The following is a 57,671-nucleotide window of genomic DNA, read 5'->3' as shown; positions in this document are numbered from 1 at the left end:
CGGCTTTGAAGAAGATGCTATTCACTGGCATCAGACCGCCCATCAGTTGTGCCAACCTTTTGGTAAAGAAATCTACCCACGCTATAAAAAATGGTGTGACGATTACTTCTATATCAAGCATCGCAATGAAGCGCGAGGCATTGGTGGCCTGTTTTACGATGACTTGAATAGCCCTGATTTTGATACCTGTTTCCGCTTCACTCAGGCGGTAGGTGATGGTTTCCTTGATGCTTATATGCCAATTGTTGCACGGCGCAAAGCATTGAGTTGGGGGGAGCGCGAGCGTCAGTTCCAACTTTATCGCCGTGGCCGTTATGTGGAATTTAATCTGGTGTGGGACCGTGGCACCTTGTTCGGTTTGCAAACCGGTGGTCGTACCGAATCTATTTTGATGTCGCTACCACCCCTGGTGCGCTGGGAATATAACTATCAGCCGGCAGAAGATAGCGCTGAAGCGGCGCTGTATCGCGATTTTCTGCCCGTAAAAGAGTGGCTAGCGACCGGAGAACAGCACTGATGCAAATTTGGGTTGATGCGGACGCCTGTCCGAATGTGATTAAAGAGGTGTTATTTCGCGCCGCAGATCGTACCGGCATGATGGTCACGCTGGTGGCTAATCAGCCATTGAAAACCCCGCCATCAAAATTTATCCGTACCTTACAAGTCGCCTCCGGTTTTGATGTTGCCGATAATGAGATCGTGCAACGGGTGGAGAAAAATGATCTGGTTATCACGGCAGATATTCCCCTGGCCGCCGAAGTGATAGACAAAGGCGGTATCGCCCTGAATCCACGGGGTGAGCGCTATACGCCAGATACCATTCGTGAACGGCTGAATATGCGTGACTTTATGGATACCATGCGCGCCAGCGGTATTCAAACCGGTGGGCCTAACACCTTAAATCAGCGTGACCGCCAGCAATTTGCCAACGAACTGGATAAGTGGTTACAGCAAGCAGCCAGAAGCCTATAAGCAAAAACCCGCCGAAGCGGGTTGAGGTTAGTAATAGTAATACTCAAAGTCATTGGCATTGCAGTCAGGCAGCAGTTGAGTAAATCCCGATGAGCTTACACAGGTAAGTGACTCGGGTGAGCGAAAGCCGCTAACAACGCGGCAATGCCAAGGATAAAGCATATTTATAAAGGCTCGGTTTGTGCTTCAACCACCGCTAACGCCACCATATTCACGATCCGACGCACTGAAGCAATTGGCGTCAAGATATGCACCGGTTTCGCCACCCCCATCAGCACTGGCCCAACCGTCACCCCTTCCGATGATGTCACCCGCAGCAGGTTGTAACTGATACGTGCCGCTTCCATATTCGGCATAATCAACACGTTGGCAGCACCTTTCAATGGGCTGTCTGGCATCAGGTTATGGCGAATACTTTCCACCAGCGCGGCATCACCATGCATCTCACCGTCAATTTCCAGCTCTGGTGCCATCTGATTAACCAATTCCAACGTGCGGCGCATTTTACGCGCGGCTGGGCAGTCTGAGGTGCCAAAGCTGGAGTGAGATAACAGTGCCACTTTCGGTTCAATCCCGAAGCGACGCACAGTTTCAGCGGCCATTAAGGTAATCTCAGCCAACTGCTCTGGTGTCGGATCATCATTGACATAAGTATCCGCAATAAAAGTGTTACCGGTGGGTAGCAACAGTGCATTCATCGCACCCGCCACATGAGCACCTTCACGGAAACCGAATACTTTCTCTACCACATCGTAATGTTCATGGTAGGTACCGATAGTGCCACAAATCATTGCATCAGCTTCACCACGATGCACCATGATCGAACCAATCAGTGTGGGATTACCAATCACTGCACGACGGGCTTGCTCTTGCGAGACGCCACGACGTTTCATGATTTGATAATACTCTTGCCAGTACTCGTTAAAACGCGAATCGGATTCATTGTTAACCACCTCAAAGTCTTTACCTGCTGTAATTTGCAGGCCCAACTTCTTCAGTCGGGTCTCAATCACACTCGGGCGGCCAATCAGAATAGGATAAGCCAGTTCCTGCGAGATCAACTCCTGAGTAGCATGCAGCACCCGCTCTTCTTCCCCTTCCGCCAATACCACCCGTTTCATCTCTTTCTTCGCCTGCGAGAAGATAGGTTTCATAAACAGGTTAGTTTTGTAGACAAACTCAGACAGCTTTTCGATGTAAGCACTAAAATCGGCAATTGGCCGGGTTGCCACACCAGAGTCCATCGCCGCTTTGGCCACTGCCGGTGCAATTTTTACAATCAGACGCGGGTCGAATGGTTTAGGAATTATGTACTCAGGGCCAAAGGAGAGGTCTTGCTCACCATAAGCGGATGCCACCACATCACTCTGCTCAGCCAGCGCCAGATCCGCAATGGCATGCACACAAGCCAGTTTCATCTCTTCATTAATGGTGGTGGCACCGACATCCAGCGCGCCACGGAAGATGAATGGGAAGCACAGTACGTTGTTAACCTGATTTGGATAATCCGAGCGGCCAGTGCAAATAATCGCATCAGGGCGCACCGCTTTCGCCAACGGCGGCAGGATCTCTGGTTCCGGGTTCGCCAGTGCCAAAATCAGTGGGTTCGGTGCCATGGTTTTCACCATGTCCTGAGTTAAAACCCCCGGGCCAGAACAGCCGAGGAAGATGTCCGCACCTGGCATCGCATCACCCAGCGTGCGTTGACCGTTATCTTCAATCGCATACGCCGCTTTGGTTTGTGCCATATTGGCCTCACGGCCTTTATAAATCACACCTTTGGAATCGCATGCAGTAATATTGTGATGTTTTAATCCCAGCGCCACCAGCAGGTTTAAACAGGCAATCGATGCCGCCCCTGCCCCTGATACCACCAGTTTCACATCGCTGATGTCTTTCTTCACTACCCGCAGGCCATTGAGTACCGCAGCGGTGCAGATAATCGCCGTGCCATGCTGATCATCGTGGAATACCGGGATCTTCATGCGTTCACGCAATTTTTGCTCAATATAGAAACATTCCGGTGCTTTGATATCTTCCAGATTAATGCCACCGAATGTCGGTTCCAGCGACGCGATAATATCAATCAATTTGTCTGGATCGAGTTCATCCACTTCAATATCAAATACATCAATACCTGAAAATTTCTTAAACAGAACGCCCTTACCTTCCATTACCGGTTTACCGGCCAATGCGCCAATATTGCCCAGTCCCAGCACCGCAGTACCATTGGAAATCACAGCAACCAGATTGCCGCGCGCCGTGTATTTGTAAGCAGCCAAAGGATCAGCGGCAATTTCTAAACACGGAGCCGCCACACCAGGCGAGTAAGCCAGCGCCAAATCCCGTTGGGTTGCTAGCGGTTTGGTTGGCGACACCTGAATTTTCCCTGGGGTTGGATATTGGTGAAAATCAAGCGCACTCTGTTTCAACTGTTCGTCCATTGTAGGTTCCCTTTGATTTTATTCTTCGAGGTTATACCCAATAAACTTGAAATTGCAGGTAGGCAGCAAGTGAACCAATCCCGATAAGCGCACGATGATAAGTGATTCGGGTCAGTGAACGTAGCTAACACCACGGTGGTTTCAAGGTCGAAGGGTATATATGACCAATAACAGAACCAGTATAGTGAGTGATTTATCACAATCTATGAAGCAGGCCATACTCTGCATAACATTTTTGCTTCAATTGAAGAATTTACTTATCAATCAGAGAGGATGGTCAACAATCGGGGGAGTGAATGCCGCTAACATCACGGCAATATTGGTAAGAAAGGTATTTATTTGAACCAATTATGAATTTGGGCGTATTGCAATAACATAATCGTCTTACCATCTTTAATGCGGCCATCAGCAATCATGGCAATGGCTTCGCTAAACGATAATTCAACCACGTCGATCACCTCATCCTCCACGCCGACATCATCAGTAATTTTCTGATCTGGATGATATTCCGCCGCAAAGAAATAGACGATTTCAGTCACGCCACCTGGCGACATATAAGCTTCAAACAGCTTCTGCACTTTATCAACCTGATAACCCGTCTCTTCCATCGCTTCACGGCGGATACACTCTTCCGGTGAGTCGTTATCCAGCAAACCGGCACAGGCTTCCAGCAACATGCCACTAGGATTGCCATTCACATAGGTTGGCATGCGGAATTGTTCAATCAGTACCACGGTACCCTTCTGGCGGTTATACAGCAGAATGGTTGCGCCGTTACCCCGGTCATACACTTCGCGAATCTGTTGTACCGGAGTCCCGTTATCAGTTATTAAATCAAAGGTGTATTTGTGTAGTTTGAACCAGTTTTTGGATAATAATTCACTCTGAATATTTTCAATTTTGACTGACATAAACCCTTCTCTAATCTGGTTAATAGTCATTAGCGTAATCGGTCACTTGCAAGGTTATACACCTCGCTACGATCTCTTTTTCCTACTGCAACCACAGCAACGATCAACACATCATCGATAACTTCATACACTAATCGAAATCCAGAGGATCGTAATTTAATTTTGTAGCAGTTTTTCATACCACGTAGTTTAGCGCTTTCAATATGTGGATTATCGCTGCACTTTTTTAATTTCTTGGCAAATTGCTGTTGTATCGTCTTATCCAGTTTGTGCCATTCCTTTAGCGCTTCTTCTCTGAACTTAACGGCATAGGTCATAGATAGCTATCCAAATCGATATCAAGCAAGGGTTGATGGCGCCGCCTGTTAACCAACTCAGCTAATTCGTGATCATCAAGCGCTTCCATTATTTGTTCATACAGTTCTGCGGGTACACAATAGAATGCGGGTTGATTGCGGTTCAGGATAGCTACGGGGAAACCGGCCCCAGCGTTCACTGTTGCCATTGGATTTTTTTTCAGTTCGCTCACGCTGGCACTGGTATCAGTCAAAATTATACTTGGCATAGGCACCTCAAAAAGACCTGTTAACAGGTCTCATTATGCAAGCAGTGACACAATAAAGCAATAAAAATGCCCTGTCGACACAACGTCAACAGGGCATCTCAACAGCGAAAAGCACGACGAAAGAGGTCGGTTAGAAGCCGGTAGGAATATCCTTCATATCCGGTAACTTATGGGCTATCCCTTTGTGGCAGTCGATACAGGTTTTCCCTTCGGTTATCGCCTTACTGTGCATTTTCGCCGCGACCGTTTTTTGTGCGGTGAAGTCCATATTGTCGAAATTATGGCAGTTACGGCACTCTTGCGAGCCATTGGCTTTCATTCGCGCCCACTCATTTTCGGCCATGGTTAGGCGGTGAGCCTCAAACTTTTGCGGGGTATCAATCAGGCCGAAAGCCTTGGCATACAGCTCTTTACTCGCCTTGATTTTACGCAGCATCTTTGGCCCCCACTCATGGGGAACGTGACAATCCGGGCAGGTCGCCTTCACACCACTGCGGTTGCTGTAGTGGATGGTCCCCATATATTCCTGATAAACGTTATCTTTCATCTCATGACAGCTAATACAGAATTTCTCAGTATTCGCCATCTCCATGCCGGTGTTAAATCCACCCCAGAAAATGATGCCACTGACAAAGCCAATTAGCAGTAAAGTCCCGAGCGCCAGCCGGCTTGGCCTGCGCCACCACTGCCATGTACGTCTGATAACACCGGGCTTTTTAGTTTCGCTCATAACTTATCTCGCTTATCGCTCATTTCGGTTATTGGCCAAAGCCAGGGGCTGGCTGGAAGCTGTTACCGACAATCGGTGCGGCATCGGTTTGTGGCACATGGCATTGCAGGCAGAAATAGCGACGTGGTGAGACTTCACTCGATACTTTGCCATCACGGTCAATAAAGTGAGTTGGGCTGACACGCGGTGCTCCAGTGGTGCGATAGTGCTCCACACCATGGCATTGCAGGCAACGGTTGGTATTTTTACTGACTTGATAGCCATCCACGCTATGCGGGATCAGCGGGGGTTGGTTAACATAGTTCAATGCCATACGCTGTTGTTGTTTCGGCATTTTCACTTTGCCTTCAGCCGTGCCAGAGACTTCTGGTGATTGAGTCAAGTCCATTTCGACATTGCTGGCAGCAGTGGCTGCACCGGTGATCACCAACACCGCCAGCAGCGATATAACTGACAAAAACCGGCGGTTTAATGATTTAAAAATCGTGTTATTCATTATTTTCTCCTGAGTACACCGTCTTTATCCTGAGCATCCCTGGATGAGGGTTATAACTGGCTGCTCATGCCTGCCCCGCAGGGCAGGCAATCTCAATTACGCCACTACCCGTGCCAACTTCACTGCACATTTTTTGAAGTCAGTTTCTTTGGATAACGGATCGGTGGCATCCAGCGTCAGGTTATTGACCAACTGTGCAGCATCGAAGAACGGCATATACACCAGTCCTTGCGGTGGGCGGTTACGGCCACGGGTTTCCACCAATGAGGTCACTTCGCCACGCCGTGAAATCACTTTCACTTTGTCACCACGCCGCAAATCACGGGCTTTGGCATCCAGTGGGTGAATGAATAGCACCGCTTCAGGGAAAGCGCGGTGTAACTCAGGGACGCGACGGGTCATGGAACCGGTATGCCAATGTTCCAGCACACGGCCGGTAGAGAGCCACAAGTCATATTCCTGATCCGGGCTTTCAGCCGCAGGCTCGTAGGGCAGCGCAAAGATTACTGCCTTGCCATCAGGTTTACCGTAGAAACGCACGTCTTCGCCTTTCGGCACGAAGGGATCGAACCCCTCACGGTAACGCCAGAGCGTTTCTTTACCATTGACTACCGGCCAGCGCAGACCGCGCTCTTGGTGATAACGGTCAAACGGCGCTAAATCATGGCCGTGTCCGCGACCAAAATCGGCATACTCTTCAAACAGCCCTTTCTGAATGTAGAAGCCGAAATCGCGTGCTTCGTCGTTCAGTTGGTCGGCGGGTATTTCACTCAGTGGATATTTGCTGACCACATCGTTGGCAAACAGCACGTCATACAACGTCTTACCGCGATACTCCGGTTTTTTATCGACCAACTCAGCAGGCCAAACATCTTCCACTTTGAAGCGTTTGGCGAACTCGACAATCTGCCATAAGTCAGATTTCGCCTCACCTGGCGCTGGGACTTGCTGACGCCAGAATTGGGTGCGCCGCTCTGCATTGCCATAAGCACCCTCTTTTTCCACCCACATCGCAGTCGGTAAAATAAGATCAGCAGCCAGTGCACTGATAGTGGGATAAGGGTCAGATACCACAATAAAGTTGCGCGGATCACGCCAACCCGGCATGCGCTCTTCATTGATATTCGGACCCGCTTGCATGTTGTTATTACACATCACCCAGTAAGCATTAAGGGTGCCGTCTTTTAGCGCGCGGTCTTGCGCCACCGCATGCAGCCCCACTTTCTCAGGGATAGTGCCGGCAGGCAGTTGCCACTTGGTTTCAGCAATCTGGCGATGTTTTTCGTTGGTCACCACCATATCTGCCGGTAGACGATGGGAGAAGGTCCCCACTTCACGGGCTGTGCCACAAGCAGAAGGCTGGCCGGTCAGAGAGAATGGGCCAGACCCCGGTTTAGAGATTTTGCCGGTTAACAGGTGCAGGTTGTAGCACATGTTGTTGGCCCAAACCCCGCGGGTGTGTTGGTTAAAACCCATGGTCCAGTAGGAGACTAATTTTACTTTCGGATCGGCATACAACTGCGCCAACGACACCAGTTGGTCCTCCGGCACGCCGCTCATTTTAGCGGTTTTCTCTAGGGTATATTCCGCGACAAAGGCTTTGAAATCATCAAAACTCATCGGCTCGGAGGCATCACTACCCGGATTCTTGGCGGCTTTTTCCAACGGATGGGTTGGGCGCAGACCATAACCGATATCGGTGGCACCACGGCGGAAATTCACATGGCGGTCGAGGAAACCCTGATCAACAGCATTATTCTGGATAATGTAATTGGCGATGTAATTCATGATGGCCAGATCGGTCTGTGGCGTGAAGACGATCGGGTTATCTGCCAGCTCAAAACTACGGTGCTCAAAGGTAGAAAGGACGGCGATCCTGACATTGTCATCGCTCAGGCGGCGGCTGGTCATGCGCGACCACAAAATCGGGTGCATTTCGGCCATATTGGATCCCCAGAGCACGAATGCATCTGCTTCTTCAATATCATCGAAGCAACCCATAGGTTCATCCATACCAAAGGTACGCATAAAACCCACCACCGAAGAGGCCATACAATGACGAGCATTCGGGTCCAGATTGTTGGAACGGAAGCCTGCTTTCAGCAACTTGGAAGCCGCATAGCCCTCCCATACCGTCCATTGGCCGGAGCCGAACATACCCACCGAGGTTGGGCCTTTTTCTTTTAGCGCGTTTTTGAACTTCAGTTCCATGATATCAAAGGCTTTTTCCCAACTTATCGGGGTAAAATCACCTTCTTTATCATACTGACCGTCTTTCATGCGCAGCAGCGGTTGAGTCAGTCGGTCTTTGCCATACAGGATTTTCGGCAGGAAATAGCCTTTGACGCAGTTTAGCCCACGGTTAACCGGTGAGTCGGGATCCCCTTGCGACGCCACGATACGGCCATTTTGTGTTCCGACCAATACACCGCAGCCCGTGCCACAGAATCGGCAAGGTGCTTTGTCCCATTTTATTGCATTTGTTGTTTCACCCACCACGGCTTTAGCGACAGTAGGTATGGTCAATCCGGCGGCGGCGGCTGCGGCTACCGCAGCATTGGCCTTCATAAAATCCCGGCGGCTGAGTTTCATGGCATTTCCTCACCTTGGCTTTCCTGCTGGTGATAAACCAGCGATACAGCCAGCACACCATCCAGATTACGTGCTGACTCAATATGATTCAGGAGCACGTCTGAGCGCGCCGCCTGCATAACCACCACCAACTTGCCCAGAGTGGCATCACTGGTGGGTATTTCTGTTCCCGGGATAGCCAACAGGTCGTCGATCAGTTGTGCAATTCGCGCCGGTTTGGCTTGCAGCACCAATCCACAGACATGCCATTCTTTATCGTCCATCTTCACTCCGGGTAAGGGTTACTGCCTGAACCGGACAACTGGGCACACAGGCACCACATCCGTTACAAGCAGGAAGGTCTAATTCGGGCTGAGCAATGCCGTTTACGCGCGGACGAAATCGAATTGCCCTACTCTCACAGCTATCCTGACAGCTACGGCATTCAATATTGTGGAAAGGTAAACAGCGCTCTGAAATGTTGATTTTAAGTCGCCAGGGCGTCAGAGCTGTTGCGGTAAAAACACCCGCCTCACACACCTGTACACAGGCCTGGCAAAAACTACATTCAGCACGTTGGAAATCTATTTCGGGGAATCCGCCACTGCCAACCACCAATACACCGGTTTCACAGGCAGTCACACAGGCATGACAGCGGGTACAGCCAGCAATAAAATCGGCTTCCATCACCGACCAGGGGGGCCTATGCGCTGAAAGTTCTCGTTTATCTGCTTGCCAAAGGCCAGTCAGCAATTTACGCCGTGATAAATCAGTCATACTGATATCCTTAACATCTACTGGCGCGCCCGCATGTGCGATAGAGAGAGTTCATTCAAAGCCCAGAGGTTTACATTGGCTGGTGATAATAATTCTTATTTTTATTAAAGGATTTCCCCAGTGTTTAGGTATTAGATACAGAATAATGAGTAATAAAATAATTACTCTTTAGGGTTAATCGGTGGTAGATATTGAGCAAGATCAATTAATTTAGTGGTTATTTACGCAGTTTGTCACTGTTAAATCTATTTGCGTTATTACCTTTTTTATATAACGATTTGTTTAATGAGAATAGCTATCAAACAAGATGATACTTTGGTAATTATTTCTTCAGGTAAACTGTTGCGGTTAAATGAATTTGGCCTCAGTTTTGAGGTACACTTAGATCGCAGTTTTACTAACAATAATGGATAACGTAGCCTGCTAAATTGGCTATCGAAAATAATCTGTATTCAACAGCCAAAATATTTAACGTCTATACCCAATAGATTACAAAGTGCAGGAAGGCGGTCAGGAACAGATGTGCTCACCGCTCACAGTGGCCGAGTAACATCAACCGCCAATCCTCCGATGCAATTTGCAAGATAATGGGCATATATCGGTTACAGGGACATTACTTATATGACCAAAAGTCACACCATTATGATCGTTGATGACCATCCCCTTATGCGCCGTGGTATTCGGCAATTACTTGAGATGGACCACAGTTTTGATGTCGTTGCCGAAGCTAACTGCGGCAGTGAGGCTGTTACCGAAGCGGCCAAATGTCAGCCGGATGTCATTCTGCTCGATCTGAATATGAAAGGGATGTCTGGGCTAGATACCCTAAAAGCATTACGACATGACGGGATTGATGCGCGAATTATCGTGCTGACGGTTTCTGATGCGCGCAGCGATGTATATGCCATGATTGATGCCGGTGCTGATGGTTATCTGCTCAAAGATAGCGAACCGGAAGTATTACTGGAAAATATCCGTCAGGCAGCGCGTGGCGAGAATGTATTCAGCAATGAAGTTGCACAATACTTATCCTCCCGCCATGAAGAGATTAATCCTTTCTCCGAGTTAACCGAGCGCGAATTAGATGTGCTGCAAGAAGTGGCGCGCGGTATGTCCAATAAGCAAGTCGCATTTGAATTACACATTTCAGAAGAAACCGTAAAAGTACATATTCGTAATTTATTACGTAAGTTAAATGTGCGTTCGCGAGTGGCAGCAACCATTCTGTTTTTGGAAAATAAAAAGTACTAACCACCACCCAATTATTTAATAGCCACCAAACTACTCGCTGGCTATCAGGCTACTCAATGGCCGCTAAAATAAAATCATGGTTATCGTATATCCATTTTTTGTTCAGTGGCCCCCAACTATCTAACTGGTAATAACCCGCGTTATTGCGCACGCCACACTGCACAAAAGTCAGAGTGATACCCAAACCGGGTAGCGCCTTCAAGACATCTTGCAAGGTGCGCCGTGGCCAGCCGGTCAATTCCATCAAGCGCGGTACATTAAGCGAGTCACCACTGCTGATTAACCAGCAGAGATAGATACGGCGGGCAAACACTGGATTTAGCTCCATAAAAATTCCTATTTTGAGTGACTGCTATTCCCTACCCATTTAACATCGCAACAAGGCTGCCACGCTAAATTCTTGGGATATAATCAGTTTACCTGATGCCAGAAAAAACACCTGTTTATCATTATTTTCTACATTGAGGTGGATTAACTCAGTTTTATCGAGGTTTTTTACAGGTTCTCCATATTTTCTTCACGTTTCCACCCGCATTCCCGCGTAAAGTGCACAGTAGATTCTGCTGGATATGATTTTTTATTTATAGAGGCTGGCACTGCATGGCTAATTTTTTCATCGACCGCCCGATCTTTGCTTGGGTATTGGCGATAATTTTGTGTCTTACCGGGGCTTTAGCAATCTCGACGCTGCCTGTTGAGCAATACCCGAATCTGGCACCACCTAATGTCCGCATCAGTGCCTCATATCCAGGAGCCTCGGCACAAACACTGGAAAATACCGTCACGCAGGTTATCGAGCAAAGCATGACCGGCCTTGATAAGCTGCTGTATATGTCATCGCAAAGCAGCAACTCTGGCAGCGCATCAATAACCCTGACATTCCAAGCGGGTACTGATCCTAACGAAGCGATGCAGCAGGTACAGAATCAGTTGCAGTCTGCCATTAAAAAACTGCCACAAGATGTGCAACAGCAAGGGGTTTCAGTCTCGAAATCTGGTGATAACACCTTGATGATGGTGGCCTTTGTCTCCACCGATGGCAGTATGGATAAACAAGATATTGCCGACTATGTCGCCAGTAATCTGCAAGACCCACTTAGCCGTATCGAAGGGGTCGGTAGCATTGATGCCTTCGGTTCCCAATATGCTATGCGTATCTGGCTCGACCCCAATAAACTCAATAATTATCAACTGACCACCCAAGATATTGTCAGCGCTATCCAATCGCAAAATAGTCAGATTGCGGTGGGCCAATTAGGCGGAACCCCTTCCGTCGATAATCAGGCATTAAATGCCACCATTAATGCTCAATCTCAATTACAGACACCAGAGCAATTTAGGGAAATCACGCTGCGGGTCAACCAGGACGGCTCGCTGGTCACATTGGGTGATGTGGCTAAAATTGAGATGGGTGCTGAAAGATATGATTATCTGAGTCGCTTTAATGGCCAGGCGGCATCAGGGATGAGTATCAAGCTCGCCTCCGGTGCCAATGAACTGCAAACCGATGAGTTGGTTAAGGCCCGGATAGCAGAACTGGCCCCGTTTTTCCCGCACGGTCTTGAAGCCAAAATCGCTTATGAAACCACACCGTTCGTTAAAGCCTCAATCAAGGATGTGGTAAAAACATTGTTGGAAGCCATTTTGTTGGTTTTCCTGGTGATGTATCTCTTTTTGCAGAATTTCCGCGCCACCCTTATCCCAACAATCGCCGTCCCAGTGGTGCTATTGGGCACGTTCGCAGTACTGTCGGCGTTCGGATTCAGTATTAATACCCTAACCATGTTTGCCATTGTATTGGCGATCGGGCTGTTAGTTGACGATGCCATCGTGGTGGTGGAAAACGTCGAACGAGTGATGAGCGAAGAAGGACTAGGGCCACGCGAAGCGACTCGTAAGTCTATGGGGCAAATTCAGGGCGCATTGGTGGGTATTGCGCTGGTGCTGTCTGCCGTGTTTATCCCGATGGCATTCTTCGGTGGGACCACCGGGGCCATCTACCGCCAATTCTCCATTACCATCGTTTCTGCCATGGTGCTTTCGGTGCTGGTCGCCTTAATTCTAACCCCAGCACTTTGCGCCACCATGCTCAAACCCATTCAGCAGGGCCATCATCACGCCAAGCGTGGCTTTTTCGGTTGGTTTAACCGTATGTTCGATAATAACACTCGCCGTTACGAGAAAGGTGTGGCTCAGGTGTTACATCATAGTCTGCGCTATATGTTGCTCTATTTTCTGCTGTTGGGCGGGCTGGCTCTGTTGTTCATCAAGTTACCGACGTCGTTCTTACCATTGGAAGACCGTGGTGTGTTTATGGCGCAAGTCCAGCTCCCAGTGGGATCAACCCAGCAACAGACACTGAAAGTGGTTGAAAAAGTAGAGAACTACTTCCTGACGGAAGAAAAGAATAATGTGTTGTCGGTATTCTCAACGGTGGGGTCCGGCCCAGGTGGTAACGGCCAAAATGTGGCACGCCTCTTCATCCGGCTGTCTGATTGGGATCAGCGTAAAGAGAGTAATAACTCTTCTTTTGCCATTATTGAACGTGCCACCAAAGTATTTAATAAAATTGCCGAAGCCAGAGTGTCAGTCAGTAGCCCGCCGGCCATTTCAGGCTTGGGTGGCTCATCAGGTTTTGATATGGAATTACAAGATCACGGCGGTTTGGGCCATGACAAATTGATGGCTGCTCGCGATCAGTTATTACAGATGGCGGCTAAAGAGCCAGCCCTGACCCGGGTGCGACATAACGGATTGGACGATAGCCCGCAGTTGCAGATAGATATCGATCAACGCAAAGCACAAGCATTGGGCGTAGCACTGGATGATATTAATAACACCCTGAAAACGGCCTGGGGTTCGACTTATGTTAACGACTTTGTTGATCGTGGGCGGGTGAAGAAAGTCTATGTGCAGTCTGAGGCCACCGCCCGTATGCTGCCGGAAGACGTTAACAAATGGTATGTCCGTAATAAAAGCGGCAGCATGGTGCCCTTCTCGGCGTTCTCTACTACCCGCTGGGAATATGGCTCACCACGATTGGAGCGCTATAACGGTTATTCTGCACTGGAGATTGTCGGTGAGGCGGCACCAGGTATCAGTACCGGTACTGCAATGGATGTTATGGAGAATCTGGTCAAACAGCTACCGAATGGTTTTGGTCTGGAGTGGACAGGCATGTCCTATCAGGAGCGGCTATCGGGTTCACAGGCCCCGGCCCTCTATGCCATCTCGTTACTGGTGGTGTTTTTGTGTTTGGCGGCATTGTATGAGAGCTGGTCAATACCGTTTTCTGTGATGTTGGTGGTGCCTCTCGGGGTTATAGGTGCGGTGGCGGCCACTTGGATGCGTGGGTTGGAGAATGACGTTTATTTCCAGGTCGGGTTGCTGACCATTATTGGCTTATCGGCCAAAAACGCCATTTTAATCGTCGAGTTTGCCAGCGAATTAAACAATAAAGGTAAAGATTTAGTCGAAGCCACTCTTGAGGCTTCCCGCCAGCGGTTGCGGCCTATTTTGATGACCTCGCTGGCATTTATCTTTGGTGTATTACCCATGGCTATCAGCCAGGGTGCAGGCTCAGGTAGCCAACATGCCGTAGGTACTGGTGTGATGGGGGGGATGATTTCAGCTACCGTGCTGGCGATTTTCTTTGTACCGCTGTTCTTTGTTCTGGTGCGTCGTCGCTTCCCAGGCAGGCCACCGCGCGCGAAAGAGTAACGAGAGCCGCTACCCCCCAAGGATGGGCCGGGTAACTAGAGACGCCAACACACCTACGGTTGGAAAGATGACTTCTGATTATGCCCAATAGATTTCAAGCTGTAGGCAGACGGCAAGCAAGAGAATCCCGATGAGCTGACATCAAGTCAGTGATTCGGGTGAACGAGAGCCGCCAACACACCTACGGTTGGAAAGATGACATCTGATTATGCCCAATAGATTTCAAGCTGTAGGAAGACGGCAAGCAAGAGAATCCCGATGAGCTGACATCAAGTCAGTGATTCGGGTGAACGAGAGCCGCCAACACACCTACGGTTTGAAAGATGACGGGCATAAAAAAGGCAGATCCAATATGGTCTCTGCCTTTCTGGCGAGCGATTTTTCGCCCCTGGGTGTAATAAGTCAATCGTTAAAACAACAAAAAGATAGTTACTCTTACTGCCGGTTTATTCGCTTATGCCTTACGCAGCATAGCATCGATAAACTCTTTCCACGTGCTTAACTCAAATTCAACCATAACATCCTCTCTAATTATCGCGGCCAATTATACGCCTATTTTTTGAACAGTCAAAATTGAAAGTAAGCTACCTAACGGTTGAAATGAGATCTGTCGCAGAGATCTTGAATTTTGCCCTGTCACTGAGTTTCCTCAGCCAGCATTACATCACTTGCCTGTTTTATCATTCGAGAGTAGCGTGCTCAGATATATAGGGGTAAACGCCGTTTTTGACAAAACCCGTTATTGGCAAAATACAGAGCACAACCATGAAACACTCCATCGACTCATTAAAAGAGCTGGGCCGTTATGATGATGCGGTGGCAATGGCGCTGGACTTACTGCGTCGTTCACCAGATAACGCCAGTCTGCTGTATAAGATTGCCTCACTGTATGATGTGCAGGGGTTGGAGTTGCAGGCAATCCCATTCTATCGGGCCGCTATTGAGCACAATCTGGTAGGTAAAGAGTTGCAGGAGGCTTATTTGGGGCTGGGCAGCACTTATCGCGCTCTGGGGTTATATCAAGAGTCACTGGATACATTTGACCGCGCGTTAGCCCATTTCCCACAAGCGAAAGAGATTACCTTATTCCGCGCCATGACACTGTATAACCTCGGTGAAACCAAAGAGGCAGTCGCTGCGTTATTGATATTGCTGGCTGAAACCTCAAACCATCAGGACATCAGCCTCTACCAAAAAGCAATTCGCCAATATGCCGCTAACCTTGACCGTATTGGCTAAATCAACAGCTCAGTTCTGATTACCGCCGCGCTCAACAACGCATAGCCGTCTGGATTCAAATCACATTTTCCCGCATTATGGGCAAATTGCTCCCCTTGAGCCGGGCAGTCGTCTATACGGCTGACCTGATTTGCCATTCTAGCCGAGGTATTATTTTTCCATGTCAGATAGCCTAGCCACTCCATCATTGCGCCTTTATGGCATTAAAAATTGCGATACCATAAAAAAGGCCCGCCGCTGGCTGGAAGAGCAAGGTATTGCCTATCAGTTTCACGATTATCGTGCAGACGGATTGAGTGACGAACGCCTGCAAGGTTTTATCGATCAACTGGGTTGGGAACCATTGCTCAATACGCGCGGTACCACCTGGCGTAAATTGCCACAAGCCCAACGTGATGCAATAACCGATGCTCTGGCCGCCAAAGCGCTGATGCTAGAACAGCCAGCCATAATTAAACGCCCGCTACTGGAAGCCACCAATGGCGAAATGCTGCTGGGCTTCAAAACTGAAAGTTATCAACTTTTTATTCAACAACATAATATTAAACAACACGTTATCGAGGTGCAATAACATGATCTGTCCGGTAATCGAACTGGCCCAACAATTAATTAAACGCCCGTCGCTCAGCCCTTCTGATGCGGGCTGCCAGGCGATCATGATTAAGCGCTTAGAGGCTATCGGTTTTACGGTAGAACCTATGAATTTTGGCGATACCCTTAATTTCTGGGCCTGGCGCGGCGAAGGTGAAACCTTGGCATTTGCCGGTCATACCGATGTGGTCCCCACCGGTGATGAAAGCCATTGGAGCAGCCCACCGTTTGAACCGACCATTCGTGATGGCATGCTGTATGGCCGTGGTGCCGCCGATATGAAAGGTTCACTGGCTGCAATGGTGGTCGCCGCCGAACGTTTTGTCGCGGCTCATCCAGAACATAAAGGCCGGCTGGCATTTATGATTACCTCCGATGAAGAAGCCAAGGCCATTAACGGTACGGTCAAAGTCGTGAATGCGTTGATGGCGCGTAACGAGCGGCTGGATTACTGTCTGGTTGGCGAACCCTCCAGTACTGACCGAGTCGGCGATGTGGTGAAAAATGGCCGCCGGGGTTCTATTACTGCCAACTTGCGTATCCATGGAATTCAAGGGCACGTGGCCTATCCTCATTTAGCGGATAATCCGGTTCACCGTGCCATGCCAGCCCTGAATGAGCTGGTTGCTACACAATGGGATGAAGGCAATGAGTTCTTCCCCGCCACCAGTATGCAGATCGCCAATTTGCATGCCGGAACCGGCAGCAATAATGTGATTCCCGGTGAGTTCTATGTGCAGTTCAACTTCCGTTTCAGTACAGAACTGACTGACAGCATGATTAAGCAGCGCGTAGAGGCGCTGTTGAAACGCCATCAACTAAATTACACCCTCGAGTGGGTGTTGTCTGGTCAACCCTTTCTTACCGCAAGGGGTGCGCTGGTCGATGCAGTAATTAATGCTGTTGAGCACTACACTGAAATCACGCCGCAACTGTTAACCACCGGGGGCACCTCTGATGGCCGTTTTATCGCGTTAATGGGTGCTCAAGTGGTGGAGTTAGGGCCGGTTAATGCCACTATCCATAAAGTGAATGAATGTGTTCACGCCGCTGACTTGCAACTACTGAGCCGGATGTATCAGCGAATTATGGAGCAGCTCATCGCATGACAGCTAATACATTAACACCAGAGATGCTTACCGGCCGTTCAACCGATCATCTGACGGTGTTAAGCGGCAACCATCGCCTGCAACCACAAGCTGTTGCGGCCTTTCAGGCTATGCAACAAGCCGCTAAACGAGCGGGGTTTGATTTACAACCTGCCAGCACTTTTCGCGATTTTGACCGCCAATTAGCGATCTGGAATGGTAAATTTCGTGGTGAGCGACCAGTATTAGATAAAGACAGCCAGCCGATAGAGATTTGCCAACTTGATGCTCAGGCTCGTTGTGAGGCTATTTTACGCTGGTCTGCCCTGCCGGGAGCCAGCCGCCATCACTGGGGCAGTGATCTGGATATTTACGATCCCTCCCTGTTGCCCGCAGAGACTAAATTACAGCTGGAGCCATGGGAATACCAAGCGAGTGGCTATTTTTATCCGTTGACCCAGTGGCTGGATGTTCATATGGCTGAATTTGGTTTTTACCGGCCATTTAGCGAGGATAACGGCGGTATTGCAGCAGAACCTTGGCACCTAAGTTATCGCCCGTTAGCTGCGGCGGCGGAACATTTACTGACACCCAACATTCTACTAGAAGCTTGGCAATCACAGGATGTGGCAGGCAGTGAGTGGCTGACAAGCCATTTACCCATGATTTTTTCGCGATTTATTCATACCCTATAGATTCCAAGATGCAGGAAGTCGGCAAGCGAGAATAAGGTTGATTAATCCCGACGTGCTTACGCAGTCAGGTGATTCAGGTTCTTGAGTGCAGCCACACCGGCAGTTTGAAAGATGACAGGTATATCAACGGAAGGAACTTAACCATGCACTGGTTAGCAGATTATTGGTGGATCATACTTATCCTGCTTGCGGGTATTATCTTAAACGGCATCAAAGAGTTACGCCGTCTTGATCATAAAAGCTTTTTAAAAAACAAACCAGAATTACCACCTCATCGCGATAACAATGCGCAATGGGACGACGATGACGACTGGCCGGATAAGAACAAGAAAAAATAAGTAAAGCTCGAGTCACATCAAACGAAGGGGCCAGCCCCCTTCGTCAGGGTGAATTACCTCGCTGCAATATCGTCACGCAAATGGTCGATAGCCAGTTTGAGCATTGGTTGATTAATACCATGCCCAGTATTGGCATCCAGACTCAGTGTTACGCGGCAGCCCAAAGCCATTAAGCTACTGGTTGCAGCCTTGGCATGTTCCACACGAATCACCCCATCCTGCTCACCATGAATAAAATGGATCACCACGTCAGCGATGGGTTGCTGTGGTAACGTCGCAAAACGGCCACTAAACGCAATAACTTGCCCGGCTAACTGCGGCTGAGCTTTCACCCCCTCCAATGACATAATCGTGCCCTGCGAAAAACCGACCAGGGTGGTCTGCTGTGCCCCAAGGCCACTCTTCTGTTGCCAATAACGTATAATATCAATGAATTGCGACATCACCGCATTAACTCGCTCCTGACGATTATCCTCAGTAACACCTTGCACTGAGAACCACTGACGCCCACTCCCCATGTTGCTGGCGAATATACCATCAACACTGACGACCAGCGCCTGAGGAAAGGCTTGTGCAAAATGGCTACCGACCGGTGCCATTCCAGCGGCGCTATCACCAACACCATGAAACAATAATATTAATTGTTCTGGCGTTGCCGGTTGCTGCACTACGATAGAAGTCTGATTCATCAAGCGGCCTTTAATCATTAAATGACAATAACGTTACTATACGCTGCAGGTTTCGGAGAGATATTGGGTTTTATTGATGGAGTTGGTGGGAATTATTGAAGGTAACGGCGGATGCGGGATCTGACTCGGTGGATAGTCGATTGCTCGAGTAATTTATTATCAACAAAACAGGCCAATTAGCCTGTATTCATTATCATTATAAGCAGATGAGATCAAAGCGGTTTTACTATCACTTCACCTTTGCGCTCAGCAACTTCTTTAGCAGCCATAAATCGTTTGAACATTTCGACTTTGCCATCATGAATCGCTTTAAAATCAATTTTACCCTTCGTGTGGGTAGTGCCGCGTTCGTATCGCATAACAAGCCCCATCATTTAGGTAGGTGAGATTACGCTCTCTGGCAAACCGCTTAACATACCTTGGATATATCGTATTAAGGCTTCGTTCTCAGCAGAGAAATACAGACGTTGTGTGCTTTCAATGTCAACCACCCTAAGCATGAAGTCAACTAACGCGCTATAGAGATAATGTAACTCATGTAGCAATAGGTCAATTGAGCCTTCAGGCTTTGCAAATATCTGTGTCGGGTTTAGCTCTTCCTGCTGCCACAGGATCTAAAGAGGGGGGGGACAGAACATTAGCCTCACGGTGATGGAACGTTTTTCATCTCCCGCAAAAACAAATTCAATATCAATGTACCCCATGCCATCTTCAATTTTTACTAATCCTTCAGTGACCAATCTGTGCGTGTGCATCTAGCCTGGTATCCTCGCTATACTCATCCTGAATATGGCGAATACCTTACCTTAAGAGCCTCTTCGACACATCATGAGAAATTGAGTTTTAAGACAATAAAAGATAACTGTCATCAACCCTCTGCCATCCCCTCGGCTGCCTCTTGCCGCCACCGTGCTACTAATGCTTTTCGCCCTGTGAGGGCTAGATTATTAACAATCTGCGCGGGCGAAATACCTTGCTGTAAATAATACCGTAATGCAGGAAGGGGTAATTGGCTGCGTAATAATAAACGCTGTAGAGCGGGTAAGCTCGCTTCTAACGGCCGAAAAGCAAAGGCAAAACCAGCCAGTTCACGCCAGTCGTCGTCATTTAAGGAAATGTCAGGTTGTTGAGGCGGGGATAACGATAAGGGCGTTGGGATGTCTACCCATTGTTGCAACCAATACCAATCACGCTCTAATTGCTGCCGTGCTGCCTCACAGAGCGATTGCCCCGCCGGACTCAAGGGTGATACCGCCATTGCCGCGTAACAGCCGCTGCTGGCTTCCTTATGGCTACCAATACGCACCAGATGAAAGCCACAGGCACGCCAGAAGCATTCTAATTCGGGGGTATAACCAAAACTGACTGAAATATAATCAAGCCTCTCGCGCAGCCCACACGCAAGCTCGGCGGCAATCATCTGCCGGGCTATCCCCTGCTGCCGCCATGACGGTGCGACGGCGACTCGACTGATTCGCCGCGACCGTAAGGTGGGTGCATGCCATTGCCCACTATGTGCCGCCAGTGACTGAGCCACCAAACTCCCCTTTGGCCGCCGTTTCCCTGCCCAAACGGCATGGGCTAATGCACTGCTAAGCCCCCCCTCATCCACCAGCCACAGTGCACCAATGACTGAATCAGCCACCTTGGCCGCAGAAAAATGCATCCCCGGCGCATCCATCAAACGCCGCAAATCAAGAGGGGTGGTGCGATAATGCGCACTGGCAAGCAAACCATAAAAACGTCGCAGCAATTCGGGGTAGTGCAGCCAATCGCGCTGCTTACAGGGCATAATATCGACTGACGCTGAGAGAGATTCGCGGCACGGTAGCTCATCGTCAAATAGCATAACTTCATCCACGACACGCTCTAGCGGATCACCGCTGGCCCAACGAATAGGGTCTGTTAGCGCCAAAGGGTGCCAATCGTGTAGTGTTGTACAGAACTTCAACAAGAAACCACGCCCGGTGCCTTCGTAACCCTGTACGGTGGTGGTTAATAATGCCCGTGGGAAGTACACCAATAACGCCGATAGGAGTGTGGCAGGGATAGCCGCAGCCTCATCAATCAATAACCAGTCAATGCCGCTGACATCGTTTAACCGACAGTAGTCTAATAGTGCATCCGGCGCCCAGAAGTGCGCTCGTTCTCCCGCGCACTGATTCAGCACTTGTGTGGCCGCTTTACCCGGCCCGGTAACCCAGCAGCGACCGGGCCACTGCGCTACCAACATACCGGCCAGCGTCGATTTACCGCGCCCACGGGCTGCCGTCAGCACCCAAGTGCCGCGTTCTGCCTGCATTAGGCGTTGAAGGATAGTTTGCTGTTCCGTGGTAGGAGAACCGTCGGGCTGCTGCCAGTCTGGGCGAGAGTACACCATAGGCATAGCTAGCGGCTGGTTCTGTTGCCACAAAATAACATCAGGATCAGCCTGAAGTTGACGTTGCAGATGGTGAATAAAATTCGGTGTAGTGATGGGGGTTAGTTGTTCACTCCAGCGCAAACTATCAGCGTCTGGTAAGCACGGCCACCTATCCCACTGCGGCACTAATAGCACCAGCCAGCTCCCAGCTTGCAATGCGCCGGCCAGCACCGCCAGTGCTTCGGTATTCAAACCATCGGTGGCATCAAATACGCCATGTAACCCTTCCTGCCCGAGTAAGGTTTTTGCCGCTGTCGGGTGAATTGCATTGCCAGTGTCAGGGGCCTGTTCTGCTATCCATAACCAATCACCCGGCAATTGCTGACGCAGATTTAATGCCTGCTGGCGCGACCAATCCGCGCAACCGCTGAGGACCAGTAAACGCCGTATCCCCTGCCGTGCCATTAGTGGTTGGCTGAGCACAATTTGATGGATCACGTTACGATTTACCGATCACCAGTGAAAGCAAGCCCGCGGCGATCAACGGCCCAACCGGAACGCCTCTGAATAACGCAACCCCCAGTACCGTTCCGACCAATAGCCCTGCCACCACGGACGGTTGGTGAGTCATCAACGACACGCCACGCCCGCCTAACCAAGAGACCGCAACCCCGACCACAATGGCTAATATCGATTTCCACTGCACAAAGGAGTGCAGCACCTCGCTGGCGCTAATTTTACCACTAGCAATCGGCGTCATCACGCCAATGGTCAGAATCAAAATACCGATGGTTAAGCCATACTTTTCTATCCATGGGAAAAACTGATTTAACGGAGTAATACGAATGGCGAGTAGTGTCAGAATAGCTAATGTGACGGTCATATTGTGGCTAATGATGCCAAGCGCAGCCAACGCCAATAGAATCAATAAAGTTGGATCAAGAGCGGCCATGGTTATCCCTGCCTTGCAATAAATGCCGGCAGCTAGCGTGCCGGTAAGAGGAAAGTGGTCTTATGATAATCTATTTATACTTTTCGTACCTGACGCTACAGCGCTGTTCGCTGTAACGCCAATGATTTTAGCTGATCAGTTTAACGGGTGGAGAACGTGTTGCAGCTATTAGGATCACCGCTATCGAAACCACGTTTAAACCAGGTATAGCGCTGTTGTGATGTGCCATGAGTGAAGCTATCGGGGACGACACGCCCTTGCCTTTGCTGCTGTAAGCGATCATCCCCAATCGCCTGTGCCGCATTTAGTGCCGCTTGTAAATCACCCACTTCCAACACCTGCTGGTCTTCCATCGCTTTGCCCCACACACCGGCAAAGCAGTCCGCCTGCAATTCCATTTTGACCGAGAGACGATTAGCTTCAGCCTGAGATGCACCCTGCTGCTGCTGACGCACTTTAGTATCAATACCCATCAAATGCTGCACATGGTGGCCAACTTCATGAGCAATCACATAGGCCTGAGCAAAGTCGCCCCCCGCCCCCAGTTTATTCTTCATATCTTCATAGAAAGATAAGTCGATATAAACCGTGCTATCTGCTGGGCAATAAAACGGCCCCATAACGGACTGACCGGTACCGCAACCGGTGCGCGTTGCACCACGATACATCACCAGTTTAGGCTCCTGATAGGTGCGCCCCATCTTTTGGAAAATAGGTTTCCAGGCGTCTTCTGTATCCGCCAGAACGACCGAGGTGAATTTGGCATATTGGTCATCTTTAGTGCTGACTGAACTTGGAGAACGTGGCTGTGTTTGAGTTTGTGACATCGGATCACTGCCATTTAACAGCGGGGTCAAGTCAACCCCGTAGTAGCCCGCAACCAACACCACAATCAGAATAACAATACCGCCCTTGCCGCCAATCGGAGGCCGGAACCCACCACCGCCCCCGGATGCGTCCCCGCGCCTATCTTCTACATTGTCACTTTCACGACGACCTTGCCAACGCATAGCAATACTCCCAGATATTTTCCTTACATATTATCGTAGGAAATCTGTCGAGCTAATACCATTAAAAGCTTAAATGATTGGTGTTATTAGGGGAGTTGGGCATTCAAATACATGCTCAAAGTACTTAGCGGCACAACCAGACGGCAAGTGAGAGACAAATCTGTCTGGAGCAGAACTAAACGCTGCTTGCTGCGGCTGGCCCAAAGAGGGGCTGAGTGGTGAACATAGCTAACAATGCTGTAGCGTTAAGAAAGAAAAGCATGGGGGAGATAGCGACTATCTCCCCTGCGCCAGACAAAACGGAATCGATTGCGCGGTTAGTCTAATTTTACGCCGATACGGTGTGCAACTTCTTCGTAGGCTTCAATCAAACCACCCAGGCTTTGACGGTAACGGTCTTTGTCCATCTTGTTCAGGGTTTCCTTATCCCATAAACGGCTGCCATCAGGTGAGAACTCATCACCCAACACCACTTCATCACCGAACAAACCGAACTCCAACTTGAAGTCCACCAGGATTAAACCGGCATCATCAAACAGTTTACTCAACACATCATTCGCCAGATAGCTCAGCTCTTTCATGCGGGCCAATTGTGCTTCTGTCGCCCAGCCAAAGGTCTTGCAATAAGACTCATTGACCATTGGGTCATGCATGGCATCGTTTTTCAAAAACAGGTCGAACAGTGGTGGGTTTAGTTGCAAACCTTCTTCTATTCCTAAGCGTTTTACCAACGAGCCTGCGGCACGGTTACGGATAACACACTCAACTGGGATCATTTCCAGTTTTTTGACCAACACTTCGGTATCTGACAGCAAGCGTTCCATTTGCGTTGGAATACCGGCTTCTTCCAATTTAGTCATAATGAAATAGTTAAATTTGTTATTTACCATTCCTTTACGATCGAATTGTTCAATGCGCTGACCATCCAGTGCTGACGTATCGTTACGGAACTCCAATACCAATAGGTCAGGATTTTCGGTGGTATAGACGGTCTTCGCCTTCCCACGATACAACTCAGCTAGCTTTTGCATCTTATTACTCCAGTGATATGCGATAAACAGACCTTTCGTGCTTGAAGCCGCAGGGGTTAGCGCGTTCGCTCACCCGAATCACTTACCGATGTAAGTTCATCGGAATTTGTTCACTTGCCGCCGTCCTGTAACTCCAGTTACTTTAGGTATAAATAAGGAAAGGGGCCGAAGCCCCTTTGATTTTATTTGGTACTTGTAGCACCAGTTTGGCTAAATGCTGCCTGGAACACCGCGACCAGAGCATCGTTCTGAGACTGAGTCAGAGTATGCCCTTTCGGACCGATGAACTGTAAGCTACTGCGGTTATCGAGATCACCGACCTGTAACTTATAATCGCCTTCTGGCAATTCAGGGTCTTTGGCACCCAACGCATCCCAACTGCCGCTACTCATGGATTTATTGGTAACGTTAATCGAACCTTGTGGGCGGCTACGATCAGTAACCTTCATGCCAATCTTCTCAAGGGCGGCTGGCAGACGTTCCCACAATACAGCATAAGGGGCACGTACAATCAGTTGCGGTAAACCAGTATCATCGCTGCCGCTTTGAACATCTAGCGTGCCGACTTTACGGGAAGCCTGACTGCTTTCGCTATCAGAACGCACCTTATCCAGACCTTCGATAATGGCATTCAGCATTGCACCGTTGTAGCGCTGGATTTCGGTATAGCTGGTGACCGGTTGCCCACCTTGCTGTAAAGCAAGAGATTTCACCACTAACACCAACTGATAACCTTGCTCCTGCACGCTTATCTGATAACGGCCTTCAAACTGCACGTCTTCATCTGCACGGTTCCATTTGACCCAGTCAGTTGTCAACGTTTGGCTGGCATCCTGACGGCTGGCTATCGCCCAGTTTTTATCCTGTAGAACGCGGGTAACTTGCGCCCAAAGATTACGGTTTTGCGGGCTATTCTCTAACAATAGCTTACTGGTATCGTTAGCATTTTCAGCGCGAGAACCGCTAAGCAATGCCAGTGGTTGTACCGGAGGACGGATGTCCAACTGTTTGCCCACAGCACCTTGAGAGTTGACGGAACGGATATCAAACTCACCATTTTGTATCGGCAGAATCATCCCTGCTGGTGAGTTAAGCGGCTTTAGCCCCGGAGCTTCAAGATAAGACTCGTCACCGCCAACCTGGCGTTTGTAGCGTTGGTCAGTGGAGCAACCTGCCAGCAGCATTGCCAGCGAAACACCCACTACCGTTACCACCGTCGACTTTTGCAATGTTATTGCCATCAAATTTCCCTAAGAGTTACAGCAAACCAGCGCTTTTCAGCGCATCTTCCACAATCCGTTTAGCCGGGTCAGTCAGTGGGGTCATTGGCAGACGAAGAGTGTCATTCGCCATTAATCCCAGCTTCTTCGCGGCCCATTTCACCGGAATTGGGTTTGCTTCTACAAATAAATGCTGATGCAACGGCATCAAGCGCTGATTCAAACGGCGTGCTTCTGCAAAGTTACCCTGTGCAGCCAAGGCACAAAGTTCAGCCATTTCGCGCGCAGCAATGTTAGCTGTCACCGAAATAACCCCTTTACCGCCCAGTTGCATAAAGTCCAGTCCGCTCGCATCGTCACCACTGAGCAGGATGAAATCTTCATCATCAACCAGCACTTGGATCTGACTAACCCGACTTAAGTTCCCTGTTGCTTCTTTAACAGCAACAATATTTTTAATTTTGGCTAAGCGAGCAATGGTCGGCGGTAACATATCGCAACCGGTACGCGAAGGCACATTATAGAGAATTTGTGGCAAATCGGTACTTTCAGCAATCGCTTTGAAGTGTTGATATAACCCTTCCTGCATTGGCCGATTATAATATGGCGTGACAGTCAAACATCCCACCACACCGGTATTATTAAACCGTTGGGTGAGAGAAATTGCTTCGGAGGTGGCATTAGCGCCGGTTCCGGCAATGACTGGGATTCGGCCGTCGGCCAGTTCGAGCGTCTGCATGACCACATCGACATGTTCGTCATGGTTCAGTGTTGCAGACTCACCAGTTGTGCCCACGGAGACAATCGCCGCAGTACCACTGGTTACATGGTAATCAATCAGTTTCTTCAGGCTTGCACGATCGACCGCACCTTTGTCGTCCATCGGCGTTACCAGTGCAACTATGCTTCCTGTAAACATTGGACTTCCCGTAAACATTGCCCACCCCCTCCTTAAACAAGTTCCTCATGGTACTTTTGACCTCTATCCAAAAGCAAGCAAACAACTGTGTTGTAAGCGCTTGGCAGCAGGTTTTTTTTATGTTTACCATGGTAACCCCAAAGAGCATGACAGGAAGAGCGATTTTGCCGCAGCTTGATGAACATTATCTGGTCATTACCGCACTGGGTGCTGACCGCCCAGGAATCGTGAATACCATCACCCGCCATGTCAGTAGCTGCGGTTGTAATATTGAAGATAGCCGGCTAGCCATGTTCGGTGAGGAGTTCACATTTATTATGCTGCTTTCAGGCAGTTGGAATGCGATTACCCTACTGGAGTCCACCTTACCGCAAAAAGGGGCAGAGCTTGATTTGCTAATTGTGATGAAGCGAACCAACGCTCAGGACCAAAAAGCAATGCCTGCCACAGTATGGGTAAAAGTTGAAGTCAATGACTCCCCCCATATTATTGAACGGTTTACCAACTTGTTTCATTGTCACAATATGAATATCGCCGAGTTGGTTTCCAAAACTCAGCCGGCTGAAGGCGGCAACCCCCCTCGGTTGCATATCCAGATTAGTGCGCACAGTCCCGCCAGCCAAAACAGTTCGATAATTGAACACGCTTTTTATCAGCTATGTACAGAACTCAACGCGCAAGGCAGTATTAGCGTTGTGAACTATCCACAGCATGACTCACGAATGGAGAGTTAGTAATGAGCCCATTGAAAGCCGGTGATATAGCGCCGAAGTTTAGTTTGCCCGACCAAGATGGCGAGCAGATTAGTTTGGCCGACTTCCAGGGACAACGTGTCTTGGTCTACTTCTACCCTAAAGCCATGACACCAGGCTGTACTGTTCAGGCCTGCGGTCTGCGCGACAACATGGATGAATTGAAGAAAGCGGGTGTCGAAGTGCTCGGTATTAGTACCGATAAACCTGAAAAGCTGTCACGTTTCGCTGAAAAAGAGCTACTGAACTTCACATTGCTGTCTGATGAAGATCATCAGGTCGCAGAGCAGTTTGGTGTCTGGGGCGAAAAAAGCTTTATGGGTAAAACCTACGATGGTATCCACCGTATCAGTTTCTTAATTGATGCCGACGGTAAGGTGGAGCATGTGTTTGATAATTTCAAAACCACCAACCACCACGATATCGTAGTGGATTACTTGCGCCAAAGTGCCTGAGTGATTAGTTAGTCAGAAGAGCAAAAAAAGAGCGCTCAAACGCTCTTTTTTATTCGTCATATCTTCATATACTCTAAATAATTCGAGTTGCAGGAAGGCGGCAACTAAGTGAAGCCCCAAGAGCTTACATAAGTAAGTGACTGGGGTGAACGAAGGCAGCCAACGCAGATGCAGCTTGAAGTATGACGAGTATAAGTTAATCTGCGTCGGGGATAAACTCCTCCGGCCAGGCATGAATAACCGCTTTCACCAGCGTAGCTAACGGGATGGCAAAGAATACCCCCCAAAAGCCCCACATGCCGCCAAAAATGATCACTGACAGAATAATCACCAAAGGATGTAGGTTTACGGCCTCAGAGAACAGTACCGGCACCAGCAAGTTACCATCCAGCCCTTGTACTACCAGATAGGCGATAAAAAGTGTCCAGAAATCGGCCCCAACCCCCCACTGGAATAACGCCACCAACACTACTGGAATAGTGACAATCACTGCGCCAATATAAGGGATCAGTACCGAGAAGCCGACTAACACCGCCAATAACAGCGCGTAATTCATACCCATAACAAAGAACACTAAATACGTGGCGATGCCAACAATCACCATCTCCAATACTTTGCCACGAATATAATTGGTTATCTGCTGGTTCATTTCCAGCCAGACTTGTCCAGCCAGACCGCGATTACGCGGTAAAATACGCCGTACTGCATTCAGCATCTGCTCTTTATCTTTGAGCAGGAAAAACAGCATCAGTGGCACCAGAATCAAATAAATTGCCAATGTCAGTAAACCTATCAATGAAGCGAGAGAGATTTTAACCACGGACTCCCCCATCCCCGACAGCTTGCTTCGCAGATTTTCTGCCATCATATCGACAATGCCGGCATCCACCAGCGCGGGATAACGCGAAGGTAATGTCTGAGAAAACGCATTGAATTTATTAAGCATTTTCGGCATATCTGATATCAGATTATTGCCCTGTTGCCACACCGTTGGCGCCACAACAAATACCGCCAGTAGTGTGATACCACCGAAAATCACCAGTACGATACTGGCCGCCCATGGGCGCGAACAACCAATACGTTGTAATCGGGCGGTTGGCCATTCTAACAAATACGCCAACACGATCGCCGCCAGCAGAGGAGCCAAAATGCCACTGAAGAAGTAGAGAATGCAGAATCCAGCCAACAGAATAACCAATAAAGCGATAACCTGCGGGTCGGTAAAACGCCGACGATACCACTGTAACAACAGCTCTAGCATCCGTAATTGCTCCTTAAGTGCCATGAGAGATCGACAAATTAGTCGATCCCTTTAACCGCCCCGACATGCAGGGACATAACGAAGGTAAATTGTTTTCGTCAGACGTTCCCTTATCTCCACATGCTGGCTAAGATAGTTGCGGGCCTCAGCACGGATGTTGAGCTTAACCTTTGACGTATTTGATGCTATTTATGTGATCTATACCCAATTGTACTGGAGAGTAGAGTAAGGAAGAAGAACTCTTACACATCTCGGAGTCTAATTGTCATTACATTAGCAAGGGCAGCCTCGTTTATGACTTATCGGTTAACTAAAACAGGTCGGTTAAGTAAGACAATGATCGCCACACTACTCAGTAGCTTGCTGCTCACTGGCACAATACCTGCCAGCGCTGAGACACAAGACCTGCTGCCCGATATTGGTACCTCTGCGGGTGCCACTTTGAGTATCGATCAGGAAAAGGCAATGGGGGATTTTTATGTCCGCCAAATGCGCGCCAGCACACCGCTGATTTATGACCCGCTATTGACTCAATATATCAATACGCTGGGTAATCGGCTGGTCGCCAATGCCTACTCAGTACGTACGCCGTTTCATTTCTATTTAGTGAATAACGATCAAATTAACGCTTTTGCTTTCTTCGGTGGCAATGTGGTGATCCACTCTGCCCTGTTCCGCTATACCGAAAACGAAAGTGAACTAGCATCTGTATTAGCACATGAAATATCTCATGTGACTCAACGCCATCTGGCGCGCGCGATGGAAGAACAGCAAAGAATGGCGCCGCTGACGTGGGTCGGGGTACTAGGTTCTATTCTGTTAACCATGGCCAGCCCACAAGCAGGGATGGCGGGTTTGAGCGGCACGTTAGCAGGCGCTCAACAAGGCGTCATCAGCTTTACTCAAGGCAACGAACAGGAAGCTGACCGTATAGGTATTCAGGTATTACAGCGTTCGGGGTTTGATCCGCAGGCCATGCCTAACTTCCTGCAAAAATTAGCCGATCAGTCACGATATACATCAAAACCACCGGAAATGCTGCTGACTCACCCCTTACCAGATAGCCGTTTATCTGATGCGCGTAACCGTGCTAATCAGATGAAACCGCACCCTATCGCGTCATCACAAGATTACTTATTCGCCAAAGTTCGTATTCTGGGCATGTATGGCTCAACTGAGAACAGCCTCACGCCAGACCTGCTGGAAACATTGAGTAAAGGCACGGTGCGCGAGCAATTGGCGGCCAAATACGGTCAGGCCATTTTATGGTATCAGGCCAAAAAGTACGATGAAGCCCGCAATCTGTTACAGCCCCTGTTAGCGCAACAACCGGGCAATATTTGGTTCCTTGATTTGATGACTGATATCGATCTGGGGCAAAACAAAGCCGCCGCCGCCATTGCCCGCCTTCAAGCGGCAACCGCTAAACAAAATGATGAGCCGGTGTTGCAATTGAACCTGGCCAACGCTTATGTCCAAGGTGGCCAACCGGCGGCAGCAGTCAAGATACTAAATCGCTACACCTTTGCTAATCCAAACGACCCTAATGGCTGGGATCTGTTAGCCCAGGCAGCAGCTGCACTGGGTTTACGTGATCAGGAACTGGCTGCTCGGGCAGAGAGCCTGGCTTTGAGCGGCAAATTGCCACAGGCCATCGGCCTGCTCAGCGATGCCAGTGCTCGGGTGAAATTGGGGAGTCTGGAACAGGCGCGTTATGATGCGCGCATTGACCAGTTACGCCAGCTAGATAAGCGCTTCCAGAAATACCAGAAGTCTTAAGGAAATTTATCATGAAAGATGTCACGTTTTATCATAATCCACGCTGCTCTAAAAGCCGGGAAACCCTCGCGCTGGTTGAACAGCAGGGGATTCAGCCACAGGTCATATTATATTTAGACAATCCACCGTCTGTGGCGGGGTTAAAAGCGTTACTGCAACAACTCGGCTTTCATGACGCGCGGCAGCTTATGCGCACCAAAGAAGATCTCTACCGAACACTGAATTTGGCAGATGAGACACTGACTCAGGATCAGTTACTGCAAGCGATGAGCGATAATCCAAAACTTATCGAGCGCCCAATTGTGGTTTATAACGGCCAGGCACGTATCGGCCGCCCGCCTGAGCAGGTGCTTGAGATTTTACCGTAACTTGATTGCAACCCATGATTGAACGCTGCGTATCGAAGCGAGGCCGATGGAAGGACCGAGTCACCAACGCAGCGCCCCCTACCACTTGCCAAAGGAAGGGGATTAAAGGCTAAGAGTTTCTTTTACAAAAGGAATGGTGAGCTTACGCTGGGCGGTGATAGAGGCCCGATCAAGTTGATCCAGGGTCATAAACAGTGTGCGCATTTCCCGATCCAACCGTTTTAGCAAGAAACGGCCGACGTCTTCGGGTAATTCAAAACCACGCAATTTGGCACGTAACTGTAAAGCCTGCAATTTTTCATCATCCGACAACGGCTGCAATTTATAGATCTGCCCCCAATCCAAGCGTGAAGCTAAATCAGGCAAACCGAGATTTAATTGCCGTGGTGGGCGATCACCGGTAATCAATAAACGGGTACGGCCGGTTTCAACAATGCGGTTATAGAGATTAAAGATCGCCATTTCCCACTGCTCATCGCCCGCGATACACTCAATGTTATCAATACAAACCAGCGCCAACTGCTCCATACCATCTAATACTTCGGGTACAAAATAGGCACGTTTATCGAGCGGGACATAGCCTACCGCCTCGCCTTTTTGCGATAACTCCGCACAAGCTGCATGTAATAGATGGCTCCGGCCACCGCCTTCGCGCGACCAAAAATAGATATAACTGCCGTGGGACTGATGAACAGTGGACTGGATCGCCGCTAACAGGGACGGGTTCTCCCCCGGATAAAAACTGGCAAAAGTTTCATCATCGGGAAGATAGAGTGGCAGTGAAAGCTGTGCCGGCGTATTCAGAAGCACCTCAACCAACAAAACGGGCGGGAAAACGTGGCAAGCTTACCACAAAAATTAACAACAGCATAAAAACCTGATCTGAAGCGAAAAACTGGCCGAACCCACAATAACTGCCCGGCCAGATATCACTTTTTATTGCACCGATATTAACGTGTGGACTCGTCTTCCTGGGCGTCAATAATCTCTTCTTCAGGGCGAATCAGACTGATCACTTTAAACAGCAAGCTCAAGCCAATCCCCACAACCGTTGCTAAAGCCATGCCTTTCAGTTCTGTTGCGCCGATGTTCACTTTCGCGCCACTCACCCCGATGATCAGGATAACGGAGGTTAAGATCAGGTTTTGTGCTTTGTTATAGTCAACTTTTGACTCGATCAGCACGCGGATACCTGATGCGGCAATAACACCGTACAGCAGTAGTGAAACACCGCCCATCACCGGTACTGGCACCGCTTGAATGGCAGCAGCCAATTTACCGATACAAGACAGCATGATCGCCAGAATCGCCGCGCCACCTATCACCCAAGTACTGTAAACACGAGTGATCGCCATAACACCGATATTCTCACCATACGTGGTATTGGGGGTTGAGCCAAAGAAGCCGGAAATCACCGTCGAAATACCGTTGGCAAACATCGAGCGATGCAGACCAGGGTCACGAATCAAATCCTTTTTCACAATATTCGCCGTGACCACTAAGTGCCCAATATGCTCGGCAATAACCACCAGCGCCGCAGGCAAGATGGTTAAAATAGCGAACCATTCAAAACGTGGGGTATAAAACGTCGGTAAGGCAAACCAATGGGCCTGACTAATCGGGGTTAAATCAACCACCCCCATCACGAATGACAAAGCATAACCGACCAACACACCGATCAAGATAGGGATAATGGCGAAGAAGCCACGGAACAGCACCGATCCCAGAATGGTTACCCCTAACGTCACCATTGAAATGATAATAGTGGTTGAATCTACTGTCACACCTTGGGAGGGCAATAATCCGGCCATACCCGCAGCAACGCCAGCTAACTCAAGGCCGATAACGGCAACAATCGCCCCCATCGCCGCGGGCGGGAACAGCACATTCAGCCAACCCGTTCCGGCTTTTTTCACAATCAGCGCCACCAGACAAAACAGCACGCCGCACATGATAAAACCACCCAAGGCAACTTCGTATCCCAAGGGCAATAGCAGCAGTACCGGTGAGATAAACGCAAAACTTGAGCCGAGGTAAGCCGGGATTTTTCCCTTACAAATAAACAGATAGAGCAAGGTTCCGATACCGTTGAACAGCAGCACCGTGGCCGGGTTAATTTTAAATAGAATAGGAACTAAAACGGTGGCACCAAACATGGCGAACAAATGTTGAAAACTCAGGGGGATCGTCTGGAGCAGCGGTGGACGCTCGCTGACACCAATGGTGCGACGGCTCATTTCTCTATCCTCTTAATGGTGTGTTTAAAAATGATTATGCTAAAAGTTATTCAAAAAAAAGCCGACTATCGAGTCGGCTATCATCAGTTATTTGGTTCCGAAAATCTTATCCCCGGCATCACCCAAACCTGGAATGATATAACCGTGTTCGTTCAGGCACTGATCGATGGCGGCGGTATACAGCTCTACGTCTGGGTGCGCTTCTTCTAGCGCTTTGATACCCTCCGGTGCGGCAACCAATACCAACACTTTAATGCTCTGGCAGCCGGCTTTCTTCAGCAAATCGATAGTCGCAATCATCGAACCACCGGTTGCCAGCATAGGGTCAACAACCAACGCCATACGTTCGTTGATATCAGCAACCAGTTTCTGGAAATACGGTACCGGTTTTAGTGTCTCTTCATCACGATAGACACCCACCACGCTAATGCGGGCACTCGGTATATTTTCCAACACCCCTTCCATCATGCCTAAACCAGCACGTAGGATCGGCACCACCGTAATTTTCTTACCTTTAATCTGTTCAATCTCTACCGGCCCGTTCCAACCCTCAATGGTGACTTTCTCAGTTTCCAGATCGGCGGTTGCCACGTAAGTCAGCAAACTCCCTACTTCAGACGCTAACTCGCGAAAACGCTTCGTGCTGATATCATTCTCACGCATCAAACCAAGTTTATGTTTTACTAGCGGGTGTTTCACCTCAACGATCTTCATTATTTTTCTCCTGGTTAGGCGGTTGACGGCCAAAAAAATCGCGAGATTATACCGCCTTTTTTTTTGAACGCCACAATGAATAGCCTGATTCAGATCAATAGAAAATCAATCTTAAGTCAAGAAAGCTAAAAATCAGCGTGATATCATAAGCTACTCGCAAACGTTTGCCTGCGCTGTTAGAATTGTCGCGTTTTCTTCCTATAGCCAAAGTAATTGGCGTTGCAGGTAGGCTGCCAGCAAGCGAACTGCGATGAGCTGACTAAGTCAGTGATTTGGATAAGTTCGTGCAGCGAGCCCTCTTGCGGCTTCAAGTATGAAGGATATAAGCTCAAACAGCCAACCGCCGTGGGGACCTCGCTGTGACCAACAAAACCTCTCTCAGCTATAAAGACGCAGGCGTAGATATCGATGCCGGTAATGACCTTGTTGATCGCATAAAAGGTGTGGTTAAACAAACTCGTCGCCCAGAAGTGATGGGTGGATTGGGCGGGTTCGGTGCCCTGTGTGCTTTGCCACAAAAATACCGTGAACCTATTTTAGTCTCAGGCACCGACGGCGTAGGCACTAAGCTGCGCCTGGCGATGGACCTGAAACGCCACGATACCATTGGTATCGATTTAGTGGCCATGTGTGTCAATGACCTGGTGGTTCAGGGTGCTGAACCGCTGTTCTTCCTTGACTACTTTGCCACCGGTAAACTGGATGTGGATACTGCCGCCAGTGTGATTACCGGTATCGCCGAAGGGTGTAAACAATCAGGTTGTGCACTGGTTGGCGGCGAAACCGCAGAAATGCCGGGGATGTACCACGGTGAAGATTATGACGTTGCCGGTTTCTGCGTTGGTGTAGTTGAAAAGTCTGAAATCATTGATGGCAGCAAAGTGACACCGGGTGATGCGTTGGTTGCCTTAGGTGCCAGCGGCCCGCATTCCAATGGTTATTCACTGGTACGCAAAATTCTGGAAGTCAGCAACACCAATCCTGAGCAAACTCAGTTGGATGGTAAATCGCTGGCTGACCATTTGCTGGAACCGACCAAAATCTACGTTAAATCCATTCTCAGCCTGATTGAGCAGCTTGATATTCATGCTATTGCTCATCTGACTGGCGGCGGCTTCTGGGAAAACATCCCACGGGTATTACCCGCAGGGACTCAAGCGGTTATCGACGAAGCTAGCTGGCAGTGGCCTGCGGTATTTAGTTGGTTGCAGCAAGCCGGCAATGTCAGCCGCCACGAAATGTATCGTACCTTTAACTGTGGTGTCGGCATGGTTGTTGCGCTCCCGGCAGAACTGGCTGATATTGCCGTTGAGTTACTGACCGCATCCGGTGAGAAAGCCTGGAAAATCGGTGTGATTGCGGCGGCGACTGACGGTGCAGATCAAGTCATCATCAATCCATAACATTGCTGACTCAGCCTGCAGCTTCAAAATCCCGATGAGCTGACTCAAGTCCGTGATTCAGGTGACAAATCTGCCGGGAGCAGATTTCAACGCTGCTTGCAGCGGCCTCAACGAGGCGAGGCCCACGGATGGGCCGAGTAATGCGCGCAGCCAACACCCCGCAGCTTCAAGTACGAAGGGTATATGAAAAAGATAGTGGTTTTGGTCTCCGGCCAGGGCAGTAATCTACAAGCGTTGATCGACGCCCAACAACAAGGGCGTATTTCAGGCACCATCAGTGCCGTGTTCAGTAATAACCCTGATGCTTATGGGTTGGAACGTGCTGAATTGGCGGGTATTCCCCACCATGCTGTGGATGCCAAGTCCTATGCGGATCGCGCCAGTTTTGATTTGGCATTGGCGCAAGCCATTGACTACTATCAGCCTGACTTACTGGTGTTAGCCGGTTATATGCGCATTCTCAGTGCAGAGTTTGTTCAGCACTATGCTGGCCGGATGTTAAATATCCATCCGTCACTGTTGCCGAAATACCCCGGTCTGCACACTCATCGTCAGGCACTGGAAAACGGTGATCCGGAGCATGGCACCTCAGTGCATTTCGTTACTGAAGAGCTGGACGGCGGCCCGGTTATTCTGCAAGCCAAAGTACCGGTTTTCAGTGAGGATAGCGAAGAGGATGTGGTCGAAAGAGTACAAACTCAGGAACACAGCATTTATCCGCTGGTAGTCAGTTGGTTTACCGATGGCCGTCTTGCTATGCGTGATAATGCCGCCTGGCTGGATGGTGAACGCCTACCTGCCCAAGGCTACGCGGCTGAATAAAACAAGTTAATAAATATTGATTAAAGGCGCGGCCATTAATGGTTAGCGCCTTTTTTAATTCCCCTGTGCTTACCTCTTGTGCTAATAGTATAATTTTTAGGGCAGCAACCGCTGTCGCCAATGAGGAATATGTATGTCTACCACTAACAGCGTCAGGTTACGCCCACTGGAACGGGATGACTTGCCGTTTGTTCACCAGTTAGATAACAATGCCAGCGTGATGCGCTATTGGTTTGAAGAGCCTTACGAGGCCTTTGTTGAACTGTCTGATCTGTATGATAAACATATTCATGACCAGAGTGAGCGCCGCTTTATTATTGAAAGCCAGGGGACAAAAGTCGGTCTGGTGGAGTTAGTTGAAATTAACCATATTCACCGCCGTGCTGAGTTTCAGATAATTATCGACCCGGCTCATCAGGGTCAAGGCCATGCAGGGGCTGCCGCAAGACTGGCGATGGAATATGGTTTTTCGGTACTGAATTTGTACAAACTTTATCTGATTGTTGATAAAGAAAATCAAAAAGCCATCCATATCTATACAAAATTAGGCTTTGAAATAGAGGGTGAATTAAAGCAAGAGTTCTTTATCAATGGTGAATACCGTACTGTAATTCGTATGTGCATTTTCCAACCACAATATTTGGCAAAATATAAAACACCATCGATAAAGAGTGCTTAATCCACTGGGGCCAGTTCAGTTGGCCCCAATATCAATTCAACATATTCAGTAAAGAAAAATCATCACTTTCATTGACTTTATCTATGTTAGATAACAGGATACTTTGAGCATTACTCTTGTGCAGCTTAAAGATACTGTATGAATAGACGATATTAATGATATCATCTTCACTCAACGTGCCATTGTGTATTACAAATGCACTGATAACTGATTTTATAATAAAAAAATCGATAACGTAGGAATGAAAATCCTTATCAATATCATCAGTTTTACTAAGTGCAAACTGATTATGGTAGAAATTATACTGAAAAAAATTACGTAGAATATGGGGGTGTTGGTTAAGCAACGGCATAACTCTGTCATTCCAGGTAGCGCTTAACATCGCCATACGTTCTTCTAGCTGGTTAACATCTACTTCATTCATCAAATGATGAATGAGAAAAGCCATATAATTAAATAGCGTTTTATGTCCCCTAGTACCCATAGCGCTAACCGTATTCCTTTGATATATCATTAGGAAATGCCAACGTGCGTTAGCATTAAAAGTGATCTTTGCAACCTCTTCTCGTATATCGCCAGCCTGCAACTTGGCTCGAATGGTGGTATATAATTCAAATATCATCTGTAATTTGTCATCGACGGTGCTATCGATATTTTTACAGCAGTGCATAAAAACATGAACCGCATAAATATTCTCTTCAAAATTATCATTCGGCATAGTCACTATTTGGTTACAGTAATAGTGAATAAATTGCCCCTCGGTGTTTATTTTTTCGTCATTGAAATACTGTTTTTGCTGAACAGTTTCCTCATGCAGAGTAAATGCATGCGGATTAAACAATACCAACCGGGTAACCTCTGGGCAGGAAAGTGTCAAAGTATTAAATTGTTCTGTTTTGTACTTATGGCTACTGCGTGGATATGTCGAGCAAGTATGACTAAGCGCCTCGCTCCCCAAGCGTTTATGTACTTCACACAGACGAGACTCGTCAAGATAAGGGCAGTTGCCATCGCTTTTAAGGCGTATTTTAGCCCAATTGGATGGGTTTGTTCGTGTAACTGTAATATTCTTAACTGCTATGTTTCTAATACTTTGGTTTTGGCTATTTTTATATTTTCGGTAGGTGTTTTTATCGAGACTGATACTCCAACCACTGCAACAGTGGTCACGGCAGTCTGACCCAATACAACTGAAATTATTAACGAATTCAGGTTGGATAATCTGTAATTCCTTCACTGAATAGATCCCTATTAGTTACTGATAATTTACAGATAACAAACGACACAATCCGCCACTAAGTTAAATACTATTTCACGCCAACAACGATAATAATGAAAAATCTTCTTTTAGCGCCCAAGCCATAACGTCTTGTTTAAATTTCTGGCTTGAGCTGTCCGTGGATTCCCGACACGCATGATAAGAATAGATAATACCAATCACGTCATCTTCGGTTAGCTCCCCATGCTGGCTGGCATAGGCTGAAATGAGTGCTTTCAAATAGAAGAAATCTATAGCTTGTAGATTAAATACTGTAACCGCCGCTTGCTCATCCCCCATCGCCAATTGGTCATGATGAATGCGTAACAGAAAATAATTGCGCCATACTGACGGGTATTTGGTAAAAAAGGGCAATGCATACTGTTGCCATGCATTGTTTAATTGTTGCTTATTATTATTTTGCTCAATCAGGTCATTAGTGGCGTAGCTCAGCAACGGTTGAGCATAAGCCGCCAGTGTATTTCGCCCCCGAATATCAGCCAGTTGTGCAATAAAATCAGCCAAGAAATTTAATCGCTCATCACCGATAGTCGGCTCTCTCTTCGCCGCAGCCAGTTCATGGGCTGCTTGCCCCACCATCATGGTGGCGATAAGTTCAGTGCGCAGGTTGTCTATCTCAACCATTTTAATTTTGCTCACGTCATCCCAGGCTTGATAATTATGTAATAAACAATTTATCGCCCAAAGATTTTCTTCAATATTCGGTTGCTGGCTGGCTGCAATTGCCGCACAAGCGCGATTAACCAACCGCTCTTCAATAACAATATCCGGTGCTTTGTAATAGTCATATTGGTTGATAGTAGAAAAACGCAACGTTAGCGCGTCATCGGAAAATAACGCCTGCCGGGTTACTTCAGGGCAAGAGAGTGACATACTTTTAATTTTCTGATTTTTATAAACATGTTCAACGCGGGGGAAAGTTGCGCAACTGTGACTCAGTGCATGAGCGCCGGCATGTTTGTGAATTTGACATAACCGTTGTTCATCAAGAAAGGGGCAATTCCCCTGACTATCTGGGTGAATATTGGCCCAAGAGGCAAGGCTGGCTTGAGTAACAGAAATCTGGTTAATGGCAATACGTTTAATTTCTGCGTAAGGGCTTTTAATGTATTTTTGATAACGATTTCTATCAAGCGTGACATTTTGGCCTTTGCAGCAGTGTTCGCGACATGCTGTGCCGACACAACTAAATGTCTCCATAAAATCAGGCTGAGTTATCAATAGCTCTTTCACTTAACGCTTCCATTCAATAGTCACCTAAATAACGAGCGGCACATGAAAGTGTAAACTTAAATCGCAATTGATAAATAAAGCAAACACCTTAGAAACTGCTGTACTGGCGCTAAATGTTCAACCGTAACGCCCGGTAATATAATCTTCCGTCCGGCGCTGACGCGGTGAAGTGAACAACGCATCGGTATCGTTATATTCCACCAGGCTCCCTTGATGAATGAAGGCGGTGTAATCCGAGACTCGCGCCGCCTGCTGCATATTATGGGTGACCAGTACCACGGTGTACTGCTGCTTGAGTGTGGTTATCAACTCTTCGATGGTTAGGGTGGATATTGGGTCCAGAGCGGATGTCGGCTCATCGAGCAATAACACCTCAGGTTCAATAGCAATGGCTCTGGCGATGACCAAGCGCTGCTGCTGGCCGCTGGAGAGGCGAAAGGCATTTTCCCGCAACCGGTCCTTCACTTCATGCCACAATGCTGCGGCCCGCAATGAGCGCTCAACAGCATCATCAAGCACCCGACGGTCACGAATCCCCTGCAAGCGCAGGCCATATACCACATTCTCATAAATTGACTTAGGGAATGGGTTGGGCCGCTGAAACACCATGCCAACCCGCCGACGCAATGCGGCAACGTCAGTGGTTTTATCGGTGATAATTTCACTACCTAGCCGGATTTCACCCTCAAGATGGCAGTTATCCAGCAAATCATTCATGCGGTTAAAGCAGCGCAATAAGGTAGATTTACCACAACCAGACGGGCCAATCAGCGCAGTAACACGGTGCTTAGGCACATTAAATGAAATATCGTGCAACACCTGTTTGTCACCATAAAATAAATTGAGCTTTTCGACCGCCAGCGCTGTTTGCTCGTCGGTCAATTGCTGCACATCAAGCAGCGGCAGCGAATCTGGCGTCAAAAGTCCCATATTTCGTCCTGCGGGTTAAAAAGTTCAGTCACAACAATAAACCTCGATATTTTTCACGCAAATGATGGCGAATACCAATAGCCGCTAAATTAAGGCCGACCACAATGATCACCAGCAGCAGAGCTGTGGCAAAGACTAATGGGCGAGCCGCTTCCACATTGGGGCTTTGAAATGCCATATCGTATATCTGGAAGCTCAAATGCATGAACTTACGTTCTAAATGCAGGAACGGGAAGATACCATCGACTGGCAAGAGCGGCGCTGATTTCACCACCCCTACCAGCATCAGCGGCGCGGTTTCCCCCGCAGCCCGTGCCACCGCCAAAATAAGCCCGGTAATCATCGCCGGTGCCGCCATCGGTAACACAATATGCCACAGTGTCTCAGCCTTAGTGGCTCCCAGCGCTTGCGAGCCTTGCCGCAAGCTGGCCGGAATGCGTGATAGCCCCTCTTCGGTGGCAACAATCACCACTGGCAACGTCAGCAGTGCTAGCGTTAACGCCGCCCATAAAACGCCAGGGGTACCGAATGTCGGGTTGGGGAGCGCCTCTGGGTAAAACAGTTTATCCAGTGATCCACCAATCAGATAGACAAAGAAACCGAGGCCAAACACGCCATAAACAATAGAGGGCACCCCAGCCAGATTCACCACAGAAATACGGATCATTCGGGTCAACCAGTTTTTGCCGGCATATTCATGTAAATACACCGCAGCAATCACCCCTAATGGCATGACCACGATAGACATCAATATCACCATCAGTACCGTACCAAAAATCGCTGGGAACACACCGCCCTCGGTATTGGCATTGCGCGGATTATCGGTCAGGAATTTCTGAGTTTGTGCTGCCCAATGATGTAGTTTTTGCCCGAAAGTCATGTCATTGGGATACCAGGCGCGGTTAATCTGGCTAAGTGACAGTGGGTGGATTTGCCCATTCATGTCGCGCAATAACAGCGTGTAGCGACTTTGCTCGGTTTGTAGCTCGCGTAATGTTTCCATCATGGCTTGATGGCTACGTTGCAGCGCCCCCCACTCCGCCTCGATACGGTCCTGCGATTTACTGTCAAGGTCGCCATTCATTTGTAGCCGTTTCTTCTCTAACCGCAACGCCTCAAACTGTTGATTGAGCATATTCATTTGGCGGAACTGAATATCCTGCGCGCGCTTGACCAGACCTTGTATCACAGGAATACGTTTTTGCAGTTCCTGAGCCAAATCATTGCCCACTAACGGTTGGCCGTTATCCAACATGCCAGCGAGGAAACCGTATGCCGTACCATTGTTTTGGCGATCCAGCACCAGCAGATCTTTAGGCAAAGTGCGTTGCTGGATATCACTGTCCAGCAGGCGATGGAAATCCTGACTCTGAATCTCACGGTTACCGGTTTTAATCAAATAGCGGGTTACTGTCTCACCGGCCTGCGACGGTAACATCACGCCGGCTTGTTCTAATTGCTGACGTGACAGCGTCTGCTGTTGATAAATTTCACCAATCATTTTGACCGGGCCTGCCGCCGTTTGCTTAAGCTCAAACAGATAGACCGGGGCGGGCCAGAAATATCGCATCCCTTGGCCTGCCAACAATAATATGATCCCAAGCAACGCCAGCAGGCTGATACTGACAGCACTAGCGGTTAGCCAGATCCACGGGGAACCCGATGCAAACCACTTTTTGGTCACGCCAGACACATTAGGCTTAATGTTCATCACGCCGTCCGCTCCATCTGATAGCGTTCACGCAACCGCAGACGAATAGCCTCGGCCAGTGTATTGACTAAAAAAGTGAAGCAAAACAGCACCAGTGCGGTCAGGAATAGCACCCGATAGTGGCCGCTACCGACGACCGCTTCCGGCATCTCGATAGCGATATTGGCGGCCATCGCCCGTAACCCCTGAAAAATGCTGCCATCAATAATGGGTGTATTGCCGGTCGCCATGAGCACAATCATGGTTTCCCCCACCGCACGGCCAAAACCAATCATCAGTGCAGAGAAGATACCAGCGTAGGCTGAGGGCAGAATGACCCGGGTTAACGTCTGCCACGGGGTCGCCCCTAGTGCCAATGAGCCTTGGCTGAGTGACGGCGGCACACTGAATAGTGCATCCTCTGCCAGCGAAAAGATGACCGGGATCAGAGCAAACCCCATGGCGACACCGACCACCAGCGCATTACGTTGAGAGTAGTTGTCACCCAACCACTCATGTAACGGCCCTCCTAGCACCCACTGCGCCAGTTGTGGTCCCAACCATAATGCGAACCAACCGGTCAGCAGGATAACCGGCAACAGCACAATCACGTCCCAGCCCGCAGGTAACCGCCATTGTGTCTTTTCCACCAGACAACTACTCCCCCAGCCACACAATAAAATAGCCAGCGCCAACAGCGGCGGAAGTAGCAGAATTCCCGTCAGATAATGTTCAATTACCGGAGCCAACCAAATACCAGCAATCAAACCTATAACCACGGTTGGGAATGCCCCCATCATCTCAATGGCCGGTTTAACCACTCGCCGCAAACCTGGCGACATAAAATAGGCCGTATAAATTGCCCCCGCCAAGGCTAATGGAACGGCGAATAACATGGCATAGGCGGCCGCCTTTAATGTGCCGAAAATAATCGGTACCAAGCTGAATTTAGCCTGATAGCTTTCTTCGGCCGAGCTTGATTGCCAAACATAGGCTGGCTCAGGGTAATTCTCATACCACACCCGTTGCCACAAGCTACGCCAGCCAATGTCTGGATAGCGATTGTCCAATTGATAGGTAGACCAACCGGCAGCATTCTCAAGCAGCAAACTATCTCCCCAAGGGGAGAACGCGGCGTCGGTAACGCCGTCAGCTAATTTATGTTGCAGCAAAGGCGTTGACTGGATACTGGAGAAGAGTGATAGCTCGCCTTGTGGCGATAATGAGGCAAAGACCCGACGCGCGCGCTCCGTGGTCAATAAGCCCTTACCTGTTGGAGTGAAACTGCGTATGCGCGTCAAGTGAAATTGATTATCCGGCCCTTTCTGCACATCAAACCATTGGCTGATTACGCCGCCCGGCGCTTGCACCAGCAACGACTTGCCACCTGGTAGCAAAGAGAGGGTCAATGGCCCATCAGACGCATGCTGGTCATCCAGTAACGACACAGTTTCACGCAATTTCAGTTCTGGGCCAAATTGATAGATAGATAACTGCTGGCCGGATAACAGATAGAGCAAACGCCCGTCAGGTGCCAATAACAGTTGACTGACCGTTTTCGGCACATCCGTCAGTTCAGTAACCTGCTGCCCTTGGGCAGTAAACGTCCCTGCCAGCAAGCGGCCATCATCGGTAACGGCGGCAATGGTAAATTGCTGTGGTTGCGGTTCAGCCAGCACCAAATGCTGCAAGCGTTGGCCTTTCAAATCCATAAAACGCGGCTGTTCACCCAGCGGAAATTGCCAGCGTGGCGGTGTGGCTGAGAAATCGGGTTGCAGTAGAGTAAGACGGCCATTGCTCAGGCCAACGCCATACAAAGGTTGCCCATTGGCTGCACGGCTGATTGATACCGGTGGGGGCGATAACCGCTGTTCGCTTATCAGACTACCTGCTGGGGATGCCCCCAGTGCATTGAGCCGAATAAAGTAGCCATAGCCTTGATTATCAATGCGATATCCGATCTGCCCTTGAATATCAATACCCAGCGCGGCCGTCGGCGCACTGCGAGTGACAGCGAACTGATTATGCAAACTGATAGAGGCCGGTTTAAACAACGGTAATACGGCATACAATAGGTAAACGAAAATCAACATCAGTGTCAGCAGCACTAACAAGCCACTACTCGTCACCGCCATGTGCACTAAACGATCAATGGCAGCCCGGCGCTTATCTCTCCCTGATGGTGTTGCTTTGCCTGTTCGCTGCATACTCTTCGATTGCCCCATGCCCCGTCTACTATTATCAATCCAAGCGTATATCTATACCGCCAGATGACCGAGCATCTTATGTCACTTTTGTGGCGTTTGCATGACAATGTTTTATACCCACCATCTTTCAAAATGCAGGTGTGTTGCTCAAACCCGTCTTTGACCAATCTGTCTGTTACTTGCCGCTTTCCTGCAACTTAAGATCGATTGGGTATAAGGTTTAACGGACAAAGTTAACTAATGATATCTGTTGGACTTTCTTGTCAAACTTTCGCAATAATGATTGAGGACACTAAATACTCCCACAATAATCTTACTGGAGTTGCAATGGGTCAGGAAAAGCTCTACATCGAAAAAGAACTTAGCTGGTTATCTTTTAATGAGCGGGTATTGCAGGAAGCAGCAGATAAGAGCAATCCACTCATCGAGCGGATGCGATTTCTTGGCATTTACTCCAATAATCTGGACGAATTCTATAAAGTCCGATTTGCCGATCTGAAACGGCGCATTTTGATCAGCGAAGAGCAAGGCTCTGCCGTGACCTCTCGCCATTTGCTGAAAAAAATTCAGAGCAAAGTGGTGAAAGCCGATCAAGAATTTGATGGGTTATATAATGATCTTTTACTGGAAATGGCGCGTAATCAGATCTTCCTGATTAATGAACGGCAGATTTCCGAAAATCAGCAAGCCTGGCTAAAAATCTATTTTAAACAGCATCTGCGCCAACACATTACGCCGATCTTGATTAACCATGACACCAACCTGGTGCAGTTCTTAAAAGACGATTACACCTATCTAGCGGTGGAGATTATCCGCGGGCAGGAAATTGCCTATGCCCTGCTGGAGATTCCTTCAGATAAAGTCCCGCGTTTTGTCAATTTGCCACCAGAAGCACCTCGTCGCCGCAAGCCAATGATATTACTTGATAATATATTGAGATTTTGCCTCGATGAGATTTTTAAAGGCTTCTTTGATTACGATGCGCTAAACGCCTACTCCATGAAGATGACCCGTGATGCCGAATATGATTTGGTCACTGAAATGGAATCCAGCCTGCTGGAGCTGATGTCGTCGAGCCTTAAACAGCGCCTGACGGCAGAGCCGGTGCGCTTTGTTTACCAACGTGATATGCCCGATGAGATGGTGGAATTACTGCGCAATAAATTGGGTATCTCTAATGATGACTCGGTTATTGCAGGTGGCCGTTACCATAACTTCAAAGACTTTATCAGCTTCCCGAATGTGGGCAAAAGCAATCTGGTTAACCGGCCAATGCCGCGCCTGCGCCATATTTGGTTTGATAAATTCCGCAATGGCTTTGATGCTATCCGTGAACAAGATGTCCTGCTGTATTACCCTTATCACACCTTTGAACACGTATTGGAATTACTGCGTCAAGCCTCTTTCGATCCCAGCGTATTAGCGATTAAAATCAATATTTATCGGGTCGCCAAGGATTCACGCATCATAGAATCGATGATCCATGCCGCCCATAACGGCAAGAAAGTCACGGTAGTGGTAGAGTTACAGGCGCGCTTTGATGAAGAAGCCAATATCCACTGGGCCAAAAGCCTGACCGCCGCTGGTGTACACGTTATTTTCTCAGCACCTGGTCTGAAGATCCACGCCAAATTATTCCTGATTTCCCGCCTTGAAGGCGAGGAGATCGTGCGCTATGCCCATATCGGTACCGGCAACTTCAATGAGAAGACCGCCCGAATCTATACCGACTACTCATTACTGACCGCTGATGCCCGTATTACCAATGAAGTACGGCGGGTGTTTAACTTTATCGAAAATCCTTATCGCCCGGTCAAATTCGATAATCTGATGGTGTCACCGCAGAACTCGCGCTTAATGTTGTATCAATTGATTGATCAGGAAATTATTCATGCTCAGGCCGGAGAAAGCGCCGGTATTACCCTGAAGATAAATAATTTAGTAGATAAAGGTCTGGTAGATAGGTTATATAGCGCCTCCAGTGCTGGGGTAAAAATCCGATTATTGGTACGTGGCATGTGCTCGTTAATCCCCAATATGCCGGGGATCAGCGATAATATTCAGGTCACCAGTATCGTTGACCGTTTCTTGGAACATGACCGGGTCTATGTGTTCGAGAATAAAGGCGACAAACTGGTGTATCTCTCTTCAGCTGACTGGATGACCCGTAATATCGATTACCGTATTGAAGTCGCGGTCTCATTGCTGGATCCGAAATTAAAACAACGGGTGCTAGATATTTTAGAGCTGTTATTCAACGACACGGTAAAAGCCCGTTATATTGATAAAGAACTGAGTAATCGTTATGTACCGCGTGGTAATAGGCGCAAAGTACGTGCACAGATTGCCATCTATGATTATTTAAAAGCGCTGGAACAACCAGACGCATCGAGCTAAAACTATGCCGCTATCCAACAGTTCATCGACCACCAAGCCGCAGGAAATTGCAGCTATCGATTTGGGTTCTAACAGTTTTCATATGGTCATTGCCCGGGTCGTCAACGGCGCGCTACAGGTTTTAGGTCGCCTAAAGCAGCGCGTACATCTGGCTGATGGTTTGGACCACAATAACATGCTTAGCGAAGAAGCCATCGAACGGGGTTTAGCCTGTTTGGCGCTGTTTGCAGAACGCTTGCAGGGTTTCTCACCTGATAATGTGTGTATTGTTGGCACTCATTCGCTGCGCCAAGCCGCTAACGCAGAGGCATTCCTCAAGCGGGCGGCGGCGGTTATTCCGTATCCGATCGAAATCATTTCCGGCCAAGAAGAGGCCCGTCTGATTTTTATGGGCGTCGAACACACTCAGCCGGAAAAAGGCCGCAAGCTGGTCATTGATATTGGTGGGGGTTCAACAGAGTTAGTTATTGGTGAAGATTTTGAGCCTCTGTTGGTAGAGAGTCGCCGTATGGGGTGCGTGAGTTTTGCCCAGCAGTTCTTCCCACACGGTGAGATAAGTAAGGCCAATTTCAAACGTGCCCGTCTTGCGGCAGCACAGAAACTGGAAAATCTGGCATGGCAATACCGCATTCAGGGTTGGCAATATGCGCTGGGGGCATCCGGTACCATTAAGGCCACCTATGAAGTGTTAGTGGAAATGGGCGAAAAAGACGGTTTGATAACACCAGAGCGCCTCGAAATGCTGGTTGAGCAAGTGTTACAATTCAAACACTTCTCAGCCCTGAGCCTGCCGGGATTATCAGAAGATCGCCAGTCGGTATTTGTACCAGGCCTGGCTATCTTGTGTGGGGTATTTGATGCGTTAGCAGTCAAAGAGTTACGCTTATCCGACGGCGCGCTGCGCGAAGGCGTGCTGTATGAGATGGAAGGCCGTTTCCGCCATCAGGATATTCGTCAACGCACGGCAAAAAGCCTGGCGGAACACTATAATATTGACCGCGAACAAGCCCGCCGAGTGCTGGAAACAACCGAACAACTTTATACCCAGTGGTTAGCGCAGAACACCAAGTTGGTGCAGCCGCAGCTAGAAGCATTGTTGAAATGGGCGGCAATGTTGCACGAAGTGGGTCTGAGTATTAATCACAGTGGGATGCACCGCCATTCTGCCTATATCCTGCAAAACACCAACTTACCGGGCTTTAATCAGGAGCAACAACTGCTGCTGGCAACGTTGGTACGAATGCATCGTAAAGGCATCAAGCTGGATGAATTACCGCGTTTAAATTTATTCAAGAAAAAGTATTATTTACCGTTAATTCAGTTATTACGTTTGAGTACGTTACTGAATAATCAGCGTCAGTCGACTACCACGCCAGAGAGTCTGCGTTTGATAACTGACGATAGCCATTGGACATTACGTTTCCCCGTCGGTTATCTGACACAAAATAATCTGGTACAACTGGATTTTGAGCGTGAGCAGGCATACTGGGATGATGTAGTAGGCTGGAAGCTGATCATTGAAGAAGAAGAACCAGAAGCAGCGGATGTGGTTACCGTCAAAGAGTAATCAGAATCAACCCCGATGAGCTGACTGTAGTCAGTGATTCGGGTGACAAATCTGCCGGGAGCAGATTTGAACGCTGCTTGCAGCGGCCTCAACGAGGCGAGGCCCATGGATGGGACGAGTAGTGAGAGCAGCTAACACCGCTGCAACGCCAAGAGCGAAGGGTAGGAAGGTAAATGATGAGAAGACGGCCAACAGCACAGCTAACAAAAATAATCCTACTGGTGAGCTTTCTCATTCTGTTTGGCCGTTTATTGTATGCGGCGGTCGCTTCTATTTCCCATCATCAGGAGCGCAGGCAGTCACAGCAACTTGAACTGACTGTAGAAGGCGAACCACCTGGCCCCCATGAGAGCGATCTCAGCCCCTAGATGTTTTGTCGTTAATGTTTTAGTGCCTATCCCTACGACTTCAGGGGCAAAGGGTCGTTTTCGAATTAAGGACACACTATGCCAGTGCCGATTATTCCTGTGCCAATTTCTGCCGTTATAAAGAATAAAACTAAAAATAATACGAAAAAACTGGCTGAAATACGCAACCGGATACTTTCTCTATTATTGAATAATAAGGCTTTGGTTGATGGCATTCTTGGCCGTCAGGAAGAGAAAGAAAAGCTCAGCGATGAACAACTGTCCGAGCAAACGTTAGAAATCAGAAGTCTACTTGATGATCTGCATGCTGCCGACCTTGCTGACTTACTGGAGGCGTTGCCTCATGACGAACGTTTGGCATTGTGGCGGTTGGTCAAAAATGAGAAACGCGGCCAAACGCTGGTTGAAGTCTCTGAAACAGTGTGGGATTCGCTGATTAAAGAGATGAGTGATAAAGACCTGTTGAGGGCCATGCGCACTTTGCATGTCGATGAACAGGCTTATTTGGCTGAATACCTGCCACGTAATTTGATGGGCCGCCTGCTCACCTCGTTGGACCCGGATCAGCGCGCCCGAGTGCGGGAAGTTATCCAATATGCCCGTGACACTGTCGGTCAGATGATGGATTTCGAGCTGGTGACGGTACGTGCCGATATTACGCTGGCAGCCGTGCAACGCTATTTGCGTTATCGGAAAAATATTCCCGATGCCACGGATAAAATCTTTGTGGTTGACCGCAAAAATACCTTGCTTGGCGAGTTACCATTGACCTCTATCCTGCTCAATGCGCCCGATGCTAAAGTATTTGAGGTGATGGATAGCAACCCGACCACGTTCCAACCCGAACAGAAAGCAGAGGATGCTGCCGGTGCTTTTGAACGTTATGACTTAATCAGTGCCGCGGTAATTGATGCCAAAGGCAAACTGATGGGTCGTTTGACCATCGAAGAGATTGTTGATGTGGTCAACGAAGAGAGCGACACCACCCTAAGACGCATGGGGGGCTTAAGCCCGGAAGAAGATGTGTTCTCCCCGGTAGGCCGCGCGGTTCGCACCCGCTGGTCATGGCTGGCAATCAACCTCTGTACGGCATTTGTTGCCTCACGCGTGATCGGCTTATTTGAGGACACCATCTCACAATTAGTGGCTCTGGCAGCATTAATGCCGATTGTGGCCGGTATTGGCGGCAATACCGGTAATCAAACCATTACCATGATTGTCCGAGCGTTGGCATTACACCATATTCAACAAGGTAACGTGACCTTCCTGATGTTCAGAGAATTGGGCGTAGCGTTGATTAATGGTCTGGTATGGGGCGGGATTATGGGGGTAGTAACCTATCTGCTCTATGGCGATCCGGCAATGGGAGGGGTGATGACATTAGCCATGATCCTTAACTTGCTGATGGCAGCACTCATGGGGGTTATTATCCCGATGACCATGGCTCGGATGGGGCGTGATCCGGCTATCGGATCGAGTGTTATGATCACCGCCATCACAGATACCGGTGGTTTTTTCATCTTTCTGGGACTGGCAACTATATTCTTGGTCTGACTATTATGCTAATAAACAAATCATTAATTAAGCACTGAGAAGAGGAATAACACTCTACAGTGTTTATCTATACTAAACTTTTGAATATGACCGTATTTTAACGGCGGTATATTCTTTATGTGATGGGTTTTTCCTATCATAATCTAAAGCTGTATGAGCAAAATAAGGCGTTATATGGATCTCAGTGCGTCCGAAAGACCGGCACCTGACAATAGAACCATTATCCACATTACTATCATCAGCATAGTCGTATTTTTGCTCGCACTCTTTTGTATCCAGCTTTCTGAACGGTCAGAAAACCTTGCCCCATTATGGTTCCCGACGGCAGTATTAATGGTGGCGCTGTTCCACCATCCTATGCGCTACTGGTTATGGCAATTATTGGCCGCAGGGATATGTATTGTTGCTGCTAATTTTATTTTATATGGCCTCAGTTGGTTCCCGTTACCTCTAACATTTATCAACCTGGCAGAGGCATCCGCCGGGGCCTGGTTACTGCGTAAATTCCTGCAAACCAAAGACCCGCTCAATAACCTGCTCAGTTGGCTTAAATTCTCGGTTTGCACTGTGATTGTGGTCCCTCTAGCCAGTGGGCTGGCAGCGGCTTGGTATTTATCCCCACAAAACGGGGGCTTTACCCAAGTGCTCACGGTGTGGTTTATGTCCGAGGCGGTAGGCATGTTGGCCTTAGGGCCGGTCGGGTTACTTTACCGTCGAGGTTACTTCAATATCGCGACCAAATCCAAAGCGCTGTTTGATATGATTTTTATGATGATAATATCACTATCAGCTTGTTATATCGGACTGATTTATCTGCCTTTCCCCTTCACTTTTGTCATCATGACGTTGATCTGGACCTCAATCCGCTTACCGCGTTTTGAGACATTTACCATCTGCTTTATGGCAACATTGCTGATTGCATTGATGCTTAATTTCAAGCTGTATACCATTAATTCCGATACTAACCTGTCAATTCAAGCGTTCTCCTTTATTCCTTTATTAATGGTGTTAATTCCGCCCCATGCCATGGCAATGGTAATGCACTCTTTTCGCATGGAGAAAGAGCATATTATTGAAAGCGAAAACCGCTTTCGTAACGCGATGGAATATTCAGCCATCGGTATGGCCTTGGTCTCACCGCAAGGCCAATGGATGCAGGTCAATCAGGCCTTATGCAAGTTATTAGGCTATTCCCAAGAGACATTACTGACCCTGACTTTCCAGCAAATTACTCATCCAGACGATCTCTCTGCGGACCTGAAATTACTCGACGACCTGTATCATGGCCGTATCCCCAGCTATTCGATGGAAAAGCGCTATATTCGCAGCGATGGTGAAATCGTGTGGGCACTACTGGTGGTCAGTGTGGTGCGGGATCACCAACAGCAACCGCTCTATTTCATCTCGCAGGCTGAAGATATCAATGAGCTGAAAAAAACCGAGATTATTAACCGCCGCCTAATGGAGCGTATTACGCTGGCTAACGAGGCTGGGGGGATCGGTATCTGGGAATTGGATATCAAAACGCAGGTTATCAGTTGGGATAAGCGGATGTATGAACTCTATCATATTCCTTTTAATACCCAGGTTGATGAGCGTGTTTGGCAGAAATACATTCATCATGAAGATATCAATCGGGTTAATCGCGAATATAGCGCCGCCCTCAAGCAGCGCCAGCCATACCGTCTGGAATTCCGGCTGTTATTACCGGATGGTGAAATTGTCCATCTGCGTAATCAAGCCAATATGATATGTGATAAAAATGGCAATATTCTGCGTCTGATTGGTACCACGCTGGATATGACGGAAATCAGAAATCTGACGGAAGCGCTGCACGAAGAGAAAGAGCGACTGCATATCACGCTGGACTCCATCGGTGAAGCTGTGGTCTGTACCGATCAGGAGATGAAGATTACCTTTATGAACCCGGTGGCCGAGAAAATGACTGGCTGGGCAAATACCATCGCATTGGGCCAACCGGTCAACCATATCATCAAGTTGACTAACGGCGTAGACGGCGCGGAGATTGATAACCCGATAGAGCATTGCCTTAATCATCGCCCCTACTCTTCGTTCAATGAGTCAATGGTATTACACCATCGTGATGGCCAGCATTATGATATTCAGGAGTCGGTCGCGCCGCTGAAAACGTTGGAAGGGGACATTGTCGGGGCGGTACTGGTGTTCCAGGATGTCGGCGAATCGCGCGCAATGATGCGCAAACTCAGCCACAGCGCCTCTCACGATAATCTCACAGGTCTGCCAAACCGCGCCAATTTTGAGAATAAATTGAAAGCGGCAATCCAAATTAGCGTCGAACTTAACCAACAACATGCATTGGCTTTCCTTGATTTAGACTATTTCAAAGCCATTAATGACACTGCCGGGCATCCCGCAGGAGACGCATTATTGAAAGAGTTGAGCCAGTTGATGCGCCAGCACTTACGTAACAGCGATTGTGTTGCACGCCTCGGCGGTGATGAGTTTGGCTTACTGATGCTCAACTGCACCCTACCCCATGCCAAAGCCATTACCCAAAGTCTGGTATCACTGATTAATGGCTATCATTTCTACTGGGAAGATAAGCTCTATCGTATTGGGGCCAGCGCCGGTGTGACGCAAATAAGTAGCAATAACAATCAGCGCAGTGAAATTATGGCACAGGCAGATATCGCCTGTTACACCGCTAAACACAGTGGGCGCGGTCAGGTTTATCTCTATCAGCCACGGCAAAAGCAGCTATTAGCACGCCAACACGAGCTGTTGAGCAGGGAAGATGTTGAGAATATTCTCAATGATAACCAACTGGTATTGCAACTCACCCCAACCGCGCCCCCCAGAACGCCATTGTCTGTCTGTTTCTATCAAATCAGTTTCGAGGTTAATCGGCCACATGGCCTTAACGTCAGCCAGGCTGAGTTTCAGGAAGCCGCGCTGCTCTATAGCTTGCTGCCGCAGATTGATAATTGGGTCTGTGAGCAACTGTTAATGACACATGCCCAAGCTATCAAACATAAAGGGCTGGCGCTGGCTATCCCGCTGTCAGAGGCGGCGCTGCTCAAAGAAGAGTTTCGCCAATCATTGCTGACCTTGGTGCGGCAAACCGTACTGCCAACACAAAGTCTCTATTGGATGGTCGATGAATCCACCTTACTGCAATACCCCTTCGCGATTGGCAATTTTCTCGCCAAATTGCAACAACTGGGCTGTAAACTCATCGTTAAAGAGTTTGGTCATAACCTGAATGATTTCGAGTTACTGGCGGATCACACTATCGATTATCTTAAGTTTAACAGCGAGTTAATTTCCCATATCCATATTAACCAGATGGATGAAGTGCTGGTCTCTATCATTAATGGTACCGCTCAGCGAGCCAATATCGCCACTCTGGCTGGGCCAGCAGAACTCCCTCTAACGCTCAATAAACTGATAACCATCGGTGTCGATTTAGCTGACGGTGAAACCATCAGCCCGCCGCAACCGTTGTCTGATTTACTCGACAGTGGCTATTTTGCGATTAAATAACCGGCTCGTCATGTTGCATCCTCAACCATGATTAAAAAATCACTAACATGACGATTGCCCCGCTGCCCACTCTCGGGTAAAGTCGCACCCCTTTATTTGGCCTGGGGGGCAATTATGTTCATTGGTTTTGACTACGGCACAGCAAACTGCTCAGTTGCCGTGATGCGGGATGATGCTCCCAACTTACTGGCACTGGAAAATAATGACGTCTATCTGCCCTCCATGTTGTGCGCGCCAACACGGGAAGCGGTCAGTGAATGCCTGCACCGCCACTGGCAGGTACCCACCGGTAGCGACGAAAATCAGCAGCTATTACGCCGGGCCATGGCATTCAATCGCGAAGAGGATATTCCGGTTGCCGCCGACAGTCTGACATTTGGCCTGTCTGCCCTCGCCCACTATATCGAAGACCCTGAAGACGTATACTTTGTAAAATCACCTAAATCCTTCCTAGGTGCCAATGGGCTGAAACCTCAGCAATTGGCGCTGTTTGAGGATTTGGTCTGCGCCATGATGTTCCATATCAAACGTCAGGCAGAATCCGTACTGGCATCAGAAATTAGTCAGACCGTAATTGGTCGTCCAGTCAACTTCCAAGGCTCTGGCGGTGAGGATGCTAACCGCCAGGCAGAAGGGATTTTACTGCGCGCCGCCCAACGTGCCGGTTTTCGCGATATTGCTTTCCAGTTTGAACCGGTCGCGGCAGGGCTAGATTTTGAAGCGACGCTGACAGAAGAAAAAACCGTACTAGTGGTGGATATCGGTGGTGGTACCACTGACTGTTCGGTGCTATTGATGGGGCCTAAATGGCAGGGGCTGGCAGACCGTCAACAAAGCCTGCTGGGTCACAGTGGTTGTCGCGTTGGTGGTAACGATCTGGATATTATGCTCGCGTTTAAACAACTGATGCCGCTGTTTGGCATGGGGGGCGAAACCGAAAAAGGGATTGCTCTGCCGTCACTGCCCTATTGGAATGCCGTTGCGACTAACGATGTTCCGGCACAGAGCGATTTCTACAGCACGGTTAACGGCCGCTTCCTGCGTGATTTGATTCGTGACGCGGCCAATCCACAGCAAGTAGAGCGCCTGCTGAAAGTGTATCAACAGCGCCTGAGTTATCGTTTAGTTCGGGCGGCGGAAGAGAGCAAAATCGCGCTATCCGAACAAGTACAAGTAGCGACTGCACTGAATTTTGTCGAGCCAGAGTTAGGCCAGACTATCAACCAGCAACAGCTTGCTGAAGCCATATCTCAGCCACTACAACGGATTCAGGAACAAGTCAGTTTGGCATTATCCACCAGCCATATCACTCCAGATGTCATTTATCTGACAGGCGGCAGTGCTCGCTCCCCGTTATTGCGAGCCGCCCTGCAACAGCAACTACCGGGTATCCCGTTGGTGGGTGGCAATGACTTCGGCTCAGTGACCGCCGGTTTGGCCCGTTGGGCGCAGACCCTGTATCGTTAATGCTATTTTGATTACCCACTGCGCAGTGGGTAATCAAGAAACAGATCACATCACTTAATCGAATATCAACCGCAACCAAACCCTATCAGTTTTGAATCCTAAAATTATAAAAACCAAAATCCCACATACCCTGACACTACTTCCATATTTCCTCCATTTTTATCCGGTAAATCCCCGCTAAACTAGTAACATATCAATACCCAATTGATTGCATCTATGTGCGCATAGCAAAATAAACAAAAAGGACTCCCGCCATCATGAAAGCTCAATCCAAACGCACTTCCAGGGTACTGATGTTACTCGGGGCGGTGGTGGCGATTACTGTTGCTATATTTGCCTGGCGCTATTTTAGCGCGGCCACCACCAACACCGCGCCAGGTGCGCAGCACACCGCTGGCGGGACGACAACAGCCCGCTCCGGTGGCCGACGTAATATGCCCATGTCGCCGGTACAGGCGGCCACCGCCACCGAACAAGCCGTACCCCGTTATCTTACCGGCCTAGGTACCGTGATTGCCGCCAATACCGTCACCGTGACCAGCCGGGTCGATGGCCAATTAATGGCAATCCACTTTACTGAAGGGCAACAGGTCAACGCCGGTGACTTACTGGTGGAGATCGACCCACGCCCTTATCAGGTACAACTGACCCAAGCACAGGGCCAACTGGCAAAAGATCAGGCCACGCTGGACAATGCCCGCCGTGATTTAGCCCGCTACCAAAAATTGGTGAAAACCGGGGTCATTTCACAACAAGAGCTCGATACTCAAGCCTCGTTAGTGCGCCAAAGTGAAGGCAGTGTTAAAGCCGATCAAGGCGCTATCGACAGTGCCAAACTGCAACTGACTTATAGTCGAATTACCGCCCCAATATCTGGCAAAGTGGGCCTAAAACAGGTCGATGTCGGTAATTACATTACCAGCGGTACCACAGCCCCCATAGTGGTGATCACTCAGACACATCCGGTTGATGTGGTCTTTACGCTGCCAGAAAGCGATATCCCCGCTATCATGCAAGCGCAGAAAAATGCGGCCAAAAATAACACTACCGTGCCAGTAGAAGCTTGGGATCGCACCAATAAACAGCGACTGGCGCAGGGCTATTTGCTCAGTATTGATAACCAAATTGATACCACCACCGGCACCATTAAGCTGAAAGCACGCTTTGCCAATAACGATGACATCCTGTTCCCCAACCAGTTTGTCAACGCCCGTATCAAAGTCGATTTACTGCAAAATGCTGTGGTGGTGCCAACCGCCGCCGTACAAATGGGTAACGAAGGGAGCTTTGTCTGGACCCTAAATGATGAAAATAAAGTCAGTAAGCATCTGGTCACTACCGGTATTCAAGACAGCAAACAAGTGGTTATTAGCGCCGGCCTGAATGCGGGTCAACGCGTGGTCACTGACGGTATTGATCGCCTGACCGAAGGCTTACAGGTCGAAGTGGTAACACCACGGGCCGCAGCAGCAAACCAAACGGGTGTCGCAGAGAAAGCAGCCACGGAGGAGAAAGCCACACATCGGGGCAGAAGAGCGACGAGTAACACTGTTCCTGCGGAGAAATCCTGATGCAAGTGATGCCTCCAACACCTGGTGGCGGGCCGTCACGGCTGTTTATCCTGCGCCCGGTTGCCACCACATTATTTATGATTGCCATTCTGCTGGCCGGGATTCTCGGTTACCGCGCGCTGCCGGTTTCTGCCCTGCCGGAGGTTGATTACCCGACGATTCAGGTGGTGACACTCTATCCTGGGGCCAGCCCGGATGTGGTGACATCATCCATTACCGCGCCGCTGGAGCGCCAGTTTGGCCAAATGTCCGGCCTCAAGCAGATGGCATCACAAAGTTCGGGTGGTGCGTCAGTGATTACGCTGCAATTCCAGCTTACTTTGCCACTGGATGTAGCAGAGCAAGAGGTGCAGGCTGCCATTAACTCCGCCACCAATCTACTGCCCAATGATCTGCCTTACCCCCCGATTTACAGCAAAGTGAATCCGGCTGATCCGCCGATTATGACCTTAGCCGTGACCTCCACTGCCATCCCGATGACGCAAGTAGAAGATATGGTCGAAACCCGGATTGCGCAGAAAATATCGCAAGTCACCGGGGTCGGTCTGGTCACTATTTCCGGCGGACAGCGCCCCGCCGTGCGGGTGAAACTGAATGCCCCGGCGGTCGCCGCATTGGGGCTGGACAGCGAAACCATTCGTACTGCCATCAGCAATGCTAACGTCAATTCTGCCAAGGGTAGCCTCGATGGCCCCACCCGTTCGGTGACATTGTCGGCTAATGACCAGATGAAATCTGCCGAGGATTACCGTGATCTGATCATTGCATACCAAAATGGAGCGCCGATCCGCTTGCAGGATGTCGCCACCATTGAGCAGGGCGCGGAAAATAACAAACTGGCT

Annotated in this window: 52 protein-coding genes (2 of these 52 only partly in view); 24 read left to right on the top strand and 28 right to left on the bottom strand. The window is 48.9% G+C overall.

From position 1 onward, the window contains the following. Both A6J66_023075 and A6J66_023070 read left to right on the top strand, forming a co-directional pair. Positions 1-517 carry the 3' portion of an oxygen-dependent coproporphyrinogen oxidase gene (locus tag A6J66_023075; protein PNM26776.1) on the top strand. 410 nt of this gene lie to the left of the window's left edge, so the window shows 517 of its 927 coding nt (coding positions 411-927); its start codon lies beyond the left edge, outside the window; the stop codon is at positions 515-517. Next, the gene (locus A6J66_023070) at positions 517-972 is read left to right on the top strand and encodes a YaiI/YqxD family protein (protein ID PNM26775.1); all 456 of its coding nucleotides are present in this window, start codon (positions 517-519) and stop codon (positions 970-972) included. Before A6J66_023075 ends, A6J66_023070 begins: the two co-directional genes overlap by 1 nt. Before the next feature lie 164 nt (positions 973-1,136). Here the strand turns inward: A6J66_023070 and A6J66_023065 are convergent, their stop codons facing one another. The 9 genes from A6J66_023065 to napF form a co-directional block, all read right to left on the bottom strand. Further along, entirely contained in the window at positions 1,137-3,416 is a 2,280-nt protein-coding gene (locus tag A6J66_023065; GenBank protein PNM26774.1) for an NADP-dependent oxaloacetate-decarboxylating malate dehydrogenase, read from the bottom strand. A gap of 335 nt (positions 3,417-3,751) precedes the next feature. Next, positions 3,752-4,327, bottom strand: coding sequence for a GDP-mannose pyrophosphatase NudK (locus A6J66_023060; GenBank protein ID PNM27140.1), 576 nt, complete (start codon positions 4,325-4,327; stop codon positions 3,752-3,754). Between the two features lie 29 nt (positions 4,328-4,356). After that, the gene (locus tag A6J66_023055) at positions 4,357-4,644 is read right to left on the bottom strand and encodes a type II toxin-antitoxin system RelE/ParE family toxin (GenBank protein ID PNM26773.1); all 288 of its coding nucleotides are present in this window, start codon (positions 4,642-4,644) and stop codon (positions 4,357-4,359) included. Next, a complete protein-coding gene (locus A6J66_023050) occupies positions 4,641-4,892 on the bottom strand; it encodes a type II toxin-antitoxin system Phd/YefM family antitoxin (GenBank protein ID PNM26772.1) in 252 nt (83 codons plus the stop codon). Before A6J66_023050 ends, A6J66_023055 begins: the two co-directional genes overlap by 4 nt. A gap of 130 nt (positions 4,893-5,022) precedes the next feature. Then, positions 5,023-5,622 carry a cytochrome c-type protein NapC gene (locus A6J66_023045; protein PNM26771.1) on the bottom strand — a complete coding sequence of 200 codons (600 nt, stop codon included), beginning with the start codon at positions 5,620-5,622 and terminating at the stop codon, positions 5,023-5,025. A gap of 28 nt (positions 5,623-5,650) precedes the next feature. Then, positions 5,651-6,118 (bottom strand): nitrate reductase, encoded by a 468-nt coding sequence (gene napB, locus A6J66_023040; GenBank protein PNM26770.1) that lies wholly within the window; start codon positions 6,116-6,118, stop codon positions 5,651-5,653. Positions 6,119-6,214: 96 nt separating this feature from the next. Continuing rightward, a complete protein-coding gene (locus A6J66_023035) occupies positions 6,215-8,710 on the bottom strand; it encodes a nitrate reductase catalytic subunit NapA (GenBank protein PNM26769.1) in 2,496 nt (831 codons plus the stop codon). Continuing rightward, a complete protein-coding gene (locus A6J66_023030; protein PNM26768.1) occupies positions 8,707-8,973 on the bottom strand; it encodes a nitrate reductase in 267 nt (88 codons plus the stop codon). Before A6J66_023030 ends, A6J66_023035 begins: the two co-directional genes overlap by 4 nt. Continuing rightward, positions 8,963-9,466, bottom strand: a complete 504-nt coding sequence (napF, locus tag A6J66_023025) for a ferredoxin-type protein NapF (protein PNM26767.1) — start codon at positions 9,464-9,466, stop codon at positions 8,963-8,965. The genes A6J66_023030 and napF overlap by 11 nt, the downstream gene beginning before the upstream one ends. 621 nt (positions 9,467-10,087) lie before the next feature. Between napF and A6J66_023020 the strand changes: the two genes are divergently transcribed. Further along, entirely contained in the window at positions 10,088-10,717 is a 630-nt protein-coding gene (locus A6J66_023020) for a DNA-binding response regulator (GenBank protein ID PNM26766.1), read from the top strand. Positions 10,718-10,766: 49 nt separating this feature from the next. On the opposite strand, the gene A6J66_023015 is transcribed toward A6J66_023020, so the two are convergent. Then, a complete protein-coding gene (locus A6J66_023015) occupies positions 10,767-11,045 on the bottom strand; it encodes a hypothetical protein (GenBank protein ID PNM26765.1) in 279 nt (92 codons plus the stop codon). Between the two features lie 272 nt (positions 11,046-11,317). On the opposite strand from A6J66_023015, the gene A6J66_023010 reads away from it, so the two are divergent. Further along, on the top strand, positions 11,318-14,437 hold the full coding sequence (locus tag A6J66_023010) for an aminoglycoside/multidrug transporter subunit AcrD (GenBank protein PNM26764.1): 3,120 nt from the start codon (positions 11,318-11,320) through the stop codon (positions 14,435-14,437). Between the two features lie 765 nt (positions 14,438-15,202). After that, positions 15,203-15,676 (top strand): tetratricopeptide repeat protein, encoded by a 474-nt coding sequence (locus tag A6J66_023005; GenBank protein ID PNM26763.1) that lies wholly within the window; start codon positions 15,203-15,205, stop codon positions 15,674-15,676. Here A6J66_023005 and A6J66_023000 read toward each other — a convergent pair. Further along, positions 15,673-15,861, bottom strand: a complete 189-nt coding sequence (locus A6J66_023000; protein ID PNM26762.1) for a hypothetical protein — start codon at positions 15,859-15,861, stop codon at positions 15,673-15,675. The genes A6J66_023005 and A6J66_023000 overlap by 4 nt on opposite strands. Here A6J66_023000 and A6J66_022995 point away from each other — a divergent pair. From A6J66_022995 to A6J66_022980, 4 genes are all read left to right on the top strand, one after another. After that, positions 15,837-16,247 carry an ArsC family reductase gene (locus tag A6J66_022995; protein ID PNM26761.1) on the top strand — a complete coding sequence of 137 codons (411 nt, stop codon included), beginning with the start codon at positions 15,837-15,839 and terminating at the stop codon, positions 16,245-16,247. The two genes, A6J66_023000 and A6J66_022995, sit on opposite strands and share 25 nt — an antisense overlap. Position 16,248: 1 nt before the next feature. After that, a complete protein-coding gene (gene dapE, locus A6J66_022990; GenBank protein PNM26760.1) occupies positions 16,249-17,376 on the top strand; it encodes a succinyl-diaminopimelate desuccinylase in 1,128 nt (375 codons plus the stop codon). After that, positions 17,373-18,050 (top strand): peptidase M15, encoded by a 678-nt coding sequence (locus tag A6J66_022985; GenBank protein PNM26759.1) that lies wholly within the window; start codon positions 17,373-17,375, stop codon positions 18,048-18,050. Before dapE ends, A6J66_022985 begins: the two co-directional genes overlap by 4 nt. Positions 18,051-18,193: 143 nt before the next feature. Beyond that, the gene (locus A6J66_022980) at positions 18,194-18,388 is read left to right on the top strand and encodes a hypothetical protein (GenBank protein PNM26758.1); all 195 of its coding nucleotides are present in this window, start codon (positions 18,194-18,196) and stop codon (positions 18,386-18,388) included. 53 nt (positions 18,389-18,441) lie between these two features. On the opposite strand, the gene A6J66_022975 is transcribed toward A6J66_022980, so the two are convergent. From A6J66_022975 to A6J66_022945, 7 genes are all read right to left on the bottom strand, one after another. Continuing rightward, positions 18,442-19,077, bottom strand: a complete 636-nt coding sequence (locus tag A6J66_022975) for an esterase (protein ID PNM27139.1) — start codon at positions 19,075-19,077, stop codon at positions 18,442-18,444. A gap of 868 nt (positions 19,078-19,945) precedes the next feature. After that, complete coding sequence (locus tag A6J66_022970; protein PNM27138.1) at positions 19,946-21,904, bottom strand: tRNA cytosine(34) acetyltransferase TmcA; 1,959 nt, start codon at positions 21,902-21,904, stop codon at positions 19,946-19,948. Between the two features lie 34 nt (positions 21,905-21,938). Continuing rightward, on the bottom strand, positions 21,939-22,391 hold the full coding sequence (locus A6J66_022965) for a DUF441 domain-containing protein (protein ID PNM26757.1): 453 nt from the start codon (positions 22,389-22,391) through the stop codon (positions 21,939-21,941). A 140-nt stretch (positions 22,392-22,531) separates the two neighbouring features. Continuing rightward, positions 22,532-23,401: a hypothetical protein gene (locus A6J66_022960; protein PNM26756.1), complete on the bottom strand. Its 870-nt coding sequence runs from the start codon at positions 23,399-23,401 to the stop codon at positions 22,532-22,534. Positions 23,402-23,718: 317 nt separating this feature from the next. Beyond that, a complete protein-coding gene (locus tag A6J66_022955) occupies positions 23,719-24,432 on the bottom strand; it encodes a phosphoribosylaminoimidazolesuccinocarboxamide synthase (GenBank protein ID PNM26755.1) in 714 nt (237 codons plus the stop codon). A gap of 182 nt (positions 24,433-24,614) precedes the next feature. Then, on the bottom strand, positions 24,615-25,673 hold the full coding sequence (locus tag A6J66_022950; protein PNM26754.1) for an outer membrane protein assembly factor BamC: 1,059 nt from the start codon (positions 25,671-25,673) through the stop codon (positions 24,615-24,617). A gap of 16 nt (positions 25,674-25,689) precedes the next feature. Then, positions 25,690-26,571 (bottom strand): 4-hydroxy-tetrahydrodipicolinate synthase, encoded by an 882-nt coding sequence (locus A6J66_022945; GenBank protein ID PNM26753.1) that lies wholly within the window; start codon positions 26,569-26,571, stop codon positions 25,690-25,692. A gap of 164 nt (positions 26,572-26,735) precedes the next feature. Between A6J66_022945 and A6J66_022940 the strand changes: the two genes are divergently transcribed. Then, positions 26,736-27,305, top strand: coding sequence for a glycine cleavage system transcriptional repressor (locus tag A6J66_022940; protein PNM27137.1), 570 nt, complete (start codon positions 26,736-26,738; stop codon positions 27,303-27,305). A 2-nt stretch (positions 27,306-27,307) separates the two neighbouring features. After that, on the top strand, positions 27,308-27,778 hold the full coding sequence (locus tag A6J66_022935; GenBank protein PNM26752.1) for a thioredoxin-dependent thiol peroxidase: 471 nt from the start codon (positions 27,308-27,310) through the stop codon (positions 27,776-27,778). Between the two features lie 104 nt (positions 27,779-27,882). Here the strand turns inward: A6J66_022935 and A6J66_022930 are convergent, their stop codons facing one another. Together A6J66_022930 and A6J66_022925 are read right to left on the bottom strand one after the other, a co-directional pair. Further along, positions 27,883-28,065, bottom strand: a complete 183-nt coding sequence (locus A6J66_022930) for a hypothetical protein (GenBank protein PNM26751.1) — start codon at positions 28,063-28,065, stop codon at positions 27,883-27,885. Continuing rightward, a complete protein-coding gene (locus tag A6J66_022925) occupies positions 27,975-29,039 on the bottom strand; it encodes an AI-2E family transporter (protein ID PNM26750.1) in 1,065 nt (354 codons plus the stop codon). The genes A6J66_022930 and A6J66_022925 overlap by 91 nt, the downstream gene beginning before the upstream one ends. A 336-nt stretch (positions 29,040-29,375) precedes the next feature. Here A6J66_022925 and A6J66_022920 point away from each other — a divergent pair, with 336 nt between their 5' ends. Together A6J66_022920 and arsC are read left to right on the top strand one after the other, a co-directional pair. Then, positions 29,376-30,818: a hypothetical protein gene (locus tag A6J66_022920; GenBank protein PNM26749.1), complete on the top strand. Its 1,443-nt coding sequence runs from the start codon at positions 29,376-29,378 to the stop codon at positions 30,816-30,818. A gap of 11 nt (positions 30,819-30,829) precedes the next feature. Continuing rightward, positions 30,830-31,186, top strand: coding sequence for an arsenate reductase (glutaredoxin) (arsC, locus tag A6J66_022915; protein PNM26748.1), 357 nt, complete (start codon positions 30,830-30,832; stop codon positions 31,184-31,186). A gap of 102 nt (positions 31,187-31,288) precedes the next feature. On the opposite strand, the gene A6J66_022910 is transcribed toward arsC, so the two are convergent. The 3 genes from A6J66_022910 to A6J66_022900 all read right to left on the bottom strand — a co-directional run bounded on the left by A6J66_022910 (position 31,289) and on the right by A6J66_022900 (position 34,137). Continuing rightward, positions 31,289-32,008, bottom strand: coding sequence for a DnaA inactivator Hda (locus A6J66_022910; protein ID PNM26747.1), 720 nt, complete (start codon positions 32,006-32,008; stop codon positions 31,289-31,291). 128 nt (positions 32,009-32,136) lie between these two features. Beyond that, on the bottom strand, positions 32,137-33,423 hold the full coding sequence (locus A6J66_022905; GenBank protein ID PNM26746.1) for a uracil permease: 1,287 nt from the start codon (positions 33,421-33,423) through the stop codon (positions 32,137-32,139). 87 nt (positions 33,424-33,510) lie between these two features. Continuing rightward, positions 33,511-34,137 (bottom strand): uracil phosphoribosyltransferase, encoded by a 627-nt coding sequence (locus tag A6J66_022900; protein ID PNM26745.1) that lies wholly within the window; start codon positions 34,135-34,137, stop codon positions 33,511-33,513. A gap of 359 nt (positions 34,138-34,496) precedes the next feature. Between A6J66_022900 and A6J66_022895 the strand changes: the two genes are divergently transcribed. The 3 genes from A6J66_022895 (at position 34,497) to A6J66_022885 (ending at position 37,041) form a co-directional block, all read left to right on the top strand. Then, positions 34,497-35,540: a phosphoribosylformylglycinamidine cyclo-ligase gene (locus tag A6J66_022895; GenBank protein PNM26744.1), complete on the top strand. Its 1,044-nt coding sequence runs from the start codon at positions 34,497-34,499 to the stop codon at positions 35,538-35,540. A gap of 183 nt (positions 35,541-35,723) precedes the next feature. Continuing rightward, entirely contained in the window at positions 35,724-36,362 is a 639-nt protein-coding gene (locus A6J66_022890; GenBank protein ID PNM26743.1) for a phosphoribosylglycinamide formyltransferase, read from the top strand. Between the two features lie 133 nt (positions 36,363-36,495). Then, complete coding sequence (locus A6J66_022885; GenBank protein ID PNM26742.1) at positions 36,496-37,041, top strand: GNAT family N-acetyltransferase; 546 nt, start codon at positions 36,496-36,498, stop codon at positions 37,039-37,041. A 31-nt stretch (positions 37,042-37,072) separates the two neighbouring features. Here A6J66_022885 and A6J66_022880 read toward each other — a convergent pair whose 3' ends face one another. From A6J66_022880 to A6J66_022860, 5 genes are all read right to left on the bottom strand, one after another. Then, positions 37,073-38,278 (bottom strand): flagellar protein FliB, encoded by a 1,206-nt coding sequence (locus A6J66_022880; protein ID PNM26741.1) that lies wholly within the window; start codon positions 38,276-38,278, stop codon positions 37,073-37,075. Positions 38,279-38,353: 75 nt separating this feature from the next. Continuing rightward, entirely contained in the window at positions 38,354-39,553 is a 1,200-nt protein-coding gene (locus A6J66_022875; GenBank protein PNM26740.1) for a YkgJ family cysteine cluster protein, read from the bottom strand. A 117-nt stretch (positions 39,554-39,670) separates the two neighbouring features. After that, entirely contained in the window at positions 39,671-40,483 is an 813-nt protein-coding gene (gene pstB, locus A6J66_022870; GenBank protein PNM26739.1) for a phosphate ABC transporter ATP-binding protein, read from the bottom strand. Between the two features lie 28 nt (positions 40,484-40,511). Next, the gene (gene pstA, locus A6J66_022865) at positions 40,512-42,176 is read right to left on the bottom strand and encodes a phosphate ABC transporter, permease protein PstA (protein ID PNM27136.1); all 1,665 of its coding nucleotides are present in this window, start codon (positions 42,174-42,176) and stop codon (positions 40,512-40,514) included. Positions 42,177-42,193: 17 nt separating this feature from the next. Next, entirely contained in the window at positions 42,194-44,380 is a 2,187-nt protein-coding gene (locus A6J66_022860; GenBank protein ID PNM26738.1) for a phosphate ABC transporter permease, read from the bottom strand. A 327-nt stretch (positions 44,381-44,707) separates the two neighbouring features. On the opposite strand from A6J66_022860, the gene ppk1 reads away from it, so the two are divergent. The 8 genes from ppk1 to A6J66_022820 all read left to right on the top strand — a co-directional run. Further along, a complete protein-coding gene (gene ppk1 / locus A6J66_022855) occupies positions 44,708-46,777 on the top strand; it encodes a polyphosphate kinase 1 (protein ID PNM26737.1) in 2,070 nt (689 codons plus the stop codon). A gap of 4 nt (positions 46,778-46,781) precedes the next feature. Continuing rightward, complete coding sequence (locus tag A6J66_022850) at positions 46,782-48,344, top strand: exopolyphosphatase (protein ID PNM26736.1); 1,563 nt, start codon at positions 46,782-46,784, stop codon at positions 48,342-48,344. A 176-nt stretch (positions 48,345-48,520) separates the two neighbouring features. Beyond that, the gene (locus A6J66_022845; protein PNM27135.1) at positions 48,521-48,712 is read left to right on the top strand and encodes a DUF2633 domain-containing protein; all 192 of its coding nucleotides are present in this window, start codon (positions 48,521-48,523) and stop codon (positions 48,710-48,712) included. Positions 48,713-48,790: 78 nt separating this feature from the next. Next, positions 48,791-50,266, top strand: coding sequence for a magnesium transporter (gene mgtE / locus A6J66_022840; protein PNM26735.1), 1,476 nt, complete (start codon positions 48,791-48,793; stop codon positions 50,264-50,266). Between the two features lie 153 nt (positions 50,267-50,419). Continuing rightward, positions 50,420-53,791, top strand: coding sequence for a diguanylate cyclase (locus tag A6J66_022835; GenBank protein ID PNM26734.1), 3,372 nt, complete (start codon positions 50,420-50,422; stop codon positions 53,789-53,791). Positions 53,792-53,905: 114 nt separating this feature from the next. Continuing rightward, positions 53,906-55,258 carry a molecular chaperone gene (locus A6J66_022830; GenBank protein PNM26733.1) on the top strand — a complete coding sequence of 451 codons (1,353 nt, stop codon included), beginning with the start codon at positions 53,906-53,908 and terminating at the stop codon, positions 55,256-55,258. Positions 55,259-55,515: 257 nt separating this feature from the next. After that, the gene (locus A6J66_022825; protein PNM26732.1) at positions 55,516-56,829 is read left to right on the top strand and encodes a multidrug transporter subunit MdtA; all 1,314 of its coding nucleotides are present in this window, start codon (positions 55,516-55,518) and stop codon (positions 56,827-56,829) included. Next, positions 56,829-57,671, top strand: partial view of a multidrug transporter subunit MdtB gene (locus A6J66_022820; protein ID PNM26731.1) — the beginning only. 2,316 nt of this gene lie beyond the right edge of the window; only the first 843 of its 3,159 coding nucleotides appear in the window; it begins with the start codon at positions 56,829-56,831; its stop codon lies off the right edge, out of view. Before A6J66_022825 ends, A6J66_022820 begins: the two co-directional genes overlap by 1 nt.

This window comes from Yersinia enterocolitica, from assembly GCA_002082245.2.
Classification (GTDB): domain Bacteria; phylum Pseudomonadota; class Gammaproteobacteria; order Enterobacterales; family Enterobacteriaceae; genus Yersinia; species Yersinia enterocolitica_E.
The sequence above is the reverse complement of the archived record's forward strand: the minus strand, read 5'-3'. Positions and strand labels throughout refer to the sequence as shown.

Bases quoted from the DNA above. Each gene is read 5' to 3' on its own strand.
- ppk1 (PNM26737.1), top strand. From the start codon at position 44,708: ATGGGTCAGGAAAAGCTCTACATCGAAAAAGAACTTAGCTGGTTATCT.
- A6J66_022825 (PNM26732.1), top strand. From the start codon at position 55,516: ATGAAAGCTCAATCCAAACGCACTTCCAGGGTACTGATGTTACTCGGG.
- A6J66_023000 (PNM26762.1), bottom strand. From the start codon at position 15,861: ATGGAGTGGCTAGGCTATCTGACATGGAAAAATAATACCTCGGCTAGA.
- arsC (PNM26748.1), top strand. From the start codon at position 30,830: ATGAAAGATGTCACGTTTTATCATAATCCACGCTGCTCTAAAAGCCGG.
- A6J66_022900 (PNM26745.1), bottom strand. From the start codon at position 34,137: ATGAAGATCGTTGAGGTGAAACACCCGCTAGTAAAACATAAACTTGGT.
- A6J66_022995 (PNM26761.1), top strand. From the start codon at position 15,837: ATGTCAGATAGCCTAGCCACTCCATCATTGCGCCTTTATGGCATTAAA.
- A6J66_022965 (PNM26757.1), bottom strand. From the start codon at position 22,391: ATGGCCGCTCTTGATCCAACTTTATTGATTCTATTGGCGTTGGCTGCG.
- A6J66_022970 (PNM27138.1), bottom strand. From the start codon at position 21,904: ATGGCACGGCAGGGGATACGGCGTTTACTGGTCCTCAGCGGTTGCGCG.
- A6J66_022980 (PNM26758.1), top strand. From the start codon at position 18,194: ATGCACTGGTTAGCAGATTATTGGTGGATCATACTTATCCTGCTTGCG.
- A6J66_022960 (PNM26756.1), bottom strand. From the start codon at position 23,401: ATGCGTTGGCAAGGTCGTCGTGAAAGTGACAATGTAGAAGATAGGCGC.
- A6J66_023010 (PNM26764.1), top strand. From the start codon at position 11,318: ATGGCTAATTTTTTCATCGACCGCCCGATCTTTGCTTGGGTATTGGCG.
- A6J66_022920 (PNM26749.1), top strand. From the start codon at position 29,376: ATGATCGCCACACTACTCAGTAGCTTGCTGCTCACTGGCACAATACCT.
- A6J66_022885 (PNM26742.1), top strand. From the start codon at position 36,496: ATGTCTACCACTAACAGCGTCAGGTTACGCCCACTGGAACGGGATGAC.
- mgtE (PNM26735.1), top strand. From the start codon at position 48,791: ATGCCAGTGCCGATTATTCCTGTGCCAATTTCTGCCGTTATAAAGAAT.
- A6J66_022945 (PNM26753.1), bottom strand. From the start codon at position 26,571: ATGTTTACAGGAAGCATAGTTGCACTGGTAACGCCGATGGACGACAAA.
- A6J66_023055 (PNM26773.1), bottom strand. From the start codon at position 4,644: ATGACCTATGCCGTTAAGTTCAGAGAAGAAGCGCTAAAGGAATGGCAC.
- A6J66_022890 (PNM26743.1), top strand. From the start codon at position 35,724: ATGAAAAAGATAGTGGTTTTGGTCTCCGGCCAGGGCAGTAATCTACAA.
- A6J66_022975 (PNM27139.1), bottom strand. From the start codon at position 19,077: ATGAATCAGACTTCTATCGTAGTGCAGCAACCGGCAACGCCAGAACAA.
- A6J66_023015 (PNM26765.1), bottom strand. From the start codon at position 11,045: ATGGAGCTAAATCCAGTGTTTGCCCGCCGTATCTATCTCTGCTGGTTA.
- A6J66_023020 (PNM26766.1), top strand. From the start codon at position 10,088: ATGACCAAAAGTCACACCATTATGATCGTTGATGACCATCCCCTTATG.
- A6J66_022845 (PNM27135.1), top strand. From the start codon at position 48,521: ATGAGAAGACGGCCAACAGCACAGCTAACAAAAATAATCCTACTGGTG.
- napB (PNM26770.1), bottom strand. From the start codon at position 6,118: ATGAATAACACGATTTTTAAATCATTAAACCGCCGGTTTTTGTCAGTT.
- A6J66_023060 (PNM27140.1), bottom strand. From the start codon at position 4,327: ATGTCAGTCAAAATTGAAAATATTCAGAGTGAATTATTATCCAAAAAC.
- A6J66_023035 (PNM26769.1), bottom strand. From the start codon at position 8,710: ATGAAACTCAGCCGCCGGGATTTTATGAAGGCCAATGCTGCGGTAGCC.
- A6J66_022830 (PNM26733.1), top strand. From the start codon at position 53,906: ATGTTCATTGGTTTTGACTACGGCACAGCAAACTGCTCAGTTGCCGTG.
- A6J66_022835 (PNM26734.1), top strand. From the start codon at position 50,420: ATGAGCAAAATAAGGCGTTATATGGATCTCAGTGCGTCCGAAAGACCG.
- A6J66_023030 (PNM26768.1), bottom strand. From the start codon at position 8,973: ATGGACGATAAAGAATGGCATGTCTGTGGATTGGTGCTGCAAGCCAAA.
- A6J66_023065 (PNM26774.1), bottom strand. From the start codon at position 3,416: ATGGACGAACAGTTGAAACAGAGTGCGCTTGATTTTCACCAATATCCA.
- A6J66_022950 (PNM26754.1), bottom strand. From the start codon at position 25,673: ATGGCAATAACATTGCAAAAGTCGACGGTGGTAACGGTAGTGGGTGTT.
- A6J66_022925 (PNM26750.1), bottom strand. From the start codon at position 29,039: ATGCTAGAGCTGTTGTTACAGTGGTATCGTCGGCGTTTTACCGACCCG.
- A6J66_022955 (PNM26755.1), bottom strand. From the start codon at position 24,432: ATGCAAAAGCTAGCTGAGTTGTATCGTGGGAAGGCGAAGACCGTCTAT.
- pstB (PNM26739.1), bottom strand. From the start codon at position 40,483: ATGGGACTTTTGACGCCAGATTCGCTGCCGCTGCTTGATGTGCAGCAA.
- A6J66_022850 (PNM26736.1), top strand. From the start codon at position 46,782: ATGCCGCTATCCAACAGTTCATCGACCACCAAGCCGCAGGAAATTGCA.
- dapE (PNM26760.1), top strand. From the start codon at position 16,249: ATGATCTGTCCGGTAATCGAACTGGCCCAACAATTAATTAAACGCCCG.
- A6J66_022935 (PNM26752.1), top strand. From the start codon at position 27,308: ATGAGCCCATTGAAAGCCGGTGATATAGCGCCGAAGTTTAGTTTGCCC.
- A6J66_023045 (PNM26771.1), bottom strand. From the start codon at position 5,622: ATGAGCGAAACTAAAAAGCCCGGTGTTATCAGACGTACATGGCAGTGG.
- A6J66_022985 (PNM26759.1), top strand. From the start codon at position 17,373: ATGACAGCTAATACATTAACACCAGAGATGCTTACCGGCCGTTCAACC.
- A6J66_023070 (PNM26775.1), top strand. From the start codon at position 517: ATGCAAATTTGGGTTGATGCGGACGCCTGTCCGAATGTGATTAAAGAG.
- A6J66_023005 (PNM26763.1), top strand. From the start codon at position 15,203: ATGAAACACTCCATCGACTCATTAAAAGAGCTGGGCCGTTATGATGAT.
- napF (PNM26767.1), bottom strand. From the start codon at position 9,466: ATGACTGATTTATCACGGCGTAAATTGCTGACTGGCCTTTGGCAAGCA.
- A6J66_023050 (PNM26772.1), bottom strand. From the start codon at position 4,892: ATGCCAAGTATAATTTTGACTGATACCAGTGCCAGCGTGAGCGAACTG.
- A6J66_022905 (PNM26746.1), bottom strand. From the start codon at position 33,423: ATGAGCCGTCGCACCATTGGTGTCAGCGAGCGTCCACCGCTGCTCCAG.
- A6J66_022860 (PNM26738.1), bottom strand. From the start codon at position 44,380: ATGCAGCGAACAGGCAAAGCAACACCATCAGGGAGAGATAAGCGCCGG.